Annotated in this window: 41 protein-coding genes and 6 pseudogenes (2 of these 47 cut by a window edge); 21 read left to right on the top strand and 26 right to left on the bottom strand. The window is 71.8% G+C overall.

Annotated features, from left to right (window positions below):
• Positions 1 to 192: the 3' portion of a GH92 family glycosyl hydrolase gene (locus KGS77_RS07550; RefSeq protein ID WP_242579675.1), read on the top strand. 3216 nt of this gene lie to the left of the window's left edge; 192 of the gene's 3408 nt are visible here — the last part of the coding sequence; the start codon falls outside the window, past its left edge; it ends in the stop codon at positions 190 to 192.
• An 82-nt stretch (positions 193 to 274) separates the two neighbouring features.
• Here KGS77_RS07550 and acnA read toward each other — a convergent pair.
• A pseudogene (gene acnA, locus KGS77_RS07555) lies at positions 275 to 2988 on the bottom strand (aconitate hydratase AcnA).
• A gap of 527 nt (positions 2989 to 3515) precedes the next feature.
• Here acnA and KGS77_RS07560 point away from each other — a divergent pair.
• Entirely contained in the window at positions 3516 to 4295 is a 780-nt protein-coding gene (locus KGS77_RS07560) for a CPBP family intramembrane glutamic endopeptidase (protein ID WP_242579677.1), read from the top strand.
• 117 nt (positions 4296 to 4412) lie between these two features.
• Here the strand turns inward: KGS77_RS07560 and KGS77_RS07565 are convergent, their stop codons facing one another.
• Complete coding sequence (locus KGS77_RS07565; protein WP_242579679.1) at positions 4413 to 4772, bottom strand: GntR family transcriptional regulator; 360 nt, start codon at positions 4770 to 4772, stop codon at positions 4413 to 4415.
• Between the two features lies 1 nt (position 4773).
• Positions 4774 to 5775, bottom strand: a complete 1002-nt coding sequence (locus KGS77_RS07570; RefSeq protein WP_242579680.1) for a DUF1648 domain-containing protein — start codon at positions 5773 to 5775, stop codon at positions 4774 to 4776.
• Positions 5776 to 5858: 83 nt separating this feature from the next.
• On the opposite strand from KGS77_RS07570, the gene KGS77_RS07575 reads away from it, so the two are divergent.
• A complete protein-coding gene (locus KGS77_RS07575; RefSeq protein ID WP_242579682.1) occupies positions 5859 to 7388 on the top strand; it encodes a UDP-N-acetylglucosamine 1-carboxyvinyltransferase in 1530 nt (509 codons plus the stop codon).
• 218 nt (positions 7389 to 7606) lie between these two features.
• On the opposite strand, the gene KGS77_RS07580 is transcribed toward KGS77_RS07575, so the two are convergent.
• Positions 7607 to 9091, bottom strand: a complete 1485-nt coding sequence (locus KGS77_RS07580; RefSeq protein WP_242579684.1) for a hypothetical protein — start codon at positions 9089 to 9091, stop codon at positions 7607 to 7609.
• Positions 9092 to 9297: 206 nt separating this feature from the next.
• Here KGS77_RS07580 and KGS77_RS07585 point away from each other — a divergent pair, with 206 nt between their 5' ends.
• The 5 genes from KGS77_RS07585 (at position 9298) to KGS77_RS07605 (ending at position 13940) form a co-directional block, all read left to right on the top strand.
• Positions 9298 to 10203, top strand: a complete 906-nt coding sequence (locus KGS77_RS07585) for an ABC transporter ATP-binding protein (protein WP_242579686.1) — start codon at positions 9298 to 9300, stop codon at positions 10201 to 10203.
• Positions 10200 to 11042, top strand: a complete 843-nt coding sequence (locus KGS77_RS07590) for an ABC transporter permease (RefSeq protein ID WP_242579688.1) — start codon at positions 10200 to 10202, stop codon at positions 11040 to 11042. Before KGS77_RS07585 ends, KGS77_RS07590 begins: the two co-directional genes overlap by 4 nt.
• Positions 11018 to 12280 (top strand): sensor histidine kinase, encoded by a 1263-nt coding sequence (locus tag KGS77_RS07595; RefSeq protein ID WP_242579690.1) that lies wholly within the window; start codon positions 11018 to 11020, stop codon positions 12278 to 12280. The genes KGS77_RS07590 and KGS77_RS07595 overlap by 25 nt, the downstream gene beginning before the upstream one ends.
• Before the next feature lie 31 nt (positions 12281 to 12311).
• Positions 12312 to 12881, top strand: coding sequence for a response regulator transcription factor (locus KGS77_RS07600; RefSeq protein WP_242587340.1), 570 nt, complete (start codon positions 12312 to 12314; stop codon positions 12879 to 12881).
• Between the two features lie 483 nt (positions 12882 to 13364).
• A complete protein-coding gene (locus tag KGS77_RS07605) occupies positions 13365 to 13940 on the top strand; it encodes a hypothetical protein (RefSeq protein WP_242579691.1) in 576 nt (191 codons plus the stop codon).
• On the opposite strand, the gene KGS77_RS07610 is transcribed toward KGS77_RS07605, so the two are convergent.
• On the bottom strand, positions 13916 to 15133 hold the full coding sequence (locus tag KGS77_RS07610; protein ID WP_242579692.1) for an acyl-CoA dehydrogenase family protein: 1218 nt from the start codon (positions 15131 to 15133) through the stop codon (positions 13916 to 13918). The genes KGS77_RS07605 and KGS77_RS07610 overlap by 25 nt on opposite strands.
• Before the next feature lie 411 nt (positions 15134 to 15544).
• On the opposite strand from KGS77_RS07610, the gene KGS77_RS07615 reads away from it, so the two are divergent.
• Both KGS77_RS07615 and KGS77_RS07620 read left to right on the top strand, forming a co-directional pair.
• The gene (locus tag KGS77_RS07615; RefSeq protein WP_242579693.1) at positions 15545 to 17230 is read left to right on the top strand and encodes an AMP-binding protein; all 1686 of its coding nucleotides are present in this window, start codon (positions 15545 to 15547) and stop codon (positions 17228 to 17230) included.
• Between the two features lie 94 nt (positions 17231 to 17324).
• Positions 17325 to 20141, top strand: coding sequence for a LuxR family transcriptional regulator (locus KGS77_RS07620; protein ID WP_242587341.1), 2817 nt, complete (start codon positions 17325 to 17327; stop codon positions 20139 to 20141).
• Here the strand turns inward: KGS77_RS07620 and KGS77_RS07625 are convergent.
• From KGS77_RS07625 to KGS77_RS07635, 3 genes and pseudogenes are all read right to left on the bottom strand, one after another.
• Positions 20066 to 20629: a LysR substrate-binding domain-containing protein gene (locus tag KGS77_RS07625; protein WP_242579694.1), complete on the bottom strand. Its 564-nt coding sequence runs from the start codon at positions 20627 to 20629 to the stop codon at positions 20066 to 20068. The genes KGS77_RS07620 and KGS77_RS07625 overlap by 76 nt on opposite strands.
• A gap of 158 nt (positions 20630 to 20787) precedes the next feature.
• Positions 20788 to 20973: pseudogene (locus KGS77_RS34905) on the bottom strand (LysR family transcriptional regulator); the annotation flags it as partial.
• 43 nt (positions 20974 to 21016) lie between these two features.
• Positions 21017 to 22231, bottom strand: a complete 1215-nt coding sequence (locus KGS77_RS07635; protein ID WP_242579695.1) for an MFS transporter — start codon at positions 22229 to 22231, stop codon at positions 21017 to 21019.
• Positions 22232 to 22882: 651 nt separating this feature from the next.
• Between KGS77_RS07635 and KGS77_RS07640 the strand changes: the two genes are divergently transcribed.
• Positions 22883 to 23947: an alkene reductase gene (locus KGS77_RS07640; RefSeq protein ID WP_277994200.1), complete on the top strand. Its 1065-nt coding sequence runs from the start codon at positions 22883 to 22885 to the stop codon at positions 23945 to 23947.
• 132 nt (positions 23948 to 24079) lie between these two features.
• Positions 24080 to 24953: pseudogene (locus KGS77_RS07645) on the top strand (PaaX family transcriptional regulator C-terminal domain-containing protein).
• Between the two features lie 130 nt (positions 24954 to 25083).
• On the opposite strand, the gene KGS77_RS07650 reads toward KGS77_RS07645, so the two are convergent.
• Complete coding sequence (locus KGS77_RS07650) at positions 25084 to 25797, bottom strand: HAD family hydrolase (RefSeq protein ID WP_242579696.1); 714 nt, start codon at positions 25795 to 25797, stop codon at positions 25084 to 25086.
• A 497-nt stretch (positions 25798 to 26294) separates the two neighbouring features.
• On the opposite strand from KGS77_RS07650, the gene KGS77_RS07655 reads away from it, so the two are divergent.
• On the top strand, positions 26295 to 27290 hold the full coding sequence (locus KGS77_RS07655; RefSeq protein ID WP_242579697.1) for a TetR/AcrR family transcriptional regulator: 996 nt from the start codon (positions 26295 to 26297) through the stop codon (positions 27288 to 27290).
• A 154-nt stretch (positions 27291 to 27444) separates the two neighbouring features.
• On the opposite strand, the gene KGS77_RS07660 is transcribed toward KGS77_RS07655, so the two are convergent.
• Both KGS77_RS07660 and KGS77_RS07665 read right to left on the bottom strand, forming a co-directional pair.
• Positions 27445 to 28413, bottom strand: a complete 969-nt coding sequence (locus KGS77_RS07660; RefSeq protein WP_277994317.1) for an NADP-dependent oxidoreductase — start codon at positions 28411 to 28413, stop codon at positions 27445 to 27447.
• 65 nt (positions 28414 to 28478) lie between these two features.
• Complete coding sequence (locus tag KGS77_RS07665; RefSeq protein ID WP_242579700.1) at positions 28479 to 29249, bottom strand: glucose 1-dehydrogenase; 771 nt, start codon at positions 29247 to 29249, stop codon at positions 28479 to 28481.
• A gap of 202 nt (positions 29250 to 29451) precedes the next feature.
• Between KGS77_RS07665 and KGS77_RS07670 the strand changes: the two genes are divergently transcribed.
• The gene (locus KGS77_RS07670) at positions 29452 to 30069 is read left to right on the top strand and encodes a ScbR family autoregulator-binding transcription factor (RefSeq protein ID WP_242579702.1); all 618 of its coding nucleotides are present in this window, start codon (positions 29452 to 29454) and stop codon (positions 30067 to 30069) included.
• Positions 30070 to 30272: 203 nt separating this feature from the next.
• Positions 30273 to 31325, top strand: a complete 1053-nt coding sequence (locus KGS77_RS07675; RefSeq protein WP_242579704.1) for a ScbA/BarX family gamma-butyrolactone biosynthesis protein — start codon at positions 30273 to 30275, stop codon at positions 31323 to 31325.
• Positions 31326 to 31561: 236 nt separating this feature from the next.
• Here KGS77_RS07675 and KGS77_RS07680 read toward each other — a convergent pair.
• Positions 31562 to 33954, bottom strand: a pseudogene (locus KGS77_RS07680) (FAD-dependent monooxygenase).
• Entirely contained in the window at positions 33939 to 34766 is an 828-nt protein-coding gene (locus KGS77_RS07685) for an enoyl-CoA hydratase family protein (RefSeq protein ID WP_242579706.1), read from the bottom strand. Before KGS77_RS07685 ends, KGS77_RS07680 begins: the two are co-directional and overlap by 16 nt.
• 358 nt (positions 34767 to 35124) lie before the next feature.
• Here KGS77_RS07685 and KGS77_RS07690 point away from each other — a divergent pair, with 358 nt between their 5' ends.
• Positions 35125 to 35616, top strand: coding sequence for an ATP-binding protein (locus tag KGS77_RS07690; protein ID WP_242579707.1), 492 nt, complete (start codon positions 35125 to 35127; stop codon positions 35614 to 35616).
• On the opposite strand, the gene KGS77_RS07695 is transcribed toward KGS77_RS07690, so the two are convergent.
• From KGS77_RS07695 to KGS77_RS07710, 4 genes and pseudogenes are all read right to left on the bottom strand, one after another.
• The gene (locus KGS77_RS07695) at positions 35585 to 37120 is read right to left on the bottom strand and encodes an amino acid permease (protein ID WP_242579709.1); all 1536 of its coding nucleotides are present in this window, start codon (positions 37118 to 37120) and stop codon (positions 35585 to 35587) included. The genes KGS77_RS07690 and KGS77_RS07695 overlap by 32 nt on opposite strands.
• Before the next feature lie 209 nt (positions 37121 to 37329).
• Complete coding sequence (gene argF, locus KGS77_RS07700) at positions 37330 to 38349, bottom strand: ornithine carbamoyltransferase (RefSeq protein WP_242579711.1); 1020 nt, start codon at positions 38347 to 38349, stop codon at positions 37330 to 37332.
• A 183-nt stretch (positions 38350 to 38532) separates the two neighbouring features.
• Positions 38533 to 39755: pseudogene (locus KGS77_RS07705) on the bottom strand (arginine deiminase).
• 105 nt (positions 39756 to 39860) lie between these two features.
• Positions 39861 to 41420, bottom strand: a complete 1560-nt coding sequence (locus KGS77_RS07710) for an MFS transporter (protein ID WP_347404579.1) — start codon at positions 41418 to 41420, stop codon at positions 39861 to 39863.
• Positions 41421 to 41552: 132 nt separating this feature from the next.
• On the opposite strand from KGS77_RS07710, the gene KGS77_RS07715 reads away from it, so the two are divergent.
• Entirely contained in the window at positions 41553 to 42515 is a 963-nt protein-coding gene (locus KGS77_RS07715) for a helix-turn-helix domain-containing protein (protein ID WP_242579713.1), read from the top strand.
• 40 nt (positions 42516 to 42555) lie between these two features.
• On the opposite strand, the gene KGS77_RS07720 is transcribed toward KGS77_RS07715, so the two are convergent.
• From KGS77_RS07720 to KGS77_RS07730, 3 genes are all read right to left on the bottom strand, one after another.
• Positions 42556 to 45531 (bottom strand): polynucleotide kinase-phosphatase, encoded by a 2976-nt coding sequence (locus tag KGS77_RS07720; RefSeq protein ID WP_242579715.1) that lies wholly within the window; start codon positions 45529 to 45531, stop codon positions 42556 to 42558.
• Positions 45528 to 47102 carry a 3' terminal RNA ribose 2'-O-methyltransferase Hen1 gene (locus KGS77_RS07725; RefSeq protein ID WP_242579716.1) on the bottom strand — a complete coding sequence of 525 codons (1575 nt, stop codon included), beginning with the start codon at positions 47100 to 47102 and terminating at the stop codon, positions 45528 to 45530. The genes KGS77_RS07720 and KGS77_RS07725 overlap by 4 nt, the downstream gene beginning before the upstream one ends.
• Positions 47103 to 48506: 1404 nt before the next feature.
• Positions 48507 to 49430, bottom strand: a complete 924-nt coding sequence (locus KGS77_RS07730) for an LLM class F420-dependent oxidoreductase (RefSeq protein ID WP_242579718.1) — start codon at positions 49428 to 49430, stop codon at positions 48507 to 48509.
• A 244-nt stretch (positions 49431 to 49674) separates the two neighbouring features.
• Here KGS77_RS07730 and KGS77_RS07735 point away from each other — a divergent pair, with 244 nt between their 5' ends.
• A complete protein-coding gene (locus KGS77_RS07735; RefSeq protein ID WP_242579719.1) occupies positions 49675 to 49887 on the top strand; it encodes a hypothetical protein in 213 nt (70 codons plus the stop codon).
• A 61-nt stretch (positions 49888 to 49948) separates the two neighbouring features.
• Here the strand turns inward: KGS77_RS07735 and KGS77_RS07740 are convergent, their stop codons facing one another.
• The 5 genes from KGS77_RS07740 to KGS77_RS07760 form a co-directional block, all read right to left on the bottom strand.
• Complete coding sequence (locus KGS77_RS07740) at positions 49949 to 50404, bottom strand: DUF6099 family protein (protein ID WP_242579720.1); 456 nt, start codon at positions 50402 to 50404, stop codon at positions 49949 to 49951.
• A gap of 248 nt (positions 50405 to 50652) precedes the next feature.
• Complete coding sequence (locus tag KGS77_RS07745) at positions 50653 to 50997, bottom strand: nucleotide pyrophosphohydrolase (RefSeq protein WP_242579721.1); 345 nt, start codon at positions 50995 to 50997, stop codon at positions 50653 to 50655.
• A complete protein-coding gene (locus tag KGS77_RS07750; protein WP_242579722.1) occupies positions 50994 to 52400 on the bottom strand; it encodes a biotin transporter BioY in 1407 nt (468 codons plus the stop codon). The genes KGS77_RS07745 and KGS77_RS07750 overlap by 4 nt, the downstream gene beginning before the upstream one ends.
• Positions 52401 to 52436: 36 nt before the next feature.
• Positions 52437 to 52847, bottom strand: coding sequence for a cell division protein SepF (locus tag KGS77_RS07755; RefSeq protein WP_242579724.1), 411 nt, complete (start codon positions 52845 to 52847; stop codon positions 52437 to 52439).
• Between the two features lie 297 nt (positions 52848 to 53144).
• Positions 53145 to 54134, bottom strand: a complete 990-nt coding sequence (locus KGS77_RS07760) for a helix-turn-helix domain-containing protein (RefSeq protein ID WP_242579726.1) — start codon at positions 54132 to 54134, stop codon at positions 53145 to 53147.
• Between the two features lie 149 nt (positions 54135 to 54283).
• On the opposite strand from KGS77_RS07760, the gene KGS77_RS07765 reads away from it, so the two are divergent.
• Positions 54284 to 54937 (top strand): DJ-1/PfpI family protein, encoded by a 654-nt coding sequence (locus KGS77_RS07765; RefSeq protein ID WP_242579727.1) that lies wholly within the window; start codon positions 54284 to 54286, stop codon positions 54935 to 54937.
• 28 nt (positions 54938 to 54965) lie between these two features.
• Here the strand turns inward: KGS77_RS07765 and KGS77_RS07770 are convergent, their stop codons facing one another.
• Positions 54966 to 55340, bottom strand: a complete 375-nt coding sequence (locus KGS77_RS07770) for a hypothetical protein (RefSeq protein WP_242579728.1) — start codon at positions 55338 to 55340, stop codon at positions 54966 to 54968.
• A gap of 444 nt (positions 55341 to 55784) precedes the next feature.
• Between KGS77_RS07770 and KGS77_RS07775 the strand changes: the two are divergent.
• Positions 55785 to 56726 (top strand): annotated as a pseudogene (locus tag KGS77_RS07775) (ATP-binding cassette domain-containing protein); the annotation flags it as partial.
• 301 nt (positions 56727 to 57027) lie between these two features.
• Positions 57028 to 57671, top strand: the 5' portion of a protein-coding gene (locus tag KGS77_RS07780; protein ID WP_242587344.1) for an ABC transporter permease. It continues 130 nt past the right edge of the window; 644 of the gene's 774 nt are visible here — the first part of the coding sequence; its start codon is at positions 57028 to 57030; the stop codon falls past the right edge of the window.

A 57671-nucleotide genomic window follows, 5' to 3' on the forward strand; every position in this document is an offset into this window, starting at 1 on the left:
CCGAAGGGATGGACGCTGGAGGGCTCCACGGACGGCAGGGCCTGGCGGAAGCTGGACCGGCGCTCCGGTGAGTCCTTCGCCTGGGACCGGCAGACCAGGGTCTTCGACATCGCCCGCCCCGGCGCCTACCGGCACTACCGGCTGGTCCCCGAGAGCCCCGCGCGACTCGCCGAGATCGAGCTGATCCGCTGACGGCGACCGGCCTTTGTACGCGGACGGGCCGCGCCCCCTCACCCGAGGGGACGCGGCCCGTTCTGTGGCCGTGCGCCGCCGCTTACTTGCGGATCAGCGAGCGCAGCACGTACTGCATGATGCCGCCGTTGCGGTAGTAGTCCGCCTCACCGGGGGTGTCGATGCGGACGACCGCGTCGAACTCGACGCCGGTGTCGGTGGTGACCTTCACCGTGCGCGGGGTGGTGCCCTCGTTCAGCTCGGTGATGCCGGTGATGGAGAAGGTCTCCTCGCCGGTCAGGCCCAGCGTCGCGGCGTTGGCGCCCTCGGGGAACTGGAGCGGCAGCACGCCCATGCCGATCAGGTTCGAGCGGTGGATGCGCTCGTAGGACTCGGCGATGACGGCCTTGACGCCGAGCAGCGCGGTGCCCTTGGCCGCCCAGTCGCGGGAGGAGCCGGAGCCGTACTCCTTGCCCGCCAGGATGACCAGCGGGATGCCGGCCGCCTGGTAGTTCTGCGAGGCGTCGTAGATGAAGGAGACCGGTCCGCCGTCCTTGGTGAAGTCGCGGGTGAAGCCGCCCTCGGTGCCCGGCGCGATCTGGTTGCGCAGGCGGATGTTGGCGAACGTACCGCGGATCATGACCTCGTGGTTGCCCCGGCGCGAGCCGTAGGAGTTGAAGTCACGACGCTCCACACCGTGCTCGGTGAGGTACTGGCCGGCCGGGGTGTCGGCCTTGATCGCACCGGCCGGGGAGATGTGGTCGGTGGTGACCGAGTCGCCCAGCTTGGCCAGCACCCGGGCGCCCTGGACGTCGGTGACCGGGGTGGTCTCCATCGTCATGCCCTCGAAGTACGGGGGCTTGCGGACGTAGGTGGACTCGCTGTCCCACTCGAAGGTGTTGCCGGTCGGGATCGGCAGCGCCTGCCACTGCGCGTCGCCCGCGAAGACGTCCTCGTAGGACTTGGAGAACATGTCCTCGCCGATGGCGTTGGCGACGACGTCGTTGACCTCGGCCTCGGTCGGCCAGATGTCCTTGAGGTGGACCGGGTTGCCGTCCTGGTCGATGCCCAGCGCCTCGGTGGTGATGTCCACCTTCATGGAGCCCGCGATGGCGTACGCGACGACCAGCGGCGGGGAGGCCAGGTAGTTCATCTTGACGTCGGGGTTGATCCGGCCCTCGAAGTTGCGGTTGCCGGAGAGCACCGAGGTGACCGCGAGGTCGTTGTCGTTGATCGCCTTGGAGATCTCCTCGTCCAGCGGACCGGAGTTCCCGATGCAGGTGGTGCAGCCGTAGCCGACGAGGTTGAAGCCGAGCTTGTCCAGGTACGGGGTCAGGCCGGCCTTGTCGAAGTAGTCGGTGACGACCTTCGAGCCCGGGGCGAGGGTGGTCTTGACCCACGGCTTGCGGGTCAGGCCCTTCTCGACCGCCTTCTTGGCCACCAGGGCGGCGGCGACCATGACGTAGGGGTTGGAGGTGTTGGTGCAGGAGGTGATCGCGGCGACGGTGACGGCGCCGTGGTCGATCTCGTACGTGGAACCGTCGGCAGCCGTCACGGTGGTCGGCTTGCTCGGCACGCCGTTGGTGACGGCCGGCGCGTCGGACGCCGGGAAGGATTCCTTGCCGGCCTCCTCGTCGTCACTGACGTAGTTGCGCACGTCCTGCGCGAACTGCCGGGCGGCCTCGGCCAGGACGATACGGTCCTGCGGACGCTTGGGACCGGCGATGGAGGGGACGACCGTGGAGAGGTCCAGCTCCAGCTTCTCGGAGAAGTCCGGCTCGGCGGCCGGGTCCAGCCACAGGCCCTGCTCCTTGGCGTACGCCTCGACCAGCGCGACCTGCTGCTCGCTGCGGCCGGTGAGCTTGAGGTAGTTCAGGGTCTCGTCGTCGATCGGGAAGATCGCGGCGGTGGAGCCGAACTCCGGCGACATGTTGCCGATGGTGGCGCGGTTGGCGAGCGAGGTCGCGGCGACGCCCTCGCCGTAGAACTCCACGAACTTGCCGACGACACCGTGCTTGCGCAGCATCTCGGTGATGGTCAGCACCAGGTCGGTGGCGGTGGTGCCGGGCTTGAGCTCACCGGTCAGCTTGAAGCCGACGACGCGCGGGATGAGCATGGAGACCGGCTGGCCCAGCATCGCGGCCTCGGCCTCGATGCCGCCGACGCCCCAGCCCAGGACGCCCAGGCCGTTGACCATCGTGGTGTGCGAGTCGGTGCCGACGAGGGTGTCGGGGTACGCCTGGCCGCCTCGGACCATGACCGTACGGGCCAGGTGCTCGATGTTGACCTGGTGGACGATGCCGGTGCCCGGGGGACGACCTTGAACTCGTCGAAGGCGGTCTGGCCCCAGCGCAGGAACTGGTAGCGCTCCTTGTTGCGGCCGTACTCCAGCTCCACGTTCTGCTGGAAGGCGTTGGCGGTGCCGAACTTGTCGGCGATCACGGAGTGGTCGATGACCAGCTCGGCCGGGGCCAGCGGGTTGATCTTCGCCGGGTCGCCGCCCAGCTCCTTGACGGCCTCACGCATGGTGGCCAGGTCCACGACACAGGGCACGCCGGTGAAGTCCTGCATGATCACGCGGGCCGGCGTGAACTGGATCTCCTGGCTCGGCTGCGCCTGGGAGTCCCAGCCGCCCAGCGCCCGGATGTGGTCGGCGGTGATGTTCGCGCCGTCCTCGGTGCGGAGCAGGTTCTCCAGCAGGACCTTCAGGCTGTACGGCAGCCGGGCGGAGCCCTCGACCTTGTCCAGCCGGAAGATCTCGTACGACTCGTCGCCCACCTGCAGCGTGCTGCGGGCGTCGAAGCTGTTCGCCGACACGACAGTCTCCTTCATGCATGAATTCGCGCGTACCACCGCACGGTGCCCCGGGTGCGGCTGCTGCCGCGTGGTGCCACCACGGCCGTCGCCGATCAGCTAAGGTAAGGCTTAGTTAGGCGAGCCTTACTAGCGCGGCAGCGGTACGCCTCTCGGCAGATATCTCGATGTCGAGATAACTCTAGTACATCCGCGCCGCCGGGTCATGCCCGGCCACGGTGTCGTCACTTCTCCAAAGGGGCGGTCCTCCCACCATCCTCTTCCAGGAAGAGGCTGCCCGCCGCCCCGGCGGGCGCCCGCCCGGCCGGATTCCGCCCAAGGTCTCCTCGGCCCGTCCAGGGGCAATGAGGCCGATCGCCGCTTCGTAGCATCACCGGTGGGTCGCCGGTCCGGGCGGCCGGTGCCGAGGGAGAGGTCAGGGTGAGGACGACGTCCGGCGCACGGCGCGACACGGGCGCGGGGGCCGGCCGGGGCGGTCCGGTGCGGGTGGCGGACGCGCCGGGCGGTTCGGGCGGTTCGGGCGGTTGCCGATGGGCTGGTTGGCGGTGGGGGTGGGCGGCGTCGGCGGGGTGTCGGCGGTGACCGCGGACGGGCCCGCGCCGTTGCAGGTGGCGGGGGCGGTCGCCGCGGTGGGCGTGTACGGGGCGGTCATGCGCCGGGTCGCGCGGCGGACCACACCGGAGACCGCCCGGCGCGGGGCCGTACGGGAGGCGCTGCTCGGCGGCGGGACCGGTCTGGGGTTCGTGCTCGCCTCGGTCGCGCTGATCGCGGCGTTCGGGGGCTTCTCGTTCGCCTGGGCGGGCCGGGACGTCCTGCCGGTCGTGGGATCCGCCATCGGCGCCTCGGTGGGCGCGGCGGTCATCGAGGAGCTGCTGTTCCGCGGCCTGGCGCTGCAGGCCCTGGAGCAGTTGTACGGGGCCCGTACCGCCCTGGTGGTCACCGCGCTGCTCTTCGGCGGCCTGCACCTAGCCAATCCGGGAGCCACCGCGTGGAGTTCGCTGGCGATCGGCCTTCAGGCGGGCGTACTGCTGGGTGCCGCGTTCCTGTGGCGGCGCAGCATCTGGTTCGTCGCCGGGCTCCACTTCGCCTGGAACGCCACCGAGCAGTTGCTCGGCGTCCCGGTCTCCGGCTACCCCGCCGCGGGACTGCTGACCACCGACGTCACGGGCCCCGTACTGCTGACGGGAGGGGGCTTCGGCCTCGAAGCGTCGGTGGTGCCCGTCGTCGTCAGCGTGCTGCTGACCGTTCCGATGCTCGCCCTCGCCCACCGTCGTGACGGTCTCCTGGCCCGGCGGCGCGGGGCGGTGTGAAGGAGCGGGGCGGCATGAGGCAGCGCGGGACGGTGCGGGACCCGCTCGGGACGGTGCTGGACCCGCTCGGGACGGTGCGGGACCCGCTCGGGACGGCATGGGCGCCGCCGCGCGGGATCAGGCCGGCGACAGCCCCGTACGGACCAGGGCGATGATCTCCTCGTCGGTCAGTCCCAGGGTGCGGGCCTGGGCGATCAGGCGCTCGGCCGTCTCGCCGAGCCGGGCGCGGGCGGGTGAGGCGGTGCCGGTCACCACCGCGCCGCGGCCCCTGCGCAGTTCGATCAGGCCCTCCTCCCTGAGCCGCTGGTAGCCGCGCAGCACCGTATGGACGTTGACACCGAGCGACTCGGCGAGGGCGCGGGCGGCGGGGAGCCGCTCACCCGCCCGTACGGAGCCGTCGGCGACGGCGCCGCGTACGCACGCCGCGATCTGGTCCCCCAGAGGGACGCCGGAGCCGGGATCGACACGGAAGAGCACCTCAGCCCTCGTTCCGCCGGTGTGCCCTGTCGATCAGCGCGTTGAGCAGCGCCGCCGCGGTGGCCGCGTCGTCGACCGTCACCACGAACTCCCCGCCGTCCGCCCGCCGTACCACCAGCGCCTCACCGGAGCGCAGGACAACACCGCTACGGCCGGGCCGTACCCGGTACCCCCAGCCGCCGAAGTCGGCGAGCGGCGAGACCGTACGACTGGTGGCGTCCACCAGTCGGTCCAGGGGGAAACGGATGCGCGGGCGCGGGAAGAGGATCGGCTCGACGGTCAGGCCCTGGCGGTCGACGGTCGCCCTGGCCTCCGAGCAGAGGCCGGCCGTCAGCCCGGCGAACAGCAGGCCACCGCCCAGGCCCCAGTCGACGGTGAGCCCCGCGACCAGCCCGCCGGCGAGGAATACGCAGCTCAGTACGGCCAGGAAGGGTGCGCGCACGGACCGCGACCAGCCCACCGCCTCGCCTTCGGCCAGCGGCAGCCGGGCCCGGTCCGGCCCGGGGGCCGCGAGGTCGCCGGATGCCGCCCGCTTCCCCGGCGCGGCCCCGGTGGGCAGCAGCAGGCCGACACCCGCCGCGAGCAGTGCGGCACCGAAGGCGATGGCGAGTTGCCCGTAGGGGAGCCGTGCGTCCGCGGCGTCCCGTACGCCCACGTTGCACAGCAGCGTCGCGCCCGACAGAACGCCGCTCAGCGCGGCCATGCCGTAGCCGACGCCGTTCAGCGCCCGCCCGTCGCGGGCGGTGACGGTGCGCGGGGCGAGCACGGCGAACACGGCGGCGAACACCAGGAGCAGGCCGAGGCACACCGGCAGGTAGAGCGCTACGGAGTTGAAGCCGTCGGCCCGGCCGTCGGAGAAGTGGGTGGCCATGGGCTCGGGCAGCCGGTCGCGTACCGAGAGGAAGAGAGCGGTGAGGGTGAGTGCGGCGAGGAGAAACGGAAGTACGGCAACCAACGTACGCGGCGGGCGGGTTGCGGACGGAACGGCAGACAGTCCGGGCATATGAGCGACCTCCAGTTGTTCGTATAGTACTAGAACAAGTAGGAGTTACACGTTGATCTCATATCTGAGATACGGTCTCCCCCATGGCAGACGACTACCTCGTACGCATCGGCAAGCTCATCCGTGACGCCCGGCAGCACCGTGGCTGGACTCAGACGCAGCTCGCAGAGGCGCTCGGCACCAGCCAGAGTGCGGTCAACCGCATCGAACGCGGTAACCAGAACATCAGCCTTGAGATGATCGCTCGCATTGGCGAGGCTCTGGACAGTGAAATCGTCTCGCTCGGGTACGCGGGGCCCATGCATCTGCGCGTCGTCGGCGGACGCCGGCTCTCCGGCAGCATCGATGTCAAGACGAGCAAGAACGCCTGCGTGGCCCTCCTGTGCGCCACCCTCCTGAACGCCGGCCGCACAACGCTGCGCCGGGTGGCCCGTATCGAGGAGGTCTACCGCATCCTGGAAGTGCTCGGCAGCATCGGGGTGCGCACCCGCTGGATCAACGACGGCAACGACCTGGAGATCGTCCCGCCCGCCGAACTCGACCTCGGCGCGATGGACACCGAAGCGGCCCGCCGCACCCGCAGCGTCATCATGTTCCTCGGCCCGCTGCTGCACCGCATGGACCGCTTCTCCCTTCCCTACGCGGGCGGCTGCGACCTGGGCACGCGCACCATCACGCCGCACATGACGGCGCTGCGCCACTTCGGGCTGGAGATCACCGCGACCGAGGGCAACTACCACGCCGTCGTCGACCGGTCCGTCACCCCCCGGCGCCCGATCGTGCTGACCGAGCGCGGGGACACCGTCACCGAGAACGCCCTGCTCGCCGCGGCCCGCCACGAAGGCGTCACGGTCATCCGCAACGCCTCCTCCAACTACATGGTCCAGGACCTGTGCTTCTTCCTGGAGGCGCTGGGCGTCCGGGTCGAGGGCGTGGGCACCACCACCCTGACCGTGCACGGCGTGGCACGCATCGACCGGGACGTGGACTACGCGCCGTCCGAGGACCCGGTCGAGGCGATGAGCCTGCTGGCCGCCGCGCTGGTCACCGAATCGGAACTGACGATCCGCCGGGTACCGGTGGAGTTCCTGGAGATCGAGCTGGCCGTCCTGGAGGAGATGGGCCTGAGCCACGAGCGCAGCGAGGAGTACACCGCCGACAACGGCCGCACCCGGCTGATCGACCTGACCGTACGCCCCTCCAAACTCCAGGCCCCCCTGGACAAGATCCACCCGATGCCCTTCCCCGGCCTGAACATCGACAACGTCCCCTTCTTCGCCGCCATCGCCGCCAGCGCCCAGGGCCAGACCCTCATCCACGACTGGGTCTACGACAACCGCGCCATCTACCTCACCGACCTCACCCGCCTCGGCGCCCAGGTCAAACTCCTGGACCCGCACCGCGTCCTGGTGGACGGCCCCACCCGCTGGCGCTCCGCCGAAATGATGTGCCCGCCCGCCCTGCGCCCCGCCGTGGTCGTCCTCCTGGCCATGATGGCCGCCGAGGGCACCTCGGTCCTGCGCAACGTCTACGTCATCAACCGCGGCTACGAGGACCTCGCGGAACGCCTGAACTCCATCGGCGCCCAGATCGAGATCTTCCGCGACATCTGACCGCCTTCAGAAGAACGCTGCCGATCCCCCCTCCTACCTGCATTCATGCGAGCCGGGAGGGGGTTCGCCGACGCCTTGGGACTTGCCCGGGACTTGGGTGCCTCGGAGACGGGCCGGGACATGTGTGTTTCCCCTGGGACGGCAGCCAGGCCCGTACCGGCCCGTGCTGATGGAGGTATGGACGGGGCCCAACGACGGTATGCCGGGAGTTGCGCCGATCACCGGCCGAAGTAGAGGAAGCGTAGGTAGCGCACGTATGACAGGCCGCTCCGCTGGATCCGGGCGGCGTCCACAGCGGCGCTCAGCGTCGCGTGAAGGGCGTTGTTCTGCTGGAGCTCGACCGTACGCCGGCTGAACTCCAGCCGCTGTTGCCGGGCCCGGTCCCCGGCAGCGGTGTGCTTCCGGGCGAGTCGTTCCCGCCCCTCCTCCAGCCGCTTCTTCGCCTGCGCACGGGAGCTGTCGGCTTCCGTCTCGGCGGCCTTGCGCTGGTCCGTGAGCTGGGCCCGGCGACGGGCGATGCCCTGCTCGATCGACTGTCGCTCCGGCGCGCTGAGAGCGGCCGGCTGCCGGGCGACAGCGGACCTGACCGCGTTGCTGCGCCAGGTTTCCAGGGCGATGGCCTTGGCTTCACCGATGCCATGGATGTTGATCCGACGTCCACCGGGCAGCACGAGTACGGCTCCCGTGCTGCTGTAGGGGCTGTTGTACACGGCGCGATAGCCCGTGAAGTCGGCTGCCGACCGGATGCCGTGCGCGGCAAGACGGGCGGCGAGCTTGGGCCCGATGCCGTGCGGCGGCGACTGCGAGATCAGCCGTCGGCCGAGCTGGTCCCGGACGTACGCAGACTGCTTTTCGGTAAGTGCCCGGTCCAGAGCCTTGCGGAGCTTCTCCGCGAGCCCGTCGAGCTTCTTGTCGATGTCACGTTGCTTGCGTACCCTGCGCTCCTCGGTCTCGTTGAGCGCGGCGTGGTACTGGGCCGTCAGCTCGTCCTGGGCCTGTGCGTAGGCGGCATTTCGTTCCGTCTCCGCCGCGTCGAACTTCGTCCGCTCCTCACGGAGCTTCGCGGCGGCTTTCGCCGGATCCTCGGCCCGGCCGAGCTGGTGCGTCAAGGCGGCCAGGGCAGCCCCGGACTGCACCCGCTCGGCACGGCGGCTCCGGGCGAATGCGGTGACTGCGGCGGCGAGGCAGAGGGGCGCCACGGAACCGGGAACCGCCGTCGGCATCCCGGCAGCGGCCAGCACGACGAACGCGACGAGGGCCATGGGCCACAGCACGGCCACGACGACGTCGAGCGGCGTGCGGATGCGGAAGCAGCCCGGGGAGGCCGTGGCGGACGCTACCGGTGCCGAGGCAGGCGGCGCTGCGAGGTGTCCGGGCATCCAACTGGGCAGTCCACCGGCGCCGGAAGCGGATGCGGAGCCGGCCGACGCCGTGGTGGCCGCCGTGGCGGAGCTCCGCTGCGCCGGTACGGCCCGGGCCAGTGGGGGAAGCAGGTCCAGCGGCTGGAAGGCCAAAGACCTCACCTGGTCCGCGAGGCCGCTCACCGTCCGGTCCGGATGGGCAAGCAGCGTCTGCAGCCCTGTGGAGCCGGCCGGGTTCTTGAAGTCTTCCTCGGTGAGCAGCAGGAACTCACCGCTCGGCTCGTGCAGTCGGTTCCACAGCGCGGGGTCGGCGGCGATCGCCTTGAGCGACAGGAAGATCACCCAGGCGGAGAACCGGTCCAGCGCCGCTCCAGGGCCGTGGCTGCGGGAGGGAATGATCGAAATGAGCCCGGACGCTGCCCCGCCTCGCGGCCTGAGTGATCCCTTCGGGCTGCTCCGCTCATCTGCTCCTGTCCACCGATCGGTTGACATCCGGTTCCGACCTCGGGTCGCTACTGGAGGGCGGTCGGCGGCGCCAGGCTTGCGGCATGAGCGAAACGGCAGTGCATGTGAGAGGTCTGGTCAAGCGGTACGGCGGCAGGCGGGTGGTGGACGGGCTGGACCTGGATATCGCCCATGGGGAGGTGTTCGCCCTGCTCGGGCCGAACGGCGCCGGCAAGACCACGTCGGTGGAGATACTGGAGGGTTACCGGACGCGGGACGGCGGAAGCGTCCGTGTGCTCGGCGAGGATCCGGGCACGGCGGGCCGGGTCTGGCGCGGGCGGATCGGGATCGTCGCCCAGTCGGCCGGGGACGCTTCCGAGTTGACCGTACGGGAGGTGTTGCGGCACTTCGCGGCGGTCTACCCGCGCCGCCGTGATCCCGAGACGGTCATCGAGCAGGTGGGGCTCGGTGACCACGCGGGCAAGCGGATCGGGCGGCTCTCGGGCGGGCAGCGCCGTCGGGTCGATGTGGCGCTCGGGATCATCGGCGATCCCGATCTGTTGTTCCTGGACGAGCCGACGACCGGATTCGACCCTCAGGCGCGGGTGCGGTTCTGGCAGTTGATCCGCCGGTTGTCCGCGGAGGGCACCACGATCCTGCTGACGACGCACTACCTGGACGAGGTCGAGGCGCTGGCCGACCGGGTCGCGGTGATCGACCGCGGCCGGCTGAAGGCCGTCGGCGACCCGGCGACGCTCGGTGGCCGGGCCGACGCGGGCGCGGTGGTCACCTGGCGTGAGGGCGGCCGGCTCATGGAGGTCCAGACGCCCGATCCCGATCGGTTCGTGGCCGAACTGGTGAGGAAGAACTCCGGTGACGTACCGGACCTTTCGGTTCGGCGACCGAGCCTTGAGGACACCTACCTCCGCATGATCGGCGGTCACGGGGACTCCGACCACGTGATCGGCGGCCACGAAGAATCCGGCCGACGCAGGCAGGAGGCGGTATGAGCACGCGAGCCACGCACGTACGGCAGGAACGGCCCGCGCCACCGAACCCGGTCAGGGTCGGCTTCGCCCGGGGCGCGATCGAGCTCAGGCAGTTCTTCCGGGAACGGGACGCGGTCGTCTTCACGTTCTCGATGCCCGTGGTGCTGCTCGTCCTGCTCGCGAGCATCTTCAGGGACACATACCCCGGAACGCAGGTCACGGCCGGCCAGGTCTTCGCGGCCGGCATGATCGCGGCGGGCATCATGTCCGCCACGTTCATCACCCTCGGCATCGGCATCACCCAGGACCGCGACGACGGCACGCTCAAGCGGCTGCGCGGCACTCCCACCCCGGTGACGTCCTACTTCATCGGCAAGATTCTCCTGGTACTCGTGGTGAGCTTCGCCGAGGTGGCCGCTCTGCTCGCCGTCGGAGCCGGCCTGTTCGGCCTCCCGTTGCCGGCCGACGGGGGCAAGTGGCTGGTCTTCGCCCGGGTGTTTCTTCTCGGTGTCGTCTCGTGTGCCCTGCTGGGCATCGCGGTCAGCAGCCTGCCCCGCTCGGCCAAGAGTGCCTCGTCGGTCATCATGATGCCGTTCATCGGACTACAGTTCATCTCCGGTGTCCTGTTCAATCCGATCAAGGCACTGCCCTCGCCGATGGTGGAGATCGGTTCCGTCTTCCCGCTCAAGTGGATGGCGCAGGGGTTCCGTTCGGTCTTCCTGCCCGACTCGATGACGACCCAGGAGGTGGCGGGCTCGTGGGAACCAGGACGGACGGCCTTGTTGCTGACGGCATGGTGCATCGGCGGACTGGTGCTGTGCCTGGTCACGTTCCGGTGGAAGAACAGCCGGCAGGGTTAGCCGGGCCGGGACACGAGTGGCTCCGGGGCTATGCGGCCTGGGACTGCTACTACGCGCTGGCGTTCGCCGGGGTGATCGTGTTCACGCTCACCCTGGAGGACAGCACGGCCAGCAGCCCGTCGCTCGCCTGCGGCCTGCTCCTGTGCTGCGCGCTCTGGTACGCCGCGTACGGCCGGGCCCTGATGCGTACGGAGGACCAGAGCCGGCGCGGACTGCTCTACCTCGGCGCCCTGTTCGTCCTGTTCGCCGCCGCCGACGCCTTCGCCTCGGCCGCCTCCCTCTCGCTGGTCGCGATCGTCCCGCAGGCGTACTGGACACTGCGCCCCCTGCACGCGACCGGTGCCGTGGCGGTCTTCGCCACGGCACCGGTGGCCGTCGACACCTTCCGTACGGGCTCGGTGGTACGCGGCATCGCCGACCAGGGACCGACCGCCCTGGCGGTCATCCTGTTCTCCGCCATCTTCGGCACCTGGGCGCACCGGATCATCGATCAGAGCAGCGAGCGCGCCCGGCTCATCCAGGAGTTGGCCGCGACCAGGGCGGAGCTGGCCGAGGTCGCCGAGCAGGCCGGGGCCGCGGCCGAGCGCGAGCGGCTCGCCGGCGAGATCCACGACGCGATCGCCCAGGGCCTGAGCAGCATCGTCATGCTCCTCCAGGCGGCGGGGACGGCGCTGGACCGGCTGACCGGGCTCCCAGAAGACCACGGCAGATCCGTGGACCGGGCCCGGCATCAGCTCGGACTCGCGGCACACACCGCCCGGGAAGGTCTTGCCGAGGCGGGGGCGCTGGTCGAAGCGCTCCGGCCGACGGCGCTGGACGCCGGCGCCGGTTCGCTGCCCGAGGCGCTGCGACGGCTCACCGACCGCGCCGCGCAGGGAGGCGGGCCGACCGTCCACTTCTCGCTGTCGGGCGAACCGGAGGCACTGCCCGTGGCCGTCGAGGTGGTGCTGCTGCGGGTCACCCAGGAGGCGCTGGCGAACGCGCGCAAGCACGCGCGGGCGTCGTCGGTGGACGTCACGCTCGGCTACACCGAGGACAGTGTCTTCGTGCGGGTCTGCGACGACGGTGCCGGTTTCGATCCCGAGGAGGTCGCCGGCGGGTACGGCCTGATCGGCATGGTCCGCAGGGTCGAGCAGGTCGGCGGAACCAGGCGGCTCGACAGCGTGCCCGGCGGGGGACCACGCTCTTCGTGGAGGTGCCGGGGTGACCGGCCCGATCACCGTGCTGATAGCGGATGACCACCCGGTCGTACGGGCGGGGCTGCGCGGAATGCTGGCGACCGAGGACGACATGGAGGTGGTCGGCGAGGCCGGCAGTGCCGACGAGACGGTGTCGCTGGCCCTGCGGCTGCGCCCCATGGTGGTCCTGATGGACCTGCGGATGCCGGGCGGCGGGGTGGAGGCCACCGCGCGGCTGGCCGACGTACAGCCGCAGAGCAAGGTGCTGGTGCTCACCACGTACGGCTCGGACGATCTGATCCTCGGTGCCGTGGAGGCGGGGGCCGCCGGCTACCTCCTCAAGCACGCCGACCTGCCGGACCTGTTGACGGCGGTCCGCGCCGCAGCCACCGGGGAGACCGTGCTCGCCCCCTCCGTCGCGGCCCGGCTGACCCGGCATGTGCGCGCTCCGAAGAAGGACGGACTGTCCGCGCGGGAGGCCGAGGTCCTGCGGCTGGTCGCCCGGGGACTGAGCAACGCCGCGGTCGGGGCCGCCCTGTTCATCAGTGAGGCGACGGTGAAGACCCATATGCTGCGGATCTTCGGCAAGCTGGGGGTCGATGACCGTACCGCCGCGGTGATGACCGCGGTCCGCCGTGGCCTGATCACCGTCGACAACTGACCCGAGGCACCCGGAAGACCGTTTCCGCTGGTGTTTGCCGGTCGGTGGGGCGCGACGGCCCGTCGGAGCGGGGCGTGGGGCCGGGCGGGCGCCTCCACTTCACCTCACGGCATCCGGTTGTTACCGATGTTATCGATCCGGGATCTGGCCGAGAGTGCTCCGGCTCCGGTCTGGAACGACCGGGATTCGGCGGGTACGGGGCCGGGTTTCAAGGGGCAAGGGTCCTGAATTCGGGGCGGGCCGGACGTCGGCGGCGGGACGGGGCCGGCGTCCGCTTTTGCTAGCCTGGGCGTGACATGGGCTCATCAAGTCTGTGACGCGGGGGACGGTGGCGCCGGAAAGGTGCCGTACGGATGCCGCGTGGCAGGCGTCGTGTGCCGGGAGTCTTCCCCGCGCGTCTTCTGTGCGTCGGGGTCTTCCCCGCACGCCTCCTGGGTGAGCGCCGGGTCAGTCAGTCGTTCGGTCACCTCGGGGGAACCATTCATGAAGCTTCGCCATGTTCGCGCCATCGCCGTCTTCGGCGTCGCCTTCTTCGCCCTGACCGGCTGGCGCGGTGTGCACGGCGGGAGCTGCGGGGGCAGCCACCACAGCTCGTCCAGCAGCAGTAGTAGCAGCAGCAGTAGCGGGACGGACTCCAGCTCCGGGTCCACCTCGGGCCTCACCAGCGGTTCGACGGGCAGCACGACGTCGGGGAGCAGCACCTCCGGCAGTACGACGAGCGGTGGCTACGGTTCGCCCAGCAGCGGATCCACCACTGCCCCGGAGTCGGACATCTCCATCGTCACCTGTGACGTCAACTCCCAGGCGGGGACGCTGCGCGCGAGCATCCGCGTGACCAACGGCAACTCCGACCGTTCGGCGACCTACAACGGCACCGTGCAGTTCTCGGACGAGACCGGCCGTACCTTCGGTACCGCGCTGCTCAGCGTCAGTGACGTGCGCGCGCGGGAGTCGCGCTCCGCGGAGGTCACGGGCACGTTCATCCGTACGCGGGACTACCAGCCCCGGTCGGGCAAGTGCAAGCTGGGCCAGGTCTACAAGGCCTCGTCCTTCCGGTGATGTGACCCCGGGGCCTCGTGCCGCTCGCGGTACAGCTCCTTGGCGATGATCGAGCGCTGGACCTCCGTCGCGCCCTCATAGATGCGCGGGGCGCGTACCTCGCGGTAGAGGTGTTCCAGGAGGTGCCCGCGGCGCAGTGCGCGGGCACCGTGGATCTGTACGGCGGCGTCGACGACGTACTGCGCCGTCTCGGTCGCCAGCAGCTTGGCCATCGCGGAGCGGCCGGCGACGCCGGGGGCGCCGGTGTCGTACGCCGTGGCCGCCGCGTACACCAGGAGACGGGCGGCCTCGGTACGGGTGGCCATCTCGGCGAGCTGGTGGGAGACGGCCTGGAGGTCCTTCAGCGGCCCGCCGAAGGCGGTGCGCCGGGCGGCGTGGTCCACGGCGGCGTCCAGGGCCGCCTGCGCCATGCCGACCGCGAAGGCCCCCACACTGGGACGGAACAGGTTCAGGGTGCGCATGGCGACGCCGAAGCCGCGGTCCACCTCGCCCAGGACGTCCGCGCGGGTGACCGGCACGCCGTCGAAGACCAGGCTGCCGATCGGGTGCGGGCTGAGCATGTCCCAGGCGCTGCCGCTCAGGCCGGGCCGGTCGGCGGGTACGAGGAAGGCCGTCACGCCGCGGGCTCCCGGGCCGCCGCCGGTACGGGCGAAGACGGTGGCGAAGTCGGCGTCGGGGACGTTGGAGATCCAGCACTTCTCGCCCGTCAGCCGCCAGGCGGCGGGGGCCGTGGCGTCACCCCCTGCGCCGCCCCCGGTTCCGGCGCGGGGCGCGTCGGGCTCGGCCGCCAGGGTCAGCGCGGCGGCGTCGGAGCCGGCGTCCGGCTCGCTCAGCGCGAAGGCCGCCACCGCCCGCCCCGCGACCACCTCCGGCATCCACCGCTCCCGCTGCCGCGCGGTGCCCGACTGGAGAACCGGATACGCCCCGAGCCCCTGAAGGGCCAGCGCCGTCTCCGCCTCGGTCGACTCCTGGGCGAGGGACTCGCGCAGCAGGCACAGGTCCAGCGCCCGTACGGGGCCTTCGGCCGGGAACAGCCGCCGTAGCAGGCCGAGTTCGCCCAGGGCCGCGACCAGGGGGCGGTTCACCCGGCCCGGTTCGCCCTTCTCTGCCAGCGGGCGCAGCCGCTCGGCCGCCAGGGCACGCGTCCGCGCGCACCACTCCCGCTCTTGCGGTCCCAGCGCGAATGCGGTCACCGGGTGGCCCCCTGCCTCTTGTCGCGGTTGGTCTGTCACGGTTCGGCTGGTGCGGGTCATGTGTCGCGGGTCGGTGGTCCGGTCCGTGGCCGGTGCCGCCACCAAAGCCCGTCGTATCGCGGTCTGTTGACTGCCGTCACGAACACGTTACGCTGACGACAGGCCCTCGCGGCAGTACCCGTAACGGAAGCATCCGTAACAAAAGCACCTGTACTGGAAGCGCCCGTAGCGGAAGCACCCGGGCGGCCCGCGACACCGTCGCCGGAGACCGGCGGCCAGGGCGGCAGCACGTCCACGAGCCGGCCGGCGACCGATCAGGCAAGCAAGCAGGCACCCGTACGAACAAGGTCCCGAGCGTCTCCCGAGCGCGCCTCCCGAGCCGCCGGCCTCGGCGCGAGGGGGCGCATCCGTATGGAGCTTCGGCCTTCGGCCCACATCGACACCTTCGCCCGCGACCACCTCCCGCCCGCACGGCAGTGGCCGCACCTGGTCGACCTCGGCTATCCCGACCGGCTCAACTGCGGCGCCGAACTGCTCGACCGTACGATCGAGCGGCTCGGCCCGGACCGCCCGGCGCTGCGCGACGCATCCGGCGCGGTCTGGACGTACGGGCGGTTACGCGACCGGGTGGACCGTCTCGCACACGTCCTGACCGGCGACCTCGGTGTGCTGCCCGGCCACCGCGTCCTGCTGCGCGGCCCCACCACGCCCTGGCTGGCGGCCTGCTGGCTGGCGGTGATGAAGGCGGGCGCGGTCGCGGTGACCGTCCTGGCCGCGCAGCGTCCCGGTGAGCTGGCCACGATCTGCCGGCTGGCGCGGATCGGGCATGCGCTGTGCGACGCCCGGTCCCTGGACGGCCTGGTGCGGGCCGGAGTGCCGGGCCTGCGGATCACTCCGTACGGCGGACCGGGGCCGGAGGACCTGCTGCACCTGGCCGAGCACGGGCGGGGGCAGGGGCCGCCGTCCGAGCCGTACCCGTGTGTCGCCACCTCCGCCGACGACGTCGCGCTGATCGCGTTCACCTCGGGGACCACCGGCCGCCCCAAAGGCTGTATGCACTTCCACCGCGATGTGCTCGCCATCGCCGACACCTTCTCCGCACAGGTGCTGCGCCCGCGCCCCGACGACGTCTTCGCCGGCAGCCCGCCGCTGGGCTTCACCTTCGGCCTCGGCGGCCTGGTGGTCTTTCCGCTGCGGGCCGGGGCCTCGGCCTACCTCGCCGACTGGGGCGGGCCCGAGCAGTTGCTCCGCGACATCGCACGCCACCGTGTGTCGGTACTGTTCACCGCCCCGACCGCCTACCGCGCGCTGCTGCCCCGCCTCGGCTCGCAGGACATCACCAGCCTGCGCCGCTGTGTGTCGGCCGGCGAGAACCTGCCCGCCGCCACCTGGCAGTCCTGGTACGAGGCGACCGGGCTGCGGATCATCAACGGCATCGGCGCGACCGAGATGCTGCACATCTTCCTCTCCGCCGCCGACGACGCGGCCCGGCCGGGGACGACCGGACTGCCGGTGCCGGGATTCCAGGCGCGGGTGGTGGACGCGGCCGGACGGCCGGTGGCGGACGGGGAGCCGGGGCTGCTGGCCGTACGCGGCCCCACCGGCTGCCGCTATCTCGCCGACCCCCGGCAGACGGAGTACGTACGGGACGGCTGGAACCTCACCGGTGACACCTGCATCCGCGACGCCGACGGCTACTTCCACTACGTGGCCCGCGCGGACGACATGATCATCTCGGCCGGGTACAACATCGCCGGGCCGGAGGTCGAGGACGCGCTCACCCACCATCCCGACGTCTTGGAGGCGGCGGTCGTCGGACGGGCCGACGAGGAGCGCGGGCAGGTGGTGGTGGCCCATGTGGTGCTGCGGGCGGGCGTGTCCGGCGGACCGGAGACCGTGGCGGCGCTGCGCGCCTTCACCAAGGAGCGGATCGCGCCGTACAAGTGCCCGCGCGAGATCGTCTTCCATGACGCGCTGCCCCGCACCCCGACGGGCAAACTCCAGCGCTTCCGGCTGCGGGAGTGGACGGATGCGGGGGCGGAGGCCGGTTCGGGGGCGGAGGCGGAGGCGGGGGCGGGAGCGGGAGCGGGCGGGTGAAGGCCGCGGGCGCGGGGTACGGCCGGTCCGTGCACTGCCGCAACCGCTGGTCAGCGGGGGTGTGAAGACACGCGTCCGATATCTTCTGCAGGTGATGCACGGCAGGGACACCGAACTCGCGCGGATCGCGCGGCTGGTCGAGGAGGGCAGGCAGGGGCGTAGCGGGGCACTGGTGGTGCGGGGTACGCCGGGAATGGGCAAGACCACGCTGCTGGACCATGCCGCGCTGCTGGCCGGGGCCGCTCCGGCCCGGGGCCCCGCTGCCGCTTCCACCCTTCCCATGAACGTCGTACGGCTCGCCGGCCTGGAGGCCGAGCAGGACCTGCCGTACGCGGGAATCCATCTGCTGACCCGGGCGCTGCCGCCGCCGGGCACGGCGCCGCGGCCCGGACCGCCGACGGCGCCGACACCGACGCCGGCGCCGCTGCCCCGGGCCCAGGCACAGGCCCTGGACATCGCCCTCGGCCGTACGGCCCCGGCCGCACCGGCCGCCGCCTCCGCCACCCCCGCGGACCCCGCCCGGCACGCCCCCGACCGGTTCCTGATCGGTCTGGCCGTCCTGAATCTGCTGGCCGCCGGCGGGCCGTTGCTCTGCCTGGTGGACGACGCGCAGTGGCTGGACCGCGCCTCCGGTGACGCGCTGCTGTTCGCCGCCCGCCGGCTCGGCGCCGACCCGGTCGTGATGATCTTCGCCGCACGGGACGGCTTCGAGGCACCCGGTCTGCCCGAACTGCCGCTGGGCCCGCTGGACGCCGAGGCCCAGCGCCGGGTACTGGACGAGCGGGAGCCACGGCCGGCCCCGGCGGAGCGGGCGGCGATCATCGAGGCGGCCGAGGGCAATCCGCTCGCCCTGGCCGAACTGCGCGCAGCCCCCTCGGTGTTCGCGCCGCTGCCGGTCAGCGAGCGGGTGACCACCGAGTACCGCCGCCGGATCGCCGGTCTGCCGGAGCGCACCCGGCTGGTGCTGACGGTGGCCGCCGCGGCGGCCGGTGACCTCACCGCCGTACTGCGGGCGGCGCCCGAACTGGGCTACGACGCCGCCGACCTCGCCCGCGCCGAGGCCGCGGACCTGGTCACCGTCTGCGCCGGCACGGTCCGCTTCCGGCATCCCCTGGTGCGGTCGGCCGCCTACCAGGCGGCGCCGCTCTCCCGCAGGCTGGAGGTGCACGGGGCGCTGGCGGCCGTGGCGCAGGACCCGTACGTGCGGGCCCGGCACCGTACGGCCACGGCGACCGGCCCCGACGAGGAGATCGCCGGCGAACTGGAACGGATCGCCGCCGACGCCTGGCGCCGTACGGCCTACGCGGCGTCCGCCGACGCCTACGAGCAGGCCGCCAGGCTGACCTCGGACCCCCGACGGCAGGGCACGCGGCTGACCGGGGGCGCCCGGTCGGCGCTGCGCGCCGGGCAGCCCGAGCGGGTGGCGGACCTCGCCGAGCGGGCCGCCCGGCTGACCGAGGACCCGGCGCACCTGGCCGAGCTGGCCTTCGTCCAGGCACAGGCGCACATCGAGTTGCAGCGGGGCCCGGCCCACCAGGCCGTCCAGCTCCTCCTGGCACGCGCGGCGCAGGCGGCCCCGCACCGCCGTACCACCCTGCTGGGCTACGCCGCCACCAGCGCCTGGGCCGCCGGCGACCTCCCCTCCCTGCGCCGGGCCGGCCTGCTGCACGAGGAACTCCGGCCACCAGCGCCCGTGACGCGGCCAGAGGCACGCCCGGGTCCCCGGCCGGTTCCGGGCCCGGAACCGGAACCGGAAGCGGACGCCGCCGCTGTGCGCGTCAACGTCCCCCGCGCGCTGGCGCTTCTCGCCGAGGGCGGCTACGGCGAGGCGTTCCCGCCGCTGGCCGCACTGGTCGCCTCCGTACGGGCCGAGCCGCCGCGTGAGCCCGCGCCCCGGCTGGCCGCCCTGGACGCCGCGCTGCTGAGCGGCGAGGACGAGGCGGCGCTCGAACTCGCCCACGCCGAGGTCGCCCTGTGCCGGGCCGACGGGGTGATCGTCGCGCTGCCCAGGGTGCTGCGGCTGCTCGCACAGGCGCAGTTGGCCGCCGGGCTCTACCGGGAGGCCACCGGCAGCGTCACCGAGGCACAGGACATCGCCCGCAGTACCGGGGTGGAGCACCAGATCGCCCCGCTGAACGCGGTGCTCGCCCACATCGCCGCCATCGAGGGCGACGAGGAGCGCTGCCGGCGACTGGCCGCCGCCTCGCCCCCGGCGGCGGCCGGCTGCGCGCTGGGCCTGCTCCACCTGGGACACGGGCGGTACCAGGACGCGGTACGCGCCCTGCGGGACGTCACCGGCCTGACACCCGGATACCCGTCGGTCGCCGCGCTGATGAGCGCCGATCTCGTCGAGGCCGCCGTACGGGCGGAGCTGCCCGCCGCAGCACCGCTGGAACAGTTCACCTCCTGGGCGACGGCGACCCGGCAGCCGTGGGCCCGGGCGGTCGCCGAGCGCGCCCGCGGACTGGCCGAAGGCACCGAGGAACCGCTCGCCGCCGCCGTACGGCTGCACACGGGCCGGCCGTTCGAGCGGGCGCGCAGCGAGCTGAGCTACGGCGAGTGGCTGCGGCGGCAGCGGCGGCGTACCGACGCGCGCCCGCTCCTGAAGTCCGCCCTGGAAACCTTCGAACGCCTCAAGGCCGCCTGCTGGGCCGAACGCGCCCGCACCGAACTGCGCGCCACCGGCGAGCAGATCACCGCGGGCCGCGCGGCCGACGTCCTGGACCGGCTGACTGCTCAGGAGCTGCAGATCGTACGGCTGGCGGCGGCCGGGGTCAGCAACCGGGACATCGCCGGCCAGCTCTTCCTGAGCACCCGGACCGTGGAGTACCACCTCTACAAGGCGTACCCGAAGCTGGGCGTGGGGTCGCGGCGCGAGCTGTCCGCGGTCCTGCGCTCGGACGACGCCTGAGACGTCTGCCGCAGGACCCGGCCGAAGGCCGCGGCGTAGGGGTGCGGGCTGGTGCGCGGGTAGGCATAGGTGAGGACGGCGGGCGGGGCGCCCGTGAGCGGCAGATACAGGATGTCCGGATCGGGGTACTGTGCGGCCACCGATACCGGGAGCACACCGACACCGCGTCTGGCGGCGACGGCGTGGAGGTACTCCTCCAGGTTGGAGGTTTCCACGCCGATCTCGGGGGTGGCATCGGCCGGCCAGTCCTGCGGGGTGAGCGTGCCGCTCACGGTGTTGACGATGATGCAGCGACGCCCGAGGTCGCGCCAGGTGACACGGTCACGCACGGCCAAGGTGGAGCTGCGGGAGACCGCTGCGATACGCGGCTCCCGCAGGATCTCGGTGGTGACCAGGCGCGGATCGCGGACGGTCCCCCAGAGCAGGACCGCGTCGAGGGAGCCCTCGCGCAGTCCGGTGGCGGGGTCGTCCCGGCGCACGGTCTGCACGAGGACGTGGTACTGCTCCTCCAGCGTGGCGCTCGCTCGACGGCCACGCTGGAGGGGGAAACCCCAGGCGTAGCCCAGGCGCAGTGAGGACTGCGGCTCGGGGGCTGGAGAACCGTTTCCAGTTGGGGCAGCAGGAGTTGGAGATCGGCCTGCAGCCGGCTCCCGTCCGCGGTGAGGCGGGGGTGGCGGGTGCTGCGGTCCACCAGGGCCCGGCCCAGCTCCGCCTCCAGGCGCTGGATGTGCCGGCTGAGGGTGGGCTGGGAGATACCGAGACGATCAGCGGCCCAGGTGAAGTGCTGCTCCTCGGCCAGGACGAGGAAACACCGCAGGTGATGCAAACCGATTTCCATGGGGAACAAACTAGCCAGTTGCGGCTGCCTTCCCGGCTCAGGGTGCCGTAACGGCACCTCCCCCGCGCCGCACGGCACCACGCACCACGGTCAGGTGCAGGATCAGCGCGACCAAGGTGAGCGCGGCCGTGTAGTACGGCAGGGAGCCCGCAGCCACGCCCAGGCCCAGCACCACGCCGCCGAGCGCGGACCCGAGGCCGCTGCCGAGGTAGACGGCGGAGCTGTTGAGCGAGACGGCGACCGTGGCCTGTTCGGGCTGGGCCGCGATGAGCTGGTGCTGCTGCGGCACCTGGATGGCCCATCCGGCCGCGCCCCAGATCACGAGCGGGACGGCAGCCAGCGCCACGGCGGTGTGAGCGGCGACGGGCAGGACGAGCTGGCTTGCCACGACGAGGACCAGGATCCAGGCGACCGCGGAGAAGGGCCGGCCGGTGCGGTCCACGATGCGGCCGATCACAAGGCTGCCGATGATGCCACCCGCGCCCCAGGCCCACATGGCCCAGACCGTCTGATCGGTGTGCGCGGCGTCGACGACGAACTCGGCGAGGTAGGTGTACAGACCGAGGCTGGCGATACCGCCGAGCAGCGAGACGGAGACGATGCCGGCGACCCGGCCGCCGGCCAGGGCGCGCACGCGCCGGCCCAGCGGCGGCGGCGGGCTCACCGCGACCTGCGGCAGCCGCGTGATCCCGATCAGCGCGACCACGCCCAGCGCGGTGATCAGCCACAGCGTGCCGCGCCACCCCATGTGAGAGGCGAGCAGCATGCCGACCGGGACACCGATGACGGTGCCGATGCTCAGGCCGCCCATGACGGTGGCGAGCGCGCGGCCACGCCGTTCCGGAGCGGTCAGGCCCGCTCCCGTGGCGGCGGCAAAGGGTGAGTACACACCCGCTCCGATGCCTGCGACCGCGCGGGCGATCAGGAGGACCCACAGGCTGGGGGCAACGGCGGTCAAGGCATTGCCGATGGTGAAGACCACCAGCGCCACGCCGAGCACCACCTTCGCCGGCCGGGCGGCCAGGAGGGTGGCGAAGACCGGCCCGCCCAGCGCGTAGCAGAGCGTGAAGACGGTGACCATCTGGCCGGCCGACGACGCCGAGATGTGCAGATCCGCCGACACCAGGGGCAGCAGTCCGGCCATCACGTAGGCGTCCACGCCGAGCGCGAACGTGCCCAGCGCCAGCAGCGGGATGAACTTGCTGCGGGTGTCGTCCTTTTCAGGGGTGGTTATTGTCTGTGTGGCGCTCATCCGAGGGGCTCCAAGTCCGTTTCGGCAATGATCTGGCGACCGTTGGGGAAGTTGCCGGCCGGCCCGGTGGCCCTGGCCGTCTGTTCGCTCTCGTTGTGCAGGCGCAGCAGAGACCTCAAAGGATTCGAAGGAGTCGCATCGTTCGATCCGTATTTCGCGGGAAAGGCCGGGGCGGCTTCCTTACGGGGCCGTTCGGCGAGCGACGCCTCCAACACCGTGTGGTGGGCGTGGGTTCCACCGATGCTCCGTGACCTGCCGGAACCGGCCCCGTACTCGTCGATCGCCTGATGTGGCCCGGCAAGATTTCCCGCCGGGTGAGTTTTGTACATTCCCCGCCCTGCAACCAACATGCGCCTTCGAAGCGCACGCGTGAACTGTGAACGCGGGAATTACATACAGCGGCCTTCTTTCCCGCAAGCCGCTCTTCTGCATCTCTTATGCATCCTCTGTATGCCCGCAGCTCATCGCGGTTGACGTGGGCCCAGGAGACACCCGTCACACCGCCGGGAACGAGCCGGCCCGTAGCGCTACGGGAGAAGTACCGAAACGCCACTGATGCGCCGCCAGTAGCCGCGTTCGTACTTTCGTGACCGGCAAGAAGCAGAGAGCACGAAGCACGAAGCACGAGAACGCACTACCAGGAGATCAGCGGTGAAGCTTTTCGAGAAGGTGACGGTCGGCAAGCTGGAGCTGGCCAACCGTATGGTGATGGCTCCGATGACGCGCAGCCGGGCGTACGGCGGGCTGGTGAGCGAGCTGACCGCCGAGTACTACGCGCAGCGGGCCGGCGCCGGGCTGCTGATAACCGAGGGCACCCAGCCCAGTGTGATCGGCCAGGGGTACATCCAGACGCCCGGTCTGCACTCCGCGGAGCAGGTAGCGGCCTGGCGGCGGGTGACCGACGCGGTGCACGGCAAGGACGGGCGGATCTTCGTCCAGCTCATGCACGCGGGGCGGATCGGGCACCCCACCCTGTACCCGGACGGCGCGCTGCCGTTGGCTCCCTCGGCGATCGCCTCGGGTGAGCAGCTCTACACCGCCGAGGGCATGCTGGACCACCCCGTACCGCGTGAGATGACCCTGGAGGACATCACACGGACGACCGAGGACTTCGTGAGCGCCGCGCGCAACGCGATGGAGGCGGGCTTCGACGGGGTGGAACTGCACGGCGCCAACGGCTACTTGATCCAGCAGTTCCTGGCGGGCAGCAGCAACCGGCGGACCGACGCCTACGGCGGGTCGGTGGAGAACCGTATCCGGTTCGCGGTGGAGGTCGTGCAGGCCGTGAGCGACGCCATCGGCCCCGAGCGGGTCGGTATCCGCATCTCGCCCGGCGTCAGGATCAACGGGGTCGTCGAGGACGACGCCGCGGAGATCTACACCGCGCTGATGCGCGCGCTGGCGCCGTACGGCCTGGCGTACGTCCACGTCCTGGAGATGGCGACCCGGGAGCTGACGGAGCTGGTCCGCGCCGAGTGGCCCGGTACCCTCATCCTCAATCCGCACCGCGAGCCCGGGCCGCTCACTGTCGAGGCCGCCTCTGAGGCGCTGGAGGAGAAGCTGGCCGACGCGATCAGCTTCGGGGCGCTGTGGCTGGCCAACCCGGACCTGCCGGAGCGGATCAAGGCGGGCGGCCCCTACAACGAGGCCCGGCGCGAGACCTTCTACGGCGGGGACCACCGCGGGTACACCGACTACCCGACGCTGACGGGCTGAGGGCAGGCAGGACCGCGGGAAGGATGAGGAGAACGGCGGGCCTTCGCCGCCGGGGCTGGATACGATCACGTCACAGGGGGCGGGCCGCCCCACCTGCGCAGGTCACAGCACTACTAGGCAGGGGCCGATCACGTGAGCGACCAGAACACGCAGCGGACCCCGAGGTCCCTGATCGTCACCTTCTACGGGGCGTACGGGCGCAGTGTGCGGGGGCCGCAGACGCCTGGCGGGGCGGCGGGCACGCCGGCTTCGCCGGAGCCCGTGCCGGTCGCGGCGCTGATCAGACTGCTGGGCGTGCTCGGCGTGGATCCGCCGTCGGTGCGCTCGGCCGTCTCCCGTCTCAAGCGCCGTGGCCTGCTCCTCGCGGCGCGTACGGAGAGCGGGGCCGCCGGGTACGCGCTCTCCGAAGCCGCCCGTCAGCTCCTGGAGGACGGCGACCGGCGCATCTACAGGCGGCCCGGGGCCCGGCCGGACGACGGCTGGGTCCTGGCCGTCTTCTCCGTTCCCGAGCAGGAGCGCCACAAGCGGCACCTGCTGCGCTCCCGCCTGGCCCGGCTGGGCTTCGGCGCCGCGGCGCCGGCGTGTGGATCGCCCCCGCCTCCCTGTACGACGAGACCCGGCACACCCTGGAGCGGCTGCGGCTGGCCTCGTACGTCGATCTGTTCAAGGGCACCCACGCGGGGTTCGCGGCGACCGCCGACGCGGTGGCGCGCTGGTGGGACCTGGAGAGCATCGCCGCGCGGCACCGGGCCTTCCTCGACGTCCACGAACCGGTGCTGCGCCGCTGGTCCCGGCGGCGGGCCGGGCCCCCGAGGCCGCCTACCGCGACTATCTGCCGGCTCTGGACGCCTGGCGGCAGCTTCCGTACGCGGATCCCGGTCTGCCCTCTCCCCTCCTGCCGGAGGGCTGGCCGGGCGGGCGCGCGGCGGAGGTGTTCGGCCGGCTGCACGGCAAACTCAGGGCGGCGGGCGCCGAGTTCGTACGTGAGGTGGTGGACGGCTGCTGAGACGCCCCGGGGTTCGGCGGCGGGCGGTGGCGGCCGGCCCTCGGCACCGGTCAGCAGTCAGCGGCCGGCGGCGCTCGGCCCTCGGCCCTCGGCCCTCGGCCCTCGGCAGCAGTCAGCGCCCCCGCAGCGGTCAGCGCCTGCGCGGCTGTGCCCCGACGGCCGCCATGGGGCGCGGCCGGGAGGCGGCGACGGTGGAGACCACGTCCTTGAAGGAGCTGCACATCCGGGTCCCGGCGACGGCCGCGAGCTCACCGAAACTGCCGACGCCGTACGTGACGGCGATCGGCTCCATGCGGGCCGTCACCGCCATCCGCATGTCCCCCACCGTGTCCCCTACATAGGCACACTCCCACGGCGGCACCCCGACCTCCGCCGCCGCCCGCAGCACCAGCTCCGGGTGCGGCTTGCCGCGCCGGACCACGTCCTGGCAGACGACCGGCCCGAGCAGGTCGCGGATGCCCATCACTTCGAGCAGGGTTTCGGCGCTGCGCGTGGCCTTGGAGGTGGCCACGGCCAGTTCTATGCCGTGGGCGCGCAGCGCGGACAGCCCGGCCGCGACGCCGGGGAAGAGCAGTTGGGGACCTTCGCCCAGAACCTCGCAGGCGAACTGCTCGCGGTAGCGGGAGATGGCGGTCAGGACGGTGTCATGATCCTCCGGCATCCCCAGGAGCTGGCCGAAGGCGGTGCCCGGCGGCTTGCCCATGGCGGAGGCGGCCTGTCGGGTGGTGACCGCGCGGCCCTGCTCGGAGGCGACCTTGACGAGCAGGCGGCTGATGGCCGGCCGGGTGTTGGCGAGGGTTCCGTCGAGATCGAAGATGGCGGCTTTGATCGTCTCTGTGCTCATGCCCCGCACGGCGCCTCCAGGACGTACGCCGACTTCCAGTGACTCACGCATTGCTCGACACCTTTCCGATTTCCTCTGGATCTGTGGATCTATGGGTCCGATCGGGGTTCGTACGCCCTCGGACATGGGCAGCGTGTCGAGGACACCCGAAGGAAGAGGCGGACTCGCCGTGGTACGCCACCGCTTCCTGGTGACGTGCAGCCGTCGAGGTGGCATCGCCGGAAGAGACACTTCCCGTTACTCGCCTCCGCAGATTTAAAAACCGCCTGCGCTGTTTGTCAATGCGCAGGGCGACGCTCCGGTAGCCCTGGGCCAACAATTACGGAGCCCCACCGGACCGGTTAACTCCTCAACAACCCTTGGATTACGGCATTCCGCCCGCTCACGGGAACATGGGTGCACCTGGATGGCCGGTCAGAGGCATTTTGAGAACCGCACGGTTGGTTTGTATGTAGACTACGGGCGCTCGTAGCCGGACTAGAGACAGGACGGACACCGTGCCGACTCAGCATCGAGCCATCCAAAGCCGCCAGGCGCTCATCCGCTCGGCGGCACAGACCTTCATCGAGAAGGGGGTGCCCGCATCCGGAATGGTGGAGATCAGCCGCCGGGCACGACTGAGCAAGGGAGCCCTCTACTTCCACTTCAGCTCCAAGGAAGACCTCACGCTCGCCGTGCGCGACGAGGCGCTGGGCACCCTGCGGGAGCTGGAGGAGGCACTCGTACGGTCCCCGCACCCCGCACGGACCGCCATACGGGACTTCGCCATCGCACTGCTCGGCCGGGTGGACGCCGACGTGGTGATGCGGGCCGGACTTCAGCTCCGCCCGGAGACCGCCCGCGACATGGACGAGGCACACCTGGAGCAGCGGTGGTACACGCTCTTCCTGGACAAGGCGGCGGCCGACCGCAACGCCGGGCGGCTGCCCCCGGAGGCCGACCCCCGGCGGATCGCCCAGTTGGTGACCTCGCTGGTGGTGGGGCTGCTGCATCTGGGGCACGACGACCGGACATGGTGGGACAAGGACGTCATCACCGATATGTGGAGCCTGCTGCTGCACGCCGGGGCGCCGCCTTCCGAAGCGGCCGGCTCCGAAGCGCCCGGCTCCGGGTCCGACGCCGCCCCCGTCGCCGGCCCGGGCCCCGGGGACGCACGGAAGGGCGCGGTCGCGCGTACGGCTACGGGTACAGGTGCGCGTACGGATACGGGTACGGCTGTGCGTACGGGCTCGGCCGCGGGTACGGACACCGGCGGGCCGGCCGGCGGATCCGGGCCGGCCGTGCGCAGGGCGCCGGCCGGCGCCCCGAGGGCCTCCGCGCCCAAAGCACCCGCCCCCAAGGCGTCCGACATCTCTTCGACCGGTTCCGCGACCGGTTCCGCCACGGCGTTACTCGCTCCCGCCGTACGGGCCGCCGCCGCCCGTACCGCCTCCGTCACGGCACGGCACGGACACCGGGCCGCCGACCGGTCGGTCACAACAGACCGGTCATGACCTCTCGGTCACGACCGGTGAAACGGGAAGCGGGGGCACGGTGCGAGCAGAACGGGGGATCAGGGGCGTACAGGTCGTGAGCGGATAGAAGGTGCGCACGGCGCGTCGGCCGACCGGAGTTGTCCACCGCTCGGACAGCCCGGCCCCGGCGCCCTCACACCTCGACCAGTACGGAACCGATGTGCCGCCCCTCCGTCAGCTCGAACAGGGCGCGCGGTGCCTGTGCGATGCCGCGCAGCCGGACGTGGGGGAAGACCAGGGAGCCGTCCCGCAGGCCCCGCCCGAACTCCGCCGCCCACTCCCCGGGCAGGTCCGGGTGGTCCTGCCGGGAGAAGCCCGCCAGCGTGATCCGGCGGGCCACCATCAGTGCCGGGTCCACCCGTACGGCTGCCGGGGCACCCCCCAACTGAGCGGTCAGCGCGCCCACCAGCGCGCACCGGGCGCCGGTCGCGGCCACCGCCAGCGCCGCCGCGAGCTGCTCGCCGCCCACCGTGTCGAGCAGGACGTCGACGCCCTCGGGCGCCGCCCGGCGCAGTTGTTCCAGGGCCGGCCCGGCGCCGCGCACGACGATGTCGTCGTAGCCCAGCTCCGTACGCAGCCGTTCCGCCTTGTGCGGGGAGCCGGTGCTGCCGATCACCCGCCGCGCGCCGAGCCGGCGGGCGATCTGTCCGGCCATGGCGCCGACCCCGCCGGCCGCCCCCGTGACGAACACGGTGTCCCCTGGGCGCACCGGGGCCGTACGGGTCAGCGCGCCCCAGGCCGTGGCGCCCTGGGAGAGGTACGCGGCGGGGTCGGGGAGCACCGCCGGGTCCGCGTGGTGGGCCCGCTCCTCCTCGACGACGGCGTACTCGCGCCAGCCGTAGGGGTGCACGACGAGATCACCGGGGGCGAAGCCGCCGCCGGAGGCTCGGACCACTTCGCCGACCGCGGGGCCCCACAGTGCCCGGCCCGGCACAAAGGCGGGCATGGGGAGATCGGATTCGGTCATCATCGTGCGCATGGCGGCGGTGACGGACATGATCCGGTTGCGGACCAGAAGCCGGCCGGGGCCGGGTTCGGGCACCGGGACCTCCTCGGCCGCGAGGTGTCCGGCGCCCGGCGCGCCCTCGGGGCGGCTCACCAGACGTATCTCACGGTGGGTGGCGGGAACGGCTCCGCCGGGACCGTGGGAGCTGCGGGGTCGCACGGTCAGATCGCCGTCCAGCCGCCGTCGACCGGGACCGTGGCGCCGGTGATGAACGAGGAGCGGTCGCACAGCAGCCAGGCCGCGGCCTGTCCGACCTCGGCCGGGACGGCCAGCCGCTGCTGGATCGCCCGGGCGAGGAAGGTCTCCTCCAGGCCGGGCGTCGCGTCCAGGGCCGCCTGGAGCAGTTCGGTGCGGGTGTTGCCGACCGCCAGGGCGTTGACGCGGATGCCCTGCTCGGCGTACTCGGAGGCGGCGGCCTTGGTCAGGCCGATGACGGCGTGCTTGGCTGCGATGTACGGGGCGCCGACGCCGGTGGCCAGTACGCCGGCGACGCTGGAGGTGTTGACGATGGACCCGCCGCCCGTCTCCAGCATGGCGGCCGTCTCGTAGCGCAGGCAGTTCCACACCCCGCGTACGTTGACGTCCATGACGTAGTCGAAGTCGGCGTCGTCCATCTCGTGCAGCTTGGTGCCGACGGTGCCGTAGCCGGCGTTGTTGAACGCGCCGTCCAGGCGGCCGAAGCGTTCCACGGCCGTGGTGACCGCGCGTTCCACGTCACCCTTGCGGATGACATCGCCGGCCACCGCGACGGCCCGCCCGCCGCTCGCCCCGATCTCCTCGGCGAGCGCCTCCAGGAGCTTTTCGCGCCGGGCGAAGAGCACCACCGCGGCGCCCTCGGCGGCGAACAGGCGGGCCGCCGCCGCGCCGATCCCGCTGGAGGCCCCGGTGATCATCACTGTCTTGCCGTCGAGCATTCGCCGATCATCAGTCATGGGGGCAGTAAAACAGGCGCCGTGACGGCCGGAAAAACCGGCCTCGGCAGCCCTTTCCAACCACTTTTCAATACCGCGTGGTTGGCTTATTTCGAGCCGCGAAAATAGACTGCGGGTCAAGCTCGGGGGGATCACCGCGGATGCCGGCCCGAGGTTCCGCGAGAGCGACGTTCACGACAGAACAGAAGAAGGAGGGTGACCGGTGGTCAAGCAGGAACGTGCACTGCGCACACGACGCGCCGTCCTCCAAGCGGCGGCCGAGGTCATCGGCGAGCGCGGCTACGGAGCCGCCACCATGGCCGAGATCATCCAGCGCGCCGGGGTGACCAAGGGAGCCCTGTACTTCCACTTCCCCTCCAAGGACGCCCTGGCGCGGGCCGTCATCGAGGAGCAGACCGACCCCTTCGTCCCCAAGGAGACCGAGTCCCGCCTCCAGGACGCCATCGACTTCACCCATGAGGTGGCCATCGCCCTGCGGGACGACGCGCTGCTCCAGGCCGGCACCCGGATCGCGGTGGAGACGACCTTCAGCGACACGCCCATGGTGCCGTACCAGGAGTGGATCAACATCATGACGGAGATCTTCGGCGAGGCACGCCGACGGGGCGAGCTGCTGCCCTCGGTGGACCCCGCCAAGGCGGCCGAGTTCTTCGTGTCCTCCTACACCGGCGTGCAGCTCTTCTCGCTGGCGGCCTCGGGGCGCCAGGACCTGCCCGCGCGGGTGACGTCGCTGTGGAAGCACATCCTCCCCGGGCTGGCCTCCCCCGGCGCCATGACGCATGTCGACCCCCAGGGAAGGCCGCACAAGACCGCCGCCTGAGTCCGCCTCCGGCGCCCCTTCACGCTCCTGCCCGGCTGTTCACCCGCTTCCGCCCCTGTGGCCTCCCCCCTGAAAATCAGGCAGCACGGACTGGAAAACAAACCGGCTGGTCTGTATCTTGGTCGCCGTCGGTCCGCCGTCGGTCCGCCGTCGCGTCCATGGGCACGGGCCGCTGAGCTCTACCCACCAGGGAGGGAATCCGGATGACCAGCGCAGCCCTCGCCGCGCCGCACGACACCGCCGGCCGCCGGGCCGGCCGTGTGCCGTCCCGTCCCCGCGTCCTGGACATGCCGCCGCTGACGACGACGGTGCCCCGCGAGTACGTACACCGGGCCGCGCTGTCCGAGGTGTTCCTGACCGACTGGGGGTACGCCGGGGACGACACATGGGTGGTCGGCGCGCAGTGGCCGCGGGCGCACAGCTTCTACGGCCCGGCCGGCGGCCTGCACGACCCGGTGCTGCTGGTCGAGACCATACGGCAGGCGGGCATCCTGCTCAGTCACGTGGCCCACGGGGTGCCGCTGGAGAACTCCATCATCTGGCAGGACATGCGCTACCGCCTGGCCCCCGAAGCACTGCGGACGTCCGCGACCCCCGCCGAGATAGAGCTGCACGTGCGCGACGAGGACCTGGTGCGCCGCGGCGCCCGGCTGGCCGGCGCCCGCCAGCGCTACCGCGTCCTGCGCGACGGGGCCGAACTGGCCACCGCCACCTTGGACTTCTCCTGCCACAGCCCGGCCGTCTACCGCCGGCTGCGCGGCGCGTACTGCGACCTGGAGCACGCCTACGCCCGGCGGCTGCCCCCGCCGGAGCCGCTGCTGCCGCCGCTGGTCGCACGCGACCGTACGGCCGATGTGGTGCTCTCCCCCACCGGCCGGCCGCATCTGTGGCAGTTGAGGGTGGACACCGCACACCCCGTGCTCTTCGACCACCCCGTGGACCATACCCCCGGCATGCTGCTGGTGGAGGCCGCCCGGCAGGCCGCGCAGGCCACGGCGGGCCCCGGATTCGTCCTGCCGGTGGAGATGGAGTGCGCCTTCGAGCGGTACGGCGAGCTGGACGCGCCCTGCTGGGTGCGGGCCACGCCGCGCGGCCATGACGTCGCGGGCCGGTTCCGCGTGGACATAGCGGTGGAACAGTACGACCAGCCCGTTTTTTCCGCCCGAATCGCCGCGCGTCCGGCAGGCCGATCGGCGGAAAACTCCTTTTCGCATTCCGGCCGTGGCTCGAACGGCTGCCCCCTTCCGTCGAATTGAATGCCGGGCGCCGCTTAGTGCCCCATTCGACGCGAAAAAGCCGCTGCCCCACGCCTGAACCCGCCGCCCCAATACGGAATGGTCCGTACCTTCGTTGTCCGATGTCCGGAGCGGCGGGTCCGGTATGCCAGGTACCGACTCCGGTATGCCGAGTACCGGCTCCGGAATGGCGGGTCCGGGACCAACCGGCGGCGAGGGCCGGGCGTCACCGCGGCCACACGTCACCGGGCCAGATGTCACCGCGGCAGGGAGAGCCGCGGTCGCGGCGCGTCCGTACGGCCCGTGGGAGGGGTCCGGCTGCCCGCCCGGTACGGGAGCGGCCACGGCGCGCCGGGCCCGGCATAGTCCTGCTCGGCGGCGGCATGCAGCGTCCAGTGCGGGTCGTACAGATGCGGGCGGGCCAGCGCGCACAGGTCCGCGCGCCCGGCCAGGACCAGTGAGTTGACGTCGTCCCAGGAGGAGATGGCGCCGACCGCGATGACGGGAACGCCCACGGTGTTGCGGATCCGGTCGGCGAACGGCGTCTGGTAGGAGCGGCCGAAGTCGGGGCGCTCGTCCGGCACGACCTGCCCGGTCGAGACGTCCAGGGCGTCCGCGCCGTGCGCCGCGAAGGCGCGCGCGATCTCCACCGCGTCCTGGCAGGTCGTGCCACCCTCGGCCCAGTCCGTGGCGGAGATGCGGACCGTCATGGGCCGCTCGGCCGGCCACACCTCCCGTACCGCGTCGAAGACCTCCAGGGGGTAGCGCAGCCGGGCGGCGAGGTCACCGCCGTAGGCGTCGCGGCGGTGGTTGGTGAGCGGGGAGAGGAAACCGGAGAGCAGATAGCCGTGTGCGCAGTGCAGTTCCAGCAGGTCGAACCCGGCCCGCGCGGCGGCCTGCGCCGACCGTACGAACTGCTCGCGCACGGTGCGCAGTTCGGCGGCGGTCAGGGCGTGCGGGACCTGGTTGACACCGGGGCGGTACGGGATCGGGGAGGCGGCCACCACCGGCCAGTTGTGCTCCGGCAGCGGCTGGTCGATGCCCTCCCACATCAGGCGGGTGGAGCCCTTGCGGCCGGAGTGGCCGAGCTGGACGCCGATCGCGGTCCCGGGCGCCTGGGTGTGTACGAAGTCGGTGACACGGCGCCAGGCCGCTTCGTGTCCGGGCGCGTACAGTCCCGTACAGCCGGGGTGATACGGCCCTGCGGGCTGACGCAGACCATCTCCGTCATCACCAGTCCGGCGCCGCCCAGGGCCCGCGCGCCGAGGTGGACGAGGTGGAAGTCACCGGGGGTGCCATCGCCGTCCGGGGCGCTGTACATGTCCATCGGGGAGACCACCACGCGGTTGCGCAGGGTCAGTCCGCGCAGTTCGAAGGGCGTGAACATGGGCGGCGTGCCGGGCGGTACGCCGGCCTCCTCCTCGACGCGGGCCACGAATCCCCGGTCGCGCAGCCGCAGGTTGTCGTGGGTGACGCGGCGGCTGCGGGTCAGGAGGTTGAAGGCGAACCGGCGGGGCGGCTGGTCCAGGTACATCGCCAGGTTCTCGAACCACTCCAGGCTGGCGCGGGCGGCACGCTGGGTGGAGGCCACGACGGGCCGGCGCTCGGCCTCGTACGCGGCCAGCGCGTCGGGGAGGGCCGCGTGCTCCTCCAGGCACGCGGCGAGGGCGAGGGCGTCCTCGACGGCGAGCTTGGTGCCGGAGCCGATGGAGAAATGGGCGGTGTGGGCGGCGTCGCCGAGCAGGACCGTACGGCCGTGCCACCAGCGCTCGTTGACGACCGTACGGAAGGCGGTCCAGGCGGAGTTGTTGGTGCGCAGCGGCTGTCCGTACAGGGCGTCGGAGAAGACCTTGGCACACCACTGGGCCGACTCGCGTTCCGTACTGCGGTCCAGGCCGGCCCGCCGCCAGACCTCCTCGCGCATCTCGACGATGACGGTGCTGGCGTCGGCGCCCGTAGCGTCTCCCGGGGCGGGGCCGAGGTCCGGGCCTCGGGGGTCCGTACGGCGGGAGTCCGTACGGCGGGAGTCCGTACGACGGGCGTACGGGTAGCCGTGGAGCTGGGCGACGCCGTACTCGGTCTCGGCGATCTCGAAGCGGAAGGCGTCGAAGGCGAAGTCGGCGCTGAGCCAGATGTAGCGGCAGCGGTGGGTGGTCAGGCTCGGACGGAAGACGTCGGCGTGGGCGGCGCGGGTGGCGCTGTGCACCCCGTCGGCGGCGACCACCAGGTCGTGGGAGGCGGCGAGTTCGGCCGCGGGCGGCGCCGGGGTCCGGAACAGCAGACGGATGCCCAGGTCCCGGCAGCGCTCGTGCAGGACGGCCAGCAGCCGGCGGCGGCCCAGGGCCGCGAAGCCGTGTCCGCCCGAGGTGAGGGTCACTCCGCGGTGCACGATGTCGATGTCGTCCCAGCGGACGAACTCCCGGCGCAGCGCGCGGTGGACGACGGGGTCGGCGTGTTCGATGCCGCCGAGGGTCTCGTCGGAGAGCACGACGCCGAAGCCGAAGGTGTCGTCGGGGGCGTTGCGTTCCCAGACGGTGATGTCCCGGCGCGGGTCGAGGCGTTTGAGGAGGGCGGCGGCGTACAGGCCGCCCGGTCCGCCCCCGATGACGGCGACCCGCAGGGCGGCACCGGTCCTCATTTCCCCTGCCATTTGGGGGGCCGCTTCTCGGTGAAGGCGGCGTGGAACTCGGCGTAGTCGGCGCTGTTCATCAGCAGGGCCTGGGTGGCGGCGTCCAGTTCGACGGCCGCGGCCAGCGGCATGTCCAGTTCGGCGGTGAGCAGCGCCTTGGTCTGGGCGTACGCGAGGGCCGGCCCCTCGGCCAGCCGGCGGGCCAGGGCGTGCGCCGCCTGGTGGGCCCGCCCCTCCTCCGTCAGCTCGCTGATCAGCCCGATGCGCTCGGCCTCCTGCGCGCGGACCACGTCACCCAGCATGAGCAGGCGGGTGGCGTGCCCCAGACCCACCACCCGCGGCAGCAGGTACGCCGCCCCCATGTCGCCGCCGGACAGTCCGACCTTGGTGAAGAGGAAGGCGAAGCGGGTGGAGGGGTCGGCGACGCGGAAGTCGGCGGCCAGCGCGAGCACCGCGCCGGCTCCGGCGGCGACCCCGTGGAGGGCGGCGACCACCGGGAAGGGGCACTCACGCACGGCCCGGACGACCTGTCCGGTCATCCGGTTGAAGTCCAGCAGTTGCGCGGTGTCCATGCCCAGGGTGGCGCCGATGATCTCCTCGACGTCACCGCCGGAGCAGAAGCCGCGCCCCTCGCCGCCCAGGACGAGGGCGCGTACGGACCGCTCCCTGGACAGCTCCGCGAGCAGGTCGCGCAGGTCGGCGTAAGCCTCGAAGGTCAGGGCGTTGAGCTTGTGCGGACGGGCGAGGGTGACGGTGACGACGCCGTCTTCCCTGGTCACGTCGATGTGCTGCCATGTGGTGGTGGTGTCGGCGGATCCCGTGAACGGGCTCATGGGCTGATTGCCCCCTTCAGCCGGACGGTCGGCGGGTGCCTGGACGGTCGCTGTCGCTGCCCTTCGAAGTTATCACCGGTCTGTGACTGTCGTCACGAGTACGCGATAGAGCCGGATGCGTACGCCGTGGAGCCGGCCCGGCAGGGACGCGCGTGGGGCGACAGGTGGGGCACAGGCAGCACGCAGGTGGGACACACGGGACATACGGAGACGCGCGCGGACACACGTGGACGCGCGCGGGAGCCGAGGGGACCCCGCCTTCCACCGCGCCCCGGCCGCCTTCGTACGGTGGGGGGACCCCCATAACCCCACCCGGAACCCTCGCGAACGGATCAGCGCTGTGCCGAAACCTTCCGCCATGGCCTCCTGGAGGATCGCCCTGCCGCACACCACGGCCGCCGTCCCGATCGCCCGCGCCCTGATCCGCAAGGCGCTGGCGCACGGCGGCGGAGGCGAGAGCGGGAGCGAGGGCGAGGGCGGGGGTGCGTACGGCGCCCGGGGAGGCGGCACGCCGGGCGGCGCCATCCGTACGGGGACGGACAGCCACACCGCCGAGCTGCTGACCGCGGAGCTGGTCGCCAACGCCGTGGAACACACCGCCGGCCGTACGCCCATCGAACTCGTCGTGGAACTGCGGCCGACCGGCTGCCAGGTGGAGGTGCACGACGCCGACCCGTCCCCCGTGGAGGGGCTGGACCCCCGGGCTCCCCTGCCCCGCCCCGATCCCTACGCCGAGAACGGCCGCGGCCTGCTGCTGATACGTACCCTCAGCTCGGCCTCCGGCTGCCGCGTCACCGACCGGGGCAAGGCCACCTGGTTCACCCTCGCCCCGGGCCGGGCGCGGAGCTGACCGCGGCCACCGGCGGCCCGGCGGGTGCCCCTTCCGGGGACTCGTCCCCGGACGCGACCGGGGACCCGTCCAGGGGCTCGGCCCGGGACCCGTCCGCGCCTGCGGTCGTCGCCAGCCGGGAGCGCCGGCGCCCGTACGCCGAGTAGACCAGCGACCCCGCCACCAGGAAAGCGGCGAACTGGAGCCAGGTCGCCGGACCCGTCCCGTAGATCAGGTAGAGGCAGAAGGCGATGCCGAGCACGGGGCTGACGGGGAAGAGCGGGACACGGAAGCGGCGCGGGAGGTCGGGCCGGGTCCGGCGCAGCACCATCACGCACACGTTGACGACGGCCATGACGGCCAGCGTCCCGATGGTCGTCAGGTTCATCACGACGTCCAGAGGGACGACCGCGGCCGGCACCGCGAAGACGACCGCGACGATCCAGGTGTTGGCGACGGGCGTGGAGGTCCGCGGGGAGATCCGTTCGAAGACCCGGGGCACCAGTCCGTCCCGGGACATCGACATCAGGATGCGGGTCTGCCCGTACATGACGGCCAGGACGACGGAGGCGATGGCCACGACCGCGCCGAAGGCGATGATCCCGCCGCCGACGGCCGAGCCGGTGACCCGGTCGACGACCAGGGAGAGGGCCGCGGGCTTGTCGCCGACCTGGCCGGCGCCGAGCGCGCCGATGGCGGTCAGGGCCACCAGGCAGTACAGGACCGTGACGACGCCGATGCAGATCATGATGGCGAGCGGGATGTTGCGCCGGGGGTTCTTGACCTCTTCGCCCGCCGTGGTGATCGCGTCGAAGCCGATGTAGGAGAAGAACGCCAGCGAGGCGCCGGAGGTGACCCCGGCGACGCCCTCGGGGGCGAAGGGGGTGAGGTTGCCGTCCCGGAAGGCGGTGAAGGCGATGCATCCGAACAGGATCAGCACGGCGATCTTCAGTACGGCCATCGCGGCGGTCGCCCGCGCGCTCTCACGGATGCCGCGGACCAGCAGCAGCGCGGCCAGCAGCATCACGACCACGGCCGGGACGTTGATGACGCCGCCGTCCCCGGGCGGGCTGGAGAGGGCCGCCGGGAGCTGCCATCCGATGAGGCTGTCCAGCAGTTCGTTGAGGTACTGGCCCCAGCCCACGGCGACGGCCGAGACCGATATGCCGTATTCGAGCAGCAGGCACCAGCCCACGAGGAAGGCCGTGCGCTCGCCGAGGGTGGCGTACGCGTAGGAGTACGAGCTGCCGGACACCGGGATGGCACCGCCCAGCTCCGCGAAGGAGAAGGCGGTGAAGACGCAGGTGACGGCCGCCAGCACGAAGGAGAGCAGGACGGCGGGGCCGGCCTGGGCGACGGTGCCGGACAGGCCGACGAAGATGCCGGTGCCGACGATCGCACCGATGCCGAAGCACACGAGCTGGAAGAGGCCCATGGTGCGCTTGAGGCCGTGGCCTTCGAGGTCGCCGCCGGACTCGGCGAGGAGGAGATCGGGGGACTTGATGCGCGGGCCGCTGGGGCGCATGGGGTGGTTCTCTTCTCTGGTGGTGCGGGTGTGCGCGGCGGGGTGGTCCGCGCACCGAGCGGGGGGCGGGGTGGCTGCCCGGGGCCCGTACGTCGGTCGATGGTAACCGCCGGGACTGCATGATCGCTCATTGGGGCGTATGAGTATGCAGCCGGTTGCGGTCGGGGGCCGGGGGCCCTGGCTGGGGAGTCCTGCTGAAGGGGACGCGGTCAGGAAGCCGCGCGCAGACCGGCCATCGTGGCGACCATGACCGCCTTGATCGTGTGCAGCCGGTTCTCCGCCTCGTCGAAGACCACGGAGTGCGCGGACTCGAAGACCTCGTCGGTCACTTCCAGTGACGTCAGGCCGTGCCGCTCGTACACCTCACGGGCAACCTCGGTACCGAGGTCATGGAAGGCGGGCAGGCAGTGCAGGAACTTCACGTCCGCGTTGCCGGTGGCACGCAGGACGTCCATCGTGACCGCGTAGTCGCGGAGCAGTGCGATCCGCTCGTCCCACACCTCCTTCGGCTCGCCCAGCGAGACCCACACGTCGGTGATGACGAAGTCCGCGCCGCGCACGCCCTCGGCCACATCGGGGGTGAACGTCAGCCGCGCCCCGCTTTCCCCGGCGAGCCGGCGGGCCGCGGCGACGACGGCCTCGTCCGGCCACAGCTCCTGCGGCGCCACGATGCGTACGTCCATGCCGAGGAGCGCGCCCGTGACGAGGTAGGAGTTGCCCATGTTGTGCCGGGCATCACCCAGATAGGCGAAAGTGATCTCTTCGAGCGGCCGGCCCGGGAGGTGCTCGGTCATGGTCAGGACGTCGGCGAGCATCTGGGTCGGGTGCCACTGGTCGGTCAGCCCGTTGAAGACGGGCACTCCCGCGTACCGGGCCAGCTCCTCGACGTCCTGGTGGGCGCTGCCACGGAACTCGATGGCGTCGAACATCCGGCCGAGGACCCGGGCGGTGTCCTTCACCGACTCCTTGTGCCCGATCTGCGACCCCGACGGGTCGAGGTAGGTGGTCGAGGCGCCCTGGTCGGCGGCGGCGACCTCGAAGGCACAGCGGGTGCGGGTCGAGGTCTTCTCGAAGATCAGGGCTATGTTGCGCCCCTTGAGGTACGGGGTCTCGGTGCCCGCACGCTTGGCGGCCTTCAGTTCGGCCGCCAGCTCGACCAGTCGGCGGAATTCCCCGGCGCTGAAGTCCAGCTCCTTGAGGAAGTGGCGGCCGGTGAGGTCTATCGCCATGGGTGGGCTCCTAGGTGGTCGGGGGAGTGGGGTCGGGGCGGAGTGGGTCGGGGCCAAGAACGACTGGAAGTCTATACGATATCCTGCATCACTATTCACGGTCATGCGGGGCCGGGCCCACAGGTTTACCGGTCCGCGGGCCCGTCCGCCACGGGGCCTGCCCCTGCCGTCCCTCCCACCCGGCTACACGGGATCGCGCTCCACCGGACAGCTCATGCAGCGCGGGCCCCCGCGGCCCCGCCCCAGCTCGCTCCCGGGGATCGTGATGACCTCGATCCCGCGTTTGCGCAGATAGGTGTTGGTGGTCACATTGCGCTCGTACGCCACCACCACCCCCGGCTCGACGGCCAGCACGTTGCACCCGTCGTCCCACTGCTCCCGCTCGGCCGCGTGCACGTCCTGGGTGGCCGTCAGGACCCGGATGCCGTCCAGGCCCAGCGCCGCGGCGATGGCCCGGTGCATGTGCTCCGGCGGGTGGTCGGTGACCTTCAGTTCCTGCTCGCCCGCACCCGGCTCGATGGTGTACGAGCGGAGCATGCCCAGCCCCGCGTACTGCGTGAAGGTGTCCCCGTCGATCATCGTCATCACGGTGTCCAGGTGCATGAAAGCGCGGCGTTTGGGCATGTCCAGCGCCACGATCGTGTGGGCCGACCCCGCCGCGAACAGCCCGCGGGCCATCATCTCCACGGCCTGCGGGTGGTCCGTTCGCTCATCCCTATGAGCACCGCCCCCTTGCCGAGCACCAGGACGTCGCCGCCCTCGATCGTCGAGGGGTAGTCCGCCTGGCCCTGTGACCAGACGTTGAAACCGCCGTCCCGGAAGAGCGGGTGATAGCGGTAGATCGCCTCGTAGTGGACCGTCTCGCGCTGCCGGGCGGGCCAGCGCATCGCGTTGATCGCCACGCCGTCGTAGACCCAGGCGGAGGTGTCACGGGTGAACAGGTGGTTGGGCAGCGGCCCCAGCAGGAAGTCGTCCAGCTCCATCACATGGAAGCGCACCGATGTCGGCTCGGGGTTGCGCTCCAGGTACTCCCGTTTGGTCATGCCGCCGATCAGGGCCTCCACCAGTTCCGCGACCGGCAGCTCCTCGAAGGCGGCCCGCAGGTGGCCGGTGGCCAGCGGGCCGTACTCCTTCTCGTCGAAGACCCGGTCCAGGACGAGCTCGCGTGCCTCGGGGACTTCCAGCGCCCCGGCCAGCAGGTCCCCGAAGAGGTGCACCTCCACCCCGCGGTCTCTGAGGACGTCCGCGAAGCCGTCGTGCTCGGCGCGGGCGCGGCGCACCCACAGCAGGTCATCGAAGAGCAGCGCGTCCTTGTTGGTGGGCGTGAGCCGCTTGAGCTCCAGATCGGGCCGGTGCAGGATGACGCGGCGCAGCCGCCCGGCCTCGGAGTCGACGTGATATCCCATCCCCCCATCCTGGCCGGGCCGGGGCGTGATCACTCGGTGTGCGGCGCATTGAAGCGAGAGCGGGCGGCGGGGCGTGTGTGCCAAGCACCGCACCCGCTTCACGCCTCACACCGTGCCGGGCCCGGGCGGCGCTGCGAGCCGGCGCGGCGTCGCGGGCTCGGGGGACGGCTCGGACTCGGGCGCCGCCTGGGGTTCGCGCGGCGTCGTGGGCTTGCTCAGGGTGGCCGCCGCCAGGACCGCCGCCGCTGCCAGGACCGCGACGAGCACCCAGGCGGCGTGCAGGGATCCCGCGGTGACCCGGGAGCCCGTGACCGCGACCAGGGCCGCCACGCCCAGCGCCGTACCGCCCTGCCGGGAGACCATCAGGACGCCGGAGCCCAGCGAGAGCCGGTCGGCCGGGAGACGGCCGGTCGCGGCGAACATCACCGGCTGGTACAGGGCGGTGCCCAGTCCGGCGAGGACCAGGCCGGGGAGGTGCCCGACGGCGTAGTGCGCGCCGTCGCCGCCCGCCACCAGCCACCACAGGGGCGCGGCGACGAAGCACAGCGCGCCGAACAGGGCGGTCGCCCGCTCGCCCACGGCCCGTACGATCCGGCCCGAGAAACCCGAGACCACCAGGACCGTCAGCGGCCACGGCACGATGGCCAGGCCCGCCTGCTGCGTCGAGTAGTGCCGGACGTCGGTGAACCACAAGGTGGTGCCCAGGGTCATGGCCGAATAGGCGACGAAGTAGGCGAGCAGCCCGAGGGTGGCGGCGGTGAATCCGGGCGTACGGAACAGCGCCGGGTGGATCACGGGTTCGGGAGCGTCGCGGCGTACGCCGCCGGTCTTACGTACGTACGCGGCCGTGTGCATGCGCGCGGCCCGGCGTACGTGTACCGCGCACAGCACACCCGCCAGGACGCCGGCCGCGAGCACCGCGAGGGTGCCGGGGGCGGCGAACCCCCACTCGGGCGCCTGGACGCAGGCGGTCACCAGGCCGCCGGTGCACAGCAGGACCAGCACGGTCCCCAGGAGGTCCGGGCGGCGCCGCTCGCCCCGTACGGAGACGGGCAGGAAACGTACGCCCGCGACGACCGCGACCAGGACGACCGGCGCGTTGATCAGGAAGATCCAGCGCCAGTCGGCGGCGGCCAGCAGCCCGCCGATCACCGGGCCCGAACTGGCCGCCAGCGCGCTGACCGCCGTCCAGACGCCGACGGCGGTGGCGCGTTCACGCGGCGGGAAGGCGGGCAGCGCCAGGGACAGGGAGGTGGGGATCAGTACGGCGGCGGCGATGCCCTGGACGACGCGGGCGGCGATCAGGACGGTGAGGGTCGGCGCCGCGCCACAGCCCACGGAGGCCAGGCCGAAGAGCACCATGCCGGTCAGGAAGCTGCGGCGGCGGCCCGTTTCGTCGGCGATCCGGCCGGCCGGGACCAGGAGGGCGGCGAGTACGACGGTGTAGCCGTTGAGGACCCAGGAGAGCTGCGCGGCGGACGCCGAACCGAAGTCCCGGCCGATCGCGGGGAAGGCGATGGTGACGGCGATCAGGTCCAGTACGGCGAGGAACTGGGCCGCCGAGGCGATGCCGAGGATGAGCCAGCGGCGGGGGTCGGGGGTGGGAGTGGGGTGGGTCGGGGGTGGGAGTGGGATCGGGGGTGGACGCAGAGGCCGAGGCGGCAGGGGACGGAGAAGCTGGGGCTGAGGAGGTTGGTGGGGCTGAAGGGACTGGAGAAGTCGTCATGCCGATCAGCATCGTGTCCGGAAAGATCCACGACGAGTGGCAGTAGTGACAGCACCCGCTACATTACTGCCATGCCCACGATCGCCGTCGCCGTCACCGACGGCATGCCGTTCTTCGAACTCGCCATCCCCTGCCACATCTTCGGCACCGACCGGCCCGACACCCCCGACGGCTGGTACGACCTGCGGGTCTGCGCGATCGGGACGGACGGAGCCGACCCGCACGCGCGCTCCTGGTTCCGTGCCCACACCCCTTACGGCGCAGCCGAGCTGGTCGCCGCGGACACCGTGCTGGTGCCGGCCTCGGCAGACGTACACGGCGACCCGCCGCCCGAGCTCCTGGACGCCCTGCGCAGCGCGCACCGCCGTGGTGCCCGCCTGGTCTCCCTGTGCTCCGGCGCCTTCACCCTGGCCGCGACCGGGCTGCTGGACGGCCGTACGGCCGCCACGCACTGGATGTACGCGGCGCTGCTCGCCGAGCGTTACCCGGCCGTCAGCGTGGACCCCACCGTCCTGTACATCGACCACGGCGACGTCCTGACCGGCGCCGGGGCGACCGCCGCCATCGACGTCTGTCTGCACCTGGTCCGCGAGGACTTCGGTACCGAGGCCGCCAACACCCTCGCCCGGCAGCTCGTCGCCCCCGCCCACCGGCCCGGCGGCCAGGCCCAGTTCATCCAGGCGCCGCTGCCGCCCCGTACGGACGACTCACTCGCGCCCCTGCTGCACTGGGCACGCGAGAGCCTCGACCGGCCGCTGACCGTCGCCGACCTGGCCCGCCGGGCCCACACGAGCCCGCGCACGCTCGTACGGCGGTTCCACGCGGCGACCGGCACCACACCGATGCGGTGGCTCCAGGCCCAGCGCATCGCCCGGGCCCGGGAGCTGCTGGAGGGCAGCGACCTGCCGGTGGACCGGGTGGCGGAGGTCTGCGGCCTGGGCACGGCCGCCAACCTCCGGCGGCACTTCACGCGCGCGGTGGGCGTACCTCCGATCGACTACCGGCGGTCCTACCGCGCCGCGCGTGCGTCCTGAACCGCCTCCGCCTCACAGCCGCGGGTCCACCGGCTCCGCTTCACAGCCGCGGGTCCACCGGCTCCGACTCCAGCGCCAGTACGCCGAAGACCGCCTCGTGCACCCGCCACAGCGGCTCGCCGTCCGCCAGCCGGTCCAGCGCCTCAAGACCGAGCGCGTACTCGCGCAGCGCCAGCGACCGCTTGTGCCCCAGGTTCCGTGCGCGCAGCCGCTCCAGGTTCTCCGGGCGGGTGTACTCGGGCCCGTAGACGATCCGCAGGTACTCACGCCCGCGGCACTTGACGCCCGGCTGCACGAGCCGCCCGTCCTCCTTGCGTACGTACGCCTCCAACGGCTTGACCACCATGCCCTCGCCGCCCTCCGCGGTGAGGTCCAGCCACCATGCGACGCCGGCCGCGACCGACGCGTCGTCGCCGGTGTCGACCACGAGGCGGCGGGTCGGGGCCAGCAGACGGGTCTCGGCTCCGGTTCCGGTACCGGTCCCGACCCCGGCATCAGTATCGGCTTCGGCCTCGGCCGCTATGAGGCGGTCGATGAGGGCGAGTTGCTCGTCGTGCGGCAGTGTGGCGGCGAGGCTGCGCCCCTGGACCGCGAGGACCTGGAACGGCGCGAGCCGGACGCCTTCCAGCCCGGTCGTTCCGTGGGGCGCGGTGGTTCCGTCCGGCGCGGTCGGCAGGGTCGGCACCGTCGGCAGGGTCGGCCCTACCGGCCCGTCCAGCTCCGTCAGCCCGTCCAGCCCATTCCGTCCGTCCAGCCCGTTCCATCCGGCCTCGCCGGCCCCCGTACGCCAGCAGTAACGCCGGTAGGCCCGTACGAACGCCTCCGCGTCCCCGGCCCGTTCGCGCTGCCGCGCCAGGAGACCGGACACCTCCACCCCCCGCGCGGCGGCCTTCTCCAGCGCCGCCAGCGCGCCGGGGAAGGCGGCGCCGGACGCCGCCCCCACGGCCGCGTACTGCTGCCGCAACAGGCCCGACGCCTTCAGCGACCAGGGCATCAGCTCGGCGTCCAGCAGCAGCCAGTCGGTGGCGAGTTCGTCCCACAGGCCCGCTGCTTCCACGGAGCGGCGCAGCCGCGACAGGAGGTGCCCGGTCCTCGCCGCGTCGTCGAAGAACGGACGGCCCGTACGGGTGCAGACCGCCCCGCCGACGCCCTCCGGCACTCCGAAGCGCTCCCGCGCCGCCTTCTCGTCGCGGCACACCAGGACCACCGCGCGGGAGCCCATGTGCTTCTCCTGGCAGACCACGTGGCGTACGCCGTCCGCCCGGTAGCCGGCGAAGGCTTCCGCCGGGTGCTCCAGATAGCCCTCCACCTTGGAGGTCGCGCACGGCGCCATCGTCGGGGGGAGGTACGGGAGCAGCCGCGGGTCGACCGCGAAGCGGCTCATCACTTCCAGCGCGGCGGAGGCGTTCTCCTCCTTGACCGCGACCCGGCCCATGTGGCGGGTCTCGATGACCCGCTTGCCCCGGACGTCGCCGAGGTCCAGGGGGCGGCCGTCCGCGCCGCCGGGCGCCTCGGCGGCCAGCGGCTTGGCGGGCTCGTACCAGACCTGTTCGGCCGGTACGCCGACCAGTTCCCGCTCGGGCCAGCGCAGCGCGGTCAGCCGGCCGCCGAAGACGCAGCCGGTGTCCAGGCAGATGGTGTTGTTGAGCCAGTGGGCGCGCGGGGTGGGCGTGTGGCCGTAGACGACGGCGGCCCGGCCGCGGTACTCCTCGGCCCACGGGTAGCGCACCGGCAGCCCGAACTCGTCGGTCTCGCCGGTCGTGTCGCCGTACAGCGCGAAGGACCGTACCCGGCCGGAGGTGCGGCCGTGGTACTTCTCGGGCAGCCCGGCATGGCAGACGACGAGCCCGCCACCGTCCAGGACGTAGTGGCCGACCAAGGACCGGACGAAGGCCGCGACACGCTCCCGGAAGCGGGGGGACGCGGGACGGGCGTCCGCCGGGGAGCCGGTACGGGCACCGGCCGCCCCCTCCGCGCCATCCTCGGCCGCTTCCCTGACCGCTTCCCCGGCCGCCTCCTCCTGCTTGACCGCCTCCTTCTCCCTGACCGCCTCCGCCGCCTCCTCCTTGGCCGCCTCGCGCTCCAACTGCTCGATCGTCGCGGCCAGGCCGTGGGAGTGCTGGACCTTGCGGCCCCCGAGATAACGGCCGAGCTTGTTCTCGTGGTTGCCGCAGACGCACAGCGCATGGCCGGCCTCCACCATGCCCATCACCAGCCGCAGCACACCGGGGCTGTCCGGGCCGCGGTCGACGAGGTCACCGACGAAGACCGCCGTACGGCCTTCGGGATGCCGGGCGTCCACGGCGCGGCCCAGGTCATCGCGCGTCAGCTCGTAACCGAGCTCGACGAGCAGGGTCTCCAGCTCCGAGCGGCAGCCGTGGATGTCGCCCACGATGTCGAACGGGCCGGTCAGATGACGCAGGTCGTTCAGCCGCCGCTCGGTGACGACCTCGGCGTCCTCGACCTCCCGCACACCGCGCAGGACGTACACCTTACGGAAGCCCTCACGCTCCAGGTTCTTCAGCGACCGGCGCAGTTCGCGCTGGTGACGCTGGATGACGTGGCGCGGCACCCCGGCCCGCTCGGGCCGTGCCGCGTTGCGCGCGGCGCAGACCTCTTCGGGCAGGTCCAGGACGACGGCGACCGGCAGGACGTCGTGTTCGCGCGCCAGCCGTACCAACTGCGCGCGGGCGTCGGACTGCACGTTCGTGGCGTCCACGACCGTCCGGCGGCCGGCCGCCAACCGCTTTCCCGCGATGTAGTACAGGACGTCGAAGGCGTCGGCACTGGCGCTCTGGTCGTTCTCGTCGTCGCTCACCAGCCCCCGGCAGAAGTCGGAGGAGATCACCTCGGTGGGCCGGAAATGGCGCGCGGCGAAGGTGGACTTGCCGGAGCCGGTCGCCCCGATCAGCACCACGAGGCACAGATCCGGAACACCGACCCTCCGAATGCCCTGCGTCCCTTCGGCCTCACCCTGCGACGGGCCGCCGGCCCCGGAACCGGCCAGGCTACTCATACCAAGCCCCCCTTCTCCTTCTTCTCCTGGCTGTCGTCTCCGTACCCGTGCCCGTGCCCGTCTCTGTCGCCATCGCCATCGCCACCGCCACCGCCCAGCCGGAACACGGCGAGCTGGGTCGGCGGCCCGACCTCGGGGTCCTCATCCCCTACCGGCCGGAACTCCACGACGTACCCGTGCCGCCCGGCCACCCCACGAGCCCACTCCCCGAACTCCTGCCGCGTCCACTCGAAGCGGTGGTCGTGGTGGCGTACGTGCCCGGCGGGCAGCGACTCCCAGCGCACGTTGTACTCCGCGTTCGGCGTCGTCACCACAACGGTGCGCGGCCGGGCCGCGCCGAACACCGCGTACTCCAGTGCCGCCAGCCGCGGCGGATCGACGTGCTCGACGACCTCGCTCAGCACCGCCGCGTCATACCCCTTGAGCCGGCTGTCGACGTAGGCCAACGATCCCTGGAGCAGTCGCACCCGCCGCGCCTGCCGCTCCGGCATCCGGTCCAGCCGCAGCCTGCGGCCCGCCGCATGCAGCGCCCGCATCGAGACGTCCATGCCCACGATGTCGGTGAACTGCCGGTCCGCGAGCAACTCGGACAGCAACTGACCCTGACCGCAGCCCAGGTCCAGCACCCGCGCCGCCCTGGCCGCGCGCAGCTCCGCCATGATTGCCGCGCGCCGGCGTACGGCCAGCGGCACCGGGCGCTCCTCGGTGTCGGCCGCCTCGTCCACGGCGTTGTCGATCTCCTCCACGGCCGTGTCATCCACCTCGGCGAGCCGCGCCAGCTCCGACCGTCCCAACTCCGGCTGCTCGCCCTCTAGTTGTCCTGTTTCCAGCCGCTCCAACGCGTCGCGCGTCAGCTCCCGGCGCCGTGCGAGATAACGGCCGACGATCAGCTCCTGCTCGGGGTGGCCCTCCAACCAGCCCTCGCCCGCACGCAGCAGCTTGTCGACCTCGTCGGCCGTGACCCAGTAGTGCTTGGCGTCATCCAGCACCGGCAGCAGCACGTACAGATGCCGCAGCGCCTCGGAAAGCCGCATCTCGCCGTCCAGCCCGAGCCGTACGTATGGCGAGTCACCCCATTCAGGGAACGTCTCGTCCAGCGCCACCGCCTCGGCCCATACCGCCCACCCCAACGGCTCGAACAATCTGCGTACGAGTTCCGCCCCACCCCGCGCCGGCAGCGCGGGCACCTCGACGCGCAGCGGCAACGCCAGCCCCGGCAATTCGGGTCGGGCCCTGCACTGCCCCCGCATCGCGCTCCCGAAGACGCCACCGAGCGCCACGGCCAGCAGCGACGAGGCAGCATAGGGCCGATCATTCACATACTGCCCCAGCGCCGCGTCCGGCGACCCCCCACGCCCCTTGCCCCGCCCACGACGGACCAGGGCGACCGGATCCACCTCCAGCAGCAGCGCGGCCGTGCACCGGTCCTCGTCCGCCTCGGGATAGAACACATGCGCAGTGCCCTGAGCCGTCGAGAACGCCTGCACCTTTCCGGGATGTTTATGCAGCAAAAACCCCAGATCGGTCGCCGGCCGCCCAACCCCGCCCGAAGTACCTATCGTCAAGAACACCCCACCGAGTATGACCCCACCCCCACCCCACCCCCACCCGATTTCCCCCCTCCCCTCCCCCCACCAGCCCCAACAGCCCCCAGCAACCGGCCACCCCCAGCCCCACAGCAACGCCCCCCGCCCCCACCCAACGCAACCAGCACCCAAAACGCGCCCCCCTTCCCGCAACCAACACCGCCCCCTGAACGCCCCCACCAACCGCCCCTACACCCCCACCCCTTTTGCCCCCTCCCCTCCCCTCCCCTCCCCTCCCTCCCCCCACCACCCCACCCCCTCCCCCTCGCCCACCACCCCCCACACGGCACCCAATGCACGGCACCCAACGCCCACCATCCACCGCACCGAACCCACCGCCCCCAACCCAGCAGACCCCCGCATCCCGACCCGACATCCCGGCTCGACAGGTCCCCGAGTGCGACCCGGCAGGTGCCCACCTCTCGGCTCGTCAGGTCCCGCGCCCACAGCTCGACGAGTCCTCGCCCTCGCCCGGCAAGCCCTCACCCCAGCCCGGCGGAACCTCATCCCTCGGCCCGGCAGCCCCCGCCCACGGCCCGACGGGTCCCCACCCCCAGCCCAGCAGCCCCCGCCCACGGCCCGACGGGTCCTCGCCAGGACCGAACCCTCACCACGCCCCTTGCAGGCTCCCGCCCACCGCCCAGCGGGGCCCACCCCTCGGCCCGGCAGATCCCCGCCCACGGCCGACGGGTCCGTCCCCGCCAGGACCGGCAGGTTTCTGGCTCCTGTCTGCCTCAGGCGTGAGGCCGACCGCCTTGCGCCGGCGCCCATGCCGCAAGGCTGTACGACCTCGGCCTCCACCCGAACCGAGCAGTTGCCCGGGCATAGCTCGCCCAAGCCATGGCTGTCCGGGGCTGCGCGCCCAGGAATGAAGCCCTCCAGGACTGCGCAGCGGCGACTACTGCCCGGCGGCTACGGCTCTCTCCCCCCCCCCTCCCCCCTCCCCTCTCTTCCCTCTCCCCTGAGCAGTCTCTTCGGACCCACGCGACCCGGTGCCGGGCCGCTTCGGGTCGGGTTTGTCGCGACTCGGGTCGCGGTGACTCGAGTCGCCCCTTCACCATCCCGGCGCCCCGGCTCGGCCCGGTCTGGTCTGTCCCGACCCTCGCGCCTCCCCGGGCCGCGCCTCCCCGGGCCGCACCCGCCCGAGTCGCGCCGCCCCGGCTCGGGCGACCGCGGCCCGTGCAGCCCTGCCCCGGGCTGCGACGTATCGGGCTGCCACGTCTCTGGCCTCGGTTCCTCCACCCACCCCCACGTCGGCCGGTCGGGATGGGCTGCCTTGCCGTTGGATGGTGCGGACATCCGTACGGTGGTTCGGGGATACGGCGGCCTGGGGCGCCGCCGGGTAGGGACAGGTGGTGGTAGCTGCCGCGCGACGCAGGGCGGTTGGGGTCAGGTGAGTTGGGTCTGCACCTGTGCGGAGATGAGTTCGAGGTGGTCCAGGTCGTCGAGGTCCAGCATCTGCAGGTACACCCGGGACGCTCCGATGGCGGCGTACCGTCCGATCTTGTCGACGACCTCGGCGGGCGAACCCGCCAGACCGTTGGCCTTCAGTTCATCCACCTCCCGTCCGATGGCCGCGGCACGCCGCGCCACCTCAGCGTCGTTCCTGCCCACGCAGGCCACGAGTGCGTTCGAGTACACCAGGTCATCGCCCTTGCGCCCGACGGCTTCGGCTGCCGCCCGCACCCGTCCGAACTGGCGCTCGCTGTCTTCGAGCGAGGCGAAGGGGATGTTGAACTCGTCCGCGTACTGCGCCGCGAGCCGCGGAGTCCGGGTCGCGCCGTGCCCGCCGATCAGAACCGGCACCTTGTCTTGAGCGGGCTTGGGCAGTGCGGGTGACTTCTCCAGTTGGTAGTACCTGCCGTCGTAGCTGAACTCCTCTCCGGTCCCGGTCGACCACAGACCGGTGATGATCGCCAGTTGCTCTTCCAGTCGCGCGAACTTCTCCTTGGGGAACGGGATGCCGTACGCCCGGTGCTCCTCCTCGAACCAGCCGGCTCCGAGGCCCAGCTCCACCCGTCCGCCCGACATCTGGTCCACCTGTGCCACCTGGATGGCCAGCACACCCGGGAGACGGAAGGTGCCCGCCGTCATCAGCGTCCCGAGGCGGATGCGCTCGGTCTCCCGGGCCAGGCCCGCGAGAGTGATCCAGGCGTCGGTCGGGCCCGGCAACCCGTCCGCGTTGCCCATGGCCAGGTAGTGGTCGGAACGGAAGAAGGCGTCGAAGCCGAGGTCCTCGGTGGCCTTGGCCACCGTGAGCAGGGTGTCGTAGGAGGCCCCCTGCTGGGGCTCCGTGAAAATGCGTAGGTCCATGCCTCCATCCTGCACGCTGAGATGTGCGTCAATCGTCAGTACTGGCCCTACGACAGACTTCCTCCCTCGGGTGAATATTCGTCAACACGTCGCAACCGGGCGTCCCTGCCAGTGACCGCGGCGATCGTAGATCGTTGGCGAGAGCGGAGCCGGGCAACACCGGTACCCAGGCGTCGGCGACCGTTGCCGACATCGTCACCCGCGACACTGCCTCCCCTGCGGAGGCCAGGGCCGAGGAGGCCGTATGACCCAGGAAGTCAGAGCCGAAGAAGCCGCCGTGCCGCAGCAGCAAGGCGCCCCCAAAGGACTGCTGCAGCAGATGGACGAGCTGATGGCCGCCCTCAATGCCGACCTCTCCGACCTCAGCATCGGCCTCCGCTCCCCGGCTTCTTATCCGGCCGGCGATGACACCACCTCCAGTTCCTCCCCTCGCACCGACCTGTCAGACGCGCCCTGATTCCCGGACTGCCTCCGCGACCCTATGGAGCCCGGCCGGTACCGGCCGGGTCGAGCCGGGGTCACGCCGGGTCCCGGTCCCGCACCGCGAGCTGTTTCAATATCGCGGACACCCGGTCCCGCGACTCGTCGGCCGCATCCATCGCCTCGACGCAGGTCCAGTACATCCCTTCCTCGTCCGCCGCGCAGACCACGCCGACCAGCGCCTCGCACACCTCCCCGAGCAGTCCGGACAGACTCGTCAGGGTGGCTTTGGTATCCCGTACTTCGGAGAGCTGGGCCGCCCGCAGCCCTCCCGCCCTTGACACCGGAAACACCGGCGTCCCACCCGATCTCCCTCCCGCGTCACCCAATCCCTCCGCACGGGACCGGACTTCATGCGGCCCGGCTGTCGCGAGATGGCTGCCGACCGCCTCCGCCAAAGCCTGCGCCTGCCATGCCTCGACGACGACCTCGTGAACCGTCCGTGCCTTCGCCAGACCGCACCGACTGGCCGCGATGATGCGCACCGCGTCCATCCGCGCCCCCTCCCTCAATCGTCGCCGACTGTGCCGCTCCCGTCGTTCATTACCCAGCGTGACGCCGAGTCGCCGAAAAGGCCAGAGGAATTCGCAAATCTATGGACAACTAAGACGGTGTGGAGAGATCCGTCACTCCATAGAGTGACAATCGGCTCCATCCTCTTGCACGAACCGACCGAATCGCTCACCGCGCCACCCAGCCTCCCCGGCGGCGCTTCAGCGCTCGGACCTGTTCCGCTACCGGATCATCCGCCCTGTCCCGTCCTGCCCGGCCCGGCGGGGAAGCGCGTCTCGTTCCGCTCGATCTTCGCCGCGAGCGCCGCCAGCACATCGATGCCGAGCACCTCGCAGAACTGCAACAGGTACGCCAGGACATCGGCGACCTCGTCCTCGACCCGGCCGGCCGTGCCCGGGTCGGACATGACCTTCGCCGATTCCTCCGGGGTCAGCCATTGAAAGATCTCGACCAGTTCGGACGCCTCGACGCTAAGCGCCGCGGCCAGGTTCTTGGGGGTGTGGTACTGCTGCCAGTCCCGGGCGGCGGCGAACTCCGCCAGCCGCCGCTGCAATGCGTGAAGATCCTCGTTCATGCCCCTAGGTGTAGCACCCGCACGCCGGGCAGCCCCTCCACGGCCGAGGCGTCCCGTACCGTCCCCAGCAGTCTGATGTGCCCGCGCTCGACCATCCGTACGGCGAGTGCCAGCAGTGCGCGCGCCTGCCGCCGGTCCAGGCAGCGGTCCAGGCCGTCCGCCACCACCGTCAGCACCTGCCTCGCCGAGGGCACCTCGGCCACCGGGTCCATCGCGAGCACTCCCGGCCCGGTGAGGAGGACCAGCGCCAGCGCCAGGTACCGCAGTTCGCCGTCCCCCAGCCGTTCCACCGGCGTGGCTCCCAGTTCTCCCCGCTCGATCAGGGCGCGTACGGCACCCGCCCCAGCGCCCGGGCCCAGGCCGGTGCCCGTACCGGGGCCGGCGCTCCCGCCCGAACCATCACGGGCACCGGCACCGGCCCCTGTACTCATGCCCGTCCTTAGGCCCGCGCGTTCCGCCGCCCCGGCCGTCCGCACCGCCTCCGTCCGCAGCCCCTCCACGGGGCCGACGCATCCCTCCCGTACCGCCTCGACCAACGCCGCGTGCCGTCGCACGCACTCACGACTCGTACGTTCCAGCACGGCCGGGAGGTTGTCGCACGTACCGCGCAGCCGCCCGTCACCGAAATCGCCGGCGCCCCGGACCGGCCCCGTCCCGTGGGCCCTGCCCCCACCGCCGCTTCCTCCCCCGCCACTTCCCCCACCGCCGCTTCCCCCACCGCCTTCCCTGACGCACCCGCCGGCCTCGCCACTCCTCGGGCTCGCCGCCCCCACGGCCTTTCGCATGACTTCCGGACGCGGGTCGCAGGCGAAGACCGACCGCAGCGCGACCACCACCTGCTCCGCCGCGGCCAACACCAGCCGCTGGCCTTCCGTCTTGCCGGCCACGCGCAGCGGCAGCAGGGCCGTACCGAGCAGGTCGTCGGGCAGCGGCGCACGTGTCACCGGCGTCATGCCGGCCGTGTGCCAGGCGGCCTGGACGGCACGGCGCTCCGGGTCGGTCAGGGCCGTGGACAGCAGGGTCCTACCGCCGCCGGTCAATCGCTCGCCCACGATGCGCAGTTCCGGTTCGGCCTGTACGGCGAGATCGAGCGTGACCGGACCGGCCGGACCGTCGACCGTACAGCCGATGCGGAAACCGCGCCGTCGCTGCCCGTCCGGCCGCGCCCACTGAGGAACGCACCCGGCCGGCTCGCCCGTCACCGCGGTCACGGCACGCTCCAGTCTGGCCCCGCTGCCGAGCCGCGCGAGGATCTCGTACGCCTGGAGGGCGCTTGTCTTGCCGCTGCCACTGGGCCCGGTCAGGAGGGTCAGCGGTTCCAGCGGCAGGTTCACACCACGGTGTGTCTTGAAGGCGGACAGCCGTAGCGCGGTGACCGCCGGACGAGCACTGTCAGTGTCCATATGCGGACGGTATGCAACACCCGGGCAGGAAAACCGTTACGCCTTAAATGTCTTCCTACGATCGAGGTACAGCGCTGCCGTGCGGCTCCTCCACCTCGGTCCCGCGGGCGCGAGCAGGAAGACGTTGGTGTCCACGCGGTGCATGCCGCTGCCGAGCCCGAAGACGACACCGCTGGCGAAATCCAGGATGCGTTTGGCGACGTCGGTGTCCGCGCTGGTGAGGTCGAGCAGTACGGGGAGCTGCGCCATCAAGTACTCGGCGACTTCCCGGGCGTCGGCGAAGGTCTGGACGCGGATGACGACGAAACGCCGCGCCGCCTCACTTTCCTCCTCCTCTTCGGGGAGGGCACGGTGGTCGGGCCAGGACGGCCACTCGGCACCGCCGCGCAGAGGCACGACCTCCGCGAGCCCCTCCCACTGTTCGTCGGTGGCATCGGGCCCCTTCACCGAATCACCTCGTACAGCGCCACGCCGGGTACCTGGGACGTCTGGGATATCTGCATCACGCAATTCTAGGGATGAACACATATACCTCGCCGGACGCGACACACGCACGAGGCCGTCGGCCCGCCCCTCGCCACGCCGCACGATGGCCACTGACCTGCGCCGGCGCCGTACCCCGCGTACCGTACCGAGCCCCGTCCCGCCTTCACCCGTCCTCGCCCCCGCCCTTGACTTTCTCCCTCTGCCCTCTCCTCCTTCCCCTCCCACCCCCGCCTTATCCCCCTTTCCCCCATGTCACGATCACATCGACTGATTGCGTCCACTCGTCGACGGAATCGGCTCCGGCCGCGCGCCTTGGAATGAGCGGCGGTAGGAGTACGGGGTGGTGCCCACCACGCGTTTGAAGCGGTCGCGGAAGGCGGTGGCGGAGCCGAAGCCGGACCGGGTGGCGATGCGGTCGACCGGGTGGGTGGTGGTCTCCAGGAGGTGCTGGGCGCGGCGGATCCGCGCCCGGTGCAGCCATTGGAGCGGGGTGGTGCCGGTCTGGTCACGGAAGCGGCGGTTGAGGGTGCGGGTGCTCATACCGGCGCGGGCGGCTATCTCATGCAGGGTCAGATCCTGTTCGGCGTGCTCCTCCATCCAGCGCAGCAGCGGCTCCATCGTCGATCCGGCCGGGGCCGGCGGCTGATCGTGGACGATGAACTGGGCCTGCCCGCCCTCGCGTTCCAGAGGCATCACGGAGAGCCGCGCGGCGTCGGCAGCCGTCGCGGACCCGTGGTCCCGGCGGATGATGTGCAGACACAGGTCGAGGCCGGCGGCGGCTCCGGCGGAGGTCAGGAACTGTCCGTTGTCGACGTACAGCACGTCCGGGTCGACCGTGACGTCAGGGTGACGGGCGGCCAGGAGGGAGGCCGCCGACCAGTGGGTGGTGGCCCGCAGGCCGTCCAGGAGACCGGTGGCGGCCAGGATGAAGGCGCCGGAGCAGATGGAGGCGATTCGGGTCCCTTTGCCCGCCGCGTCTCGCAGGGCCCGCAGGACCTCGGCCGGTATGGGGGCGGTGGGGTCGGTGCAGCCGGGCAGCACGATCGTGTCCGTCTCCGCCAGCGCCTCCAGGCCCCATGGTGCGCGGAGGACGAACGTTCCGGCGTCGATCTCCTGGGACGCCGCACAGATCCGTACGCGATAGGGCGTGCTGCCATCGGGGAGCCGGGTCCGGGTGAAGACCTCTATGGGAGTGGCGAGATCGAACGGGATGACGCCGTCAAGGGCGAGAACGGTGAGCGTGTGCATGGCTCGACGGTAAGCGTACGGGGACGGTGCCTGGCGAGAATCCGTTGAGGTGTGGCAATCACGCCACTATGGGCGTCCCCGGGTCCCGTCTAGCGTCGGTTCCGGCACCCGGTCGCGGGGCCGCCGTCTCCCGGAAGGACTGATGCACCATGCACGTCCAGTTCGTGTTGTTCGATGGGTTCGATCCTCTGGATGTCGTCGCTCCCTATGAGGTGCTGTACGCGGGAGGGCTGGCCGGCGGTGGGGCGGTGAGCGTCGAGATGGTGTCGGCGGAGGGGGCGCGGGAGGTGCCGAGCGGTACGGTCCCGCTGTCCTTGCGGGCCACCGGCCGGCTCGATCCGGAGCGCGCGGACCTGGTGGTCGTCCCCGGAGCGTCCGGCCGTATCGCGGAGTCGGGAGCGGCCGAAGAGGCCATTGTCGACATATTGGCTCGCAGCATACGGTCCGAACTGGCGGGGCTGCTGAAGACGGCCTACGACAAACCAGGGCTGACGGTGGCCACGGTGTGCGGCGGGTCCGTCGTACTGGCGATGGCCGGACTGATCAAGGGCCGTCATGTGACGTCGCACCACTCGGCGATGTCGCAGTTGGAAGCCGCCGGGGCGATTGCCGTCGATGCCCGGGTCGTCGACGACGGGGACCTGGTCACCGGGGCGGGTGTCACCTCCGGCCTGGACCTCGGCCTGTATCTGCTCGAACGCGAACTGGGCCCACGCGTCGCACACTCCGTCGAGCAGCTTTTCGCCTATGAGCGCCGTGGCACGGTGTGGCGCGCGCAGGGACTGGCCCCTACGCCGATCTGACGCCCCGGAGCGCCTGTAGGGGCACCCGTCAGATCTCCAAAGACGCCTCTATCTCGCGCAGTTGCGCTCTGGCCTGGTCAAGTTCGCAATCTCTGCGGTCCAGAACCAGGTAGATGAAAATCCCCTGGAGCCTGCGCTGCATGACCGGCCGGATGAGGTGGTACTCCTTGGTGAGGGTGATCAGGATGTCTTCGACGCTGTCGACGGAGTAGCCGAGGCTTTCGAGGGTACGGAGCTTGGCACGTACGACATCCGTGTCGCCGATGCCGGCTTCGTGCAGGTCGAAGCCCACACCCCCGTCGATGGCGGCCAGCGTGACCCTGCTGTAGTAGTCCACGATGGCCGAACCGAGCGCGCCCTTGATGGTCATCACGTCCTGGAGCGCATTGCGCACCCGCTCCATCGTGCCCACCTCTCCCCAGGAGTGATCTTCGGCTCGACAGACGTCAGGCCACGCCGACGAACGAACTACTATCAGTGAAAGCCATATTACTGCGGGCGATCCCCCACGGAGCGGCTTTCATCGGGCCTCGTCGCCGGGCGGCGGATTCGTCCAGGCCGGGCGGGGTGGAGCGAGGCCACGGCGGGCCTCCGGCGCGGTCGGCCCGCCCAGCACACCGAGCACACCCGGTCCGCTCCGCCCGCCCGGCGAACCGGATGCCCGGCGAACCGGACGCCTCCACAGACCGCGTGACCTCGCGCATCCTCGTACGACCCGCACCAACTCGGCACCAGCGACCCAGCCCCAGCTAATCAAACTTGACCAGTCGGATCGACGCGAGTACGGTGACGCCCTCACTAGTCAACATTGACTACTCAATCGCTCCGAGAAGTGGAGGCCAGTGCCTTGAAGGAGCACACCCACGCGATCCTCGTCGAGGACCTACGGAAGAGGTACGGCGACAAAGCGGCTCTTTCCGGTCTCGATCTCACCGTCGGCACGGGCACCGTTCACGGGGTGCTCGGGCCCAACGGCGCCGGAAAGACCACACTCGTCAGGATCCTCTCCACACTGGTGCGGTACGACGGCGGCCGGGCGGAGGTGGCCGGCCACGACGTGATGAAGCAGGCGGAGGACGTCCGTTACCGCATCGGCCTGCTCGGCCAGCACGCAGCCGTGGACGAGGAGCTCAGCGGCCGGCAGAACCTGGAGATGTTCGGCCGCCTGTACCATCTGGGCGCGCGCCGGGCAGCGCGCCGCGCCACCGAACTGCTGGAACGGTTCGGCCTGGCCGGCGCCGGCACCAAGCCGGTGAAGCAGTTCTCGGGCGGCATGCGGCGACGGCTGGACCTGGCCGCCGGGCTGATCACATCACCCCAGGTGCTCCTGCTCGACGAGCCGACGACCGGGCTGGATCCCCGTGGCCGTACCGAGGTCTGGAACGCGGTCCGCTCCCTGGTCGGCGGCGGTACGACCGTACTGCTCACGACCCAGTACCTGGAGGAGGCCGACCAGCTCGCCGACCGGATCTCGATCGTCGACAACGGCAAGGTCATCGCCGAGGGGACCGCCGACCAGCTCAAGTCCCGGCTCGGCGGCGACCGTATCGATGTCGTCGTACGGCGCGGCGAGCAGGTGGCCGCGGTGGCGGCCGTGGTCGCCCGGGCGGCCGGAGCGGGCGGCGCGGTGGAGAGCGACGAGGACGGCCGCCGCGTCAGCGCGCCGGTGAGCGACCGGATCGCGGCGCTCACCGGCACCGTCCGGGCCCTGTCCGCGGCGGGCATCGAGGCCGAGGACATCGCCCTGCGCCGTCCCACCCTCGACGAGGTGTTCCTCCACCTCACCGGACATCCGGCGAACTCCCCGGTCCGTCCGGGAAAAGCACGCGGACCGCGACGTCGCGGAACACAACCGCCACGTCCCGGAACGCAACCGCCACGTCGCGGCACACGACCGCCACGTCCCGGCAAGAGCCCGACGACTCCCGAGAGGAGGCCGCGATATGAGCGGTACGCCGTCCCGGCAACCGGTGTCATCGAAGCCGCCGGCACCGTCGACCACCTCGCGCCCCACCCCCGCCGACGCCCCCGCCCTCGCCGACGCCCCCACCACTACGACACCCCGTCCGCCCGGCTCCCGCCTGTCCTGGATGGTGGCCGACTCCTGGACCGTCACCCGGCGCGACTTCGCGCACTGGGCCCGGCAGCCCGGCCAGTTGGCGGTCGGGCTGGTCTTCCCCGTGATGATGCTGGTCATGTTCGCCTACTTCCTGGGCGGTGGCATGGCGGTGCCCGGTGGCGGGAAGTACGTCGAGTTCCTCGTGCCCGGAATGTTCGCGCTCACCATGGCCTTCGGACTGGAAGCCACCATGACGGCTCTCACCCAGGACATGAACCGCGGCATCATCGACCGCTTCCGTGCCCTGCCGATGGCGACCTCCGCCGTATTGGTCGGGCGCAGCATCGCCGACATGCTGCAGTCGGCGGCCGGCCTGCTGGTGATGGTCGGCGCCGGCCTGCTGATGGGCTGGCGGTCGCACCACGGTCCGGGTGCGGCACTCGCCGCGGTCGGCCTGTCGCTGCTGTTCCGCTTCGCGATGCTGTGGGTCGGCATCCTCGTCGGCCTGGTGGCGGGCAGACCGGAGATGGTGCAGGCCGTGCAGATCCTGATCTGGCCTGTGACCTTCCTCTCCAGCGCGTTCACCTCGCCGGACACCATGCCGGACTGGCTCGGGGCCATCGCCCGGTGGAACCCGCTGTCCTCCACCGCGGGAGCCGTACGTGATCTCTTCGG

The sequence above is a fragment of the Streptomyces sp. MST-110588 genome, from assembly GCF_022695595.1.
Classification (GTDB): domain Bacteria; phylum Actinomycetota; class Actinomycetes; order Streptomycetales; family Streptomycetaceae; genus Streptomyces.

Excerpts from the sequence above, each read along its gene's own strand:
- KGS77_RS07560 (WP_242579677.1), top strand. The coding sequence starts at position 3,516 with ATGGGCTGGTTGGCGGTGGGGGTGGGCGGCGTCGGCGGGGTGTCGGCG.
- KGS77_RS07570 (WP_242579680.1), bottom strand. The coding sequence starts at position 5,775 with ATGCCCGGACTGTCTGCCGTTCCGTCCGCAACCCGCCCGCCGCGTACG.
- KGS77_RS07575 (WP_242579682.1), top strand. The coding sequence starts at position 5,859 with ATGGCAGACGACTACCTCGTACGCATCGGCAAGCTCATCCGTGACGCC.
- KGS77_RS07585 (WP_242579686.1), top strand. The coding sequence starts at position 9,298 with ATGAGCGAAACGGCAGTGCATGTGAGAGGTCTGGTCAAGCGGTACGGC.
- KGS77_RS07590 (WP_242579688.1), top strand. The coding sequence starts at position 10,200 with ATGAGCACGCGAGCCACGCACGTACGGCAGGAACGGCCCGCGCCACCG.
- KGS77_RS07600 (WP_242587340.1), top strand. The coding sequence starts at position 12,312 with ATGCTGGCGACCGAGGACGACATGGAGGTGGTCGGCGAGGCCGGCAGT.
- KGS77_RS07605 (WP_242579691.1), top strand. The coding sequence starts at position 13,365 with ATGAAGCTTCGCCATGTTCGCGCCATCGCCGTCTTCGGCGTCGCCTTC.
- KGS77_RS07615 (WP_242579693.1), top strand. The coding sequence starts at position 15,545 with ATGGAGCTTCGGCCTTCGGCCCACATCGACACCTTCGCCCGCGACCAC.
- KGS77_RS07620 (WP_242587341.1), top strand. The coding sequence starts at position 17,325 with ATGCACGGCAGGGACACCGAACTCGCGCGGATCGCGCGGCTGGTCGAG.
- KGS77_RS07635 (WP_242579695.1), bottom strand. The coding sequence starts at position 22,231 with ATGAGCGCCACACAGACAATAACCACCCCTGAAAAGGACGACACCCGC.
- KGS77_RS07650 (WP_242579696.1), bottom strand. The coding sequence starts at position 25,797 with ATGAGCACAGAGACGATCAAAGCCGCCATCTTCGATCTCGACGGAACC.
- KGS77_RS07665 (WP_242579700.1), bottom strand. The coding sequence starts at position 29,249 with ATGACTGATGATCGGCGAATGCTCGACGGCAAGACAGTGATGATCACC.
- KGS77_RS07675 (WP_242579704.1), top strand. The coding sequence starts at position 30,273 with ATGACCAGCGCAGCCCTCGCCGCGCCGCACGACACCGCCGGCCGCCGG.
- KGS77_RS07685 (WP_242579706.1), bottom strand. The coding sequence starts at position 34,766 with ATGAGCCCGTTCACGGGATCCGCCGACACCACCACCACATGGCAGCAC.
- KGS77_RS07690 (WP_242579707.1), top strand. The coding sequence starts at position 35,125 with ATGGCCTCCTGGAGGATCGCCCTGCCGCACACCACGGCCGCCGTCCCG.
- KGS77_RS07695 (WP_242579709.1), bottom strand. The coding sequence starts at position 37,120 with ATGCGCCCCAGCGGCCCGCGCATCAAGTCCCCCGATCTCCTCCTCGCC.
- argF (WP_242579711.1), bottom strand. The coding sequence starts at position 38,349 with ATGGCGATAGACCTCACCGGCCGCCACTTCCTCAAGGAGCTGGACTTC.
- KGS77_RS07715 (WP_242579713.1), top strand. The coding sequence starts at position 41,553 with ATGCCCACGATCGCCGTCGCCGTCACCGACGGCATGCCGTTCTTCGAA.
- KGS77_RS07720 (WP_242579715.1), bottom strand. The coding sequence starts at position 45,531 with ATGAGTAGCCTGGCCGGTTCCGGGGCCGGCGGCCCGTCGCAGGGTGAG.
- KGS77_RS07730 (WP_242579718.1), bottom strand. The coding sequence starts at position 49,430 with ATGGACCTACGCATTTTCACGGAGCCCCAGCAGGGGGCCTCCTACGAC.
- KGS77_RS07735 (WP_242579719.1), top strand. The coding sequence starts at position 49,675 with ATGACCCAGGAAGTCAGAGCCGAAGAAGCCGCCGTGCCGCAGCAGCAA.
- KGS77_RS07740 (WP_242579720.1), bottom strand. The coding sequence starts at position 50,404 with ATGGACGCGGTGCGCATCATCGCGGCCAGTCGGTGCGGTCTGGCGAAG.
- KGS77_RS07745 (WP_242579721.1), bottom strand. The coding sequence starts at position 50,997 with ATGAACGAGGATCTTCACGCATTGCAGCGGCGGCTGGCGGAGTTCGCC.
- KGS77_RS07750 (WP_242579722.1), bottom strand. The coding sequence starts at position 52,400 with ATGGACACTGACAGTGCTCGTCCGGCGGTCACCGCGCTACGGCTGTCC.
- KGS77_RS07760 (WP_242579726.1), bottom strand. The coding sequence starts at position 54,134 with ATGCACACGCTCACCGTTCTCGCCCTTGACGGCGTCATCCCGTTCGAT.
- KGS77_RS07765 (WP_242579727.1), top strand. The coding sequence starts at position 54,284 with ATGCACGTCCAGTTCGTGTTGTTCGATGGGTTCGATCCTCTGGATGTC.
- KGS77_RS07770 (WP_242579728.1), bottom strand. The coding sequence starts at position 55,340 with ATGGAGCGGGTGCGCAATGCGCTCCAGGACGTGATGACCATCAAGGGC.